Consider the following 56,173-nt stretch of genomic DNA (forward strand, 5'->3'; position numbering starts at 1 on the left):
CCCGGTTCTCCGCCGAGCAGCCGCTCCGGCCAGCTGCGCCGCTCGGCAGCCGCGGCCAGATCCACGTTGCCCGCGATCTGCAGGGTGGCGAAGCCCAACTCCTGGGCGCGGAACGAGAGATCAAGGGTCTCGATGAAGGCGCGGACCTGCGACTCGGTGCGCGGCTTCGGCTGTTCCACGGGCAACCGGTGGGTGGCGCCGTCCTCCATGCCGTCCATCGCCGCGCGCAGGTCCACGAGGGCGGCGCGCAGGGCGTCGGGTGCTTCGCGCGGGGCGTCGAGGAGTAAGGCCGCCTCATCCAGGGCCGTGGCCGCCGCCCGCCGTACGGTGCGTGCGTCGGCGTCGCAGATCCGGCGTTCGGCCGACGCGGGTCCGCTGTCCTCCACGATTGCGCTGAGCCAGGTCAGTTCGTCGACCAGGCGGACCAGTGCCCGGGAGCCGACGGACAGACCGGTGGGCCGGTAGGGCGTGGCGTCGAAGGCGGCGCGCAGGTCCGCCGCCGCGGCGGTGGCCCGGTCGGCGGCGACCTCGCACTGCCGGGCGGTCGGCGCCTCGGGTCCCCCGTCCAGCCAGGAGGCGTCGGTGCGCAGCTGCGCCGCCGCCGCGCGGCAGACCCGGGCGGCGGGAGCGCTCAGCGGGTCCGTGGTGGAGCGGGGCCACAACAGGGAGATCGCGAACATGGCGGCGACCGCGGCGAGGCCCGCTCCCGCGAGCCGGTCGGGCAGCTGCGACAGCGGGGCGGGCGAGGTCACGGGGAGGATGAAGGCCAGCAGCAGAGCGGTCGTGGCGCCCGCGAGGACGGAGCTGACCACCCCCGAGAAGAGCACCAGAAAGCCCACCACGACCATGGTGGCAACGGCCAGCCAGTTCGTCCGCGCCACCAGTGTGCCGAGGCAGATGAGCGCCGCCCAGCCCAGCGCGAGCCCCACGTGCGCCCGCAGGCGCTGCACCATCGGGCCGGTGAACTCGACCAGCAGGAGCATCGAGAACGACCCGAACGCCGCGTAGGTCGCCATCGTCGAGGATTTCAGCAGTTGGCCGCACAGGGCGAACAACGCGGGCATCACCAGCGCGGTGCGGGCGGCCCTGCGGGTCGCCGCGAGCCCCGGATCATGGTCACGCAACCACGCCGGAATCCGCCCGGGCAGGCCGTGCCAAGGTCTCTCCATACGCCGGCGCACCTCCAGCCCGCGCAGCACCCGTGTGCCACGCCATACCCGAGTATCCGCCATGCCCGCCGATCGCCCCTGCCGGGGCGGACCATGGTGCGGGAGGTCCGTCACCCGGCGGTTGCCGTCGCGCCCGCCTCGGTGAGGAGGGCGACCGTCCCGGGATGAGGACCGTTGTTCGCCCACTCCAGCGGGGACCGGCCGGTGCCATGATCTTCCCGTTCATTCGGATCGGCGCCGTAAGCCAGCAGTTCGCGGACCACGTCGGTGTGCCCCCAGCAAGCTGCCGCACACAAGGGCAGGCCCTCCGCGCCGACTCCGCTGCTCTCGGTGTCGGGGAGGGCACCGGCCTCCAGGAGCAGACGGACGATCGCGGCTTCCCCGTTGACGGAGGCTGCGTAGAGCGGCGTGGTGCCCTCGCTGTCGGCTCGCCCGGGGTCGGCGCCGGCCTGTAGCACCGCCCTCACCACACCGGCGTCACCCACCGCCATGGCCCCGAACAACCGCCGGGAGAGCTTCTTCTGCTGCCGCTGCTTCACGGGCCGAGATTGGGTGATGATGGGTTCATGGCATTGACGACGGCGTTCACGAAGCTGTTCGGAGTGCAACACCCCATCGCCTTGGCGCCCATGGGCGGTTCGGCCGGTGGTGCGCTTACCGCGGCCGTCTCCCGTGGCGGCGGGCTCGGTCTGCTGGGCAGTGGCAACGGCGAACGCGACTGGCTGGCACGGGAGTTGGCCATAGTTACCGAGAACACCACGAACCCGTGGGGTATCGGCTTCCTGACCTGGCAGATAGATGTCGCCGCGCTTGAGCACGCCCTGGAACACCAACCCCGGGCGGTGATGCTGTCGTTCGGAGATCCGAGCCCGTTCGCCGGGCGAATTCACCGCACTGGTACGCCACTTGTCATTCAGGTCACCGATCTGGAGGAAGCCCGGCGGGCGGTGGACCTGGGTGCCGACGTGATCGTGGCGCAGGGTTCCGAGAGCGGCGGACACGGCGCCCGGCACGGTCGCTCCACGCTGCCGTTCGTGCCGGTCGTCGTCGACCTGGCCGCTCCGATACCGGTACTGGCCGCCGGCGGCATCGCCGACGGCCGTGGGCTGGCCGCCGCTCTCGCCCTGGGAGCCGCCGGTGCACTCATCGGCACCCGCTTCCAGGCAACCACGGAAGCCCTGGTCGCCCCCTCGACCAGCGCGGCCATCGTCCAGGGCCACGGCGCGGAGACCGAGCGCAACAGGATCCTCGACATCGCCCGAGGCTCCGACTGGCCGTCGAAGTACACCGCCCGCACACTCGGCCATCCGTTCCTCGACCAGTGGCGCGACCGGGAGGCGGAGCTCGCCACCGACCCCCACGCCCGGCACGCCTACCAAGTCGCCCTGTCCCAGGGCGTCATACCGGCCCTGCCCGTGTGGGCCGGCGAAGCCGTCGACCTCATCGACGACCTTCCCTCAGCCACCGACCTCGTCAACTCCCTTGCCACACAGGCCGAGGAGGCACTCGCCCGAGCCGGAAAGGAAGCCTGATTCCACCTGACTTCACCTCAGGGCTGCCTTGCGGCAGAGGATCTGTGTCCCCCTCGACTCATGCCCGTTCATCGTGGACACCGTCACGGTCCGGGTGCCGATGCCTTCGAAGTCGGCGAGCAGCGCGGTGAGCCACTCACGGGAGTGATGGCGGCACACCGCGCCGTCGCCGGTCTGGAACACGCCGTAACCGACGTCGCCGTAGCCGTCGTTGAGGATGGCGCAGTCGTCGTAGCGGCTGCGGTTGCGCTCGTCGTCCTGCAGCAGGAGGTCGCTGACGTAGAGGACTCCGCCGGGCTTGAGGACGCGGTGCAGCTCGGCGACGAGGCGGCGTTGGGCATCGTCGCCGGGGACACAGGTCAGTACGGCGAAGAGCAGAACCACGTCGAAGTCGGCGTCCGGGGAGGGCATGGACGGGGGTGTGTCCAGCGTGGCGAAGTCCATGGCGGGATGCAGGTGTTGGGCCCGTTCGATCATCGCCGGTGAGATGTCGGTGCCCGTCAGATCGCGGAAACCGTGCTGTTCGAGTTCGTCCAGCGTACGGCCGTAGCCGCATCCGTAGTCGAGAATCGCGGCCTGTCTGCTGATCCCCGCCAGCCAGGGCGGATGGAGGGGGTGGGTGAAGGACTTCGTGGCCGCGGCGGCGTCCCAGTAGTGGATCTGAGTGTCGAGATGGTCGGACACGGTGGATGCCTCTCTGCGGAACGGCAGGGACATCAGGGTGACCTAGAGTCGCCGAATGCGGCAAAGGACGTGCGTGGCGGCGGCCGGAGTGGTGGTCCTGGCCTGGGGCGAGTGGCTGAACCGGCATTGGTCTCGAACTCTCGTGGGAGAAAACGGGGGTGATGTCGAGGCAGTGGTCGTGTTGGGATACCGGAACCCTCAGCCGACGGCGAACTTCATCAACCGTTGGCGAGTCCGCGCCGGAGTTCGCTCCATCACCGATGACGGCGCGCACGACACTCGCGTGATCCTCAGCGGCGGTACGACGACCCACTGTGGTATCTCCGAGGCCAGGTTGATGGCCAACTACGCGCGGTCGGTGCTCAAGTTCGGCGGCACGCTGCTCCTCGAAGAGGAAAGCGCGACGACATGGGAGAACGTCACCCATGTGATCCCGCTGCTCGAGGACGCCGACCGCATCAAGATCGCCTCCCAGCCGGCTCACGCCCTCAAGGCCCGCGCGTACTTGCGGCGGCAGCGCCCCGATCTCGCGAAGAGGCTCGTGCGCGCGGACGACTACCGCCCCGGCGAGTGGCTGATCGTCAAACCGCTACTGGCGCTGTACGGGCTTTGGACGCTCCGCGGTCTGAAGGCCGATGAGCGTGGGACCACACCCCGGCTGACCCTCAACTCCCGGCGCCCAGGTCGTACAGCCCCGGAAGATTGACCACGATCGCCTCCTGGGTGCTGCGGGCGATCACGACCACCGCCTCCTCCGCGGGGTCGGGGTTCTCCTCGCGGTGCGGGACGAACGGGGGACGAAGGTGTAGTCGCCCGGGGACGTGCGCAGACGTATCTCCTCCGGCTGCGGACCCGCGTCGTCGAGAAAGACGAACTCGGGGTGTCCGCTGACCACGTGGATCGCGGTCTCGGACTCGCCGCGGTGGTGATCGGACGAGGTCGTGGAAGGGGCGACATGCGTCTGGCCCATCCACAGTTTCTCGGAACCGACCGTCTTCCCGCTCACCGCGGCGAACCTGCGCATGCCGCCGCTCCGTGCCGTGTCGCCGTCGCCCGCGAGGGTTCGATCACGGCAGCCGCCGAGGCGCTGCACTACGCCCAGCCGTCGGTGAGTCATCAACTCGCCAAGCTGGAGGCCGGGGTCGGGGTTCCGCCGTTGCAGCGGACGGGGCGCGGTATCCGGCTCACGGAGGCCGGTCGGCTGCTGGTGGAGCGGGCAGAGTCGATCCTCGCGCAGGTCGAGTCCGTGCACGCCGAACTGGACGAGCTGGCCGGGCTGCGCACCGGCCGGATCCGGCCGGCCGCGTTTCCCTCGGCGCTGGCCACCCTGGTGCCGCTCGCCGCCGCCCGCGTGTCCGCCGAGCACACTGCCGTCGAACTGACCCTGCGGGAGGCCGAACCGCCCGACGCGCTCAACTGCCTGCGCAACAACGACGTGGACGTGGCGCTGATCTTCGAGCACGGCGATCCGCCGCAGCGCGACCGCCGCGACACCACGACGACGCCGCTGCTCGACGAGCCGTTGTACGTGGTCACCACGGCGAACCGGTGCTGGGAGGGGCCCCGGGCGGAGCTGGCCACCTATGCCGACGCGCGCTGGATCGCCGGGTGCGAGCGCTGCCGGGAGCATCTTGTCGCGGCGTGGGGGCGGGCCGGGTCCGAGCCGGCGGTCGAGTTCGAGACCGACGACTACGTCGCCGTACAAGCACTCGTCGCGGCCGGGCTCGGTGTGAGCCTGCTGCCGGGACTCACCCTCCTCGCCAACAGGCACCCCGGGGTCAGTCTCCACCGCATCCCCGGCATGCGCCGCCAGGTCGTCGCCGCCGTGTACGGCAAGCCGCCCGCGTCGCGGCCCGCCCAGGTACTCCTCGACGCACTCGCCGCGACCGTCACCGAACCGGCATGGCCCTCCTGACCTGTTCAGCCCCACCTTCACCTTCGTCACCGACGGCATCCACAGCGCACTCGCCCGGGCCAAGGCCGCAGCCGGTGACCGGAACGTCGACATCGCCGGTGGTGCGAGCACGGTCCGGCAGTACCTCGGGGCGGGGCTCGTCGACGAACTCCAGCTGCATGTGGTTCCCGCGCTGCTCGGCGACGGACTGCGGCTCTTCGAAGGAACGGGCACGGGACGGCGGCGCGTCGAGCAGGTCAGAGTGGTCGGCACTCCTCTCGCCACCCACGTGAAGTACCGCTTCGTGAAGTGACCGTTCCGTACCGCTCCGTCGGCACGATCACGCCGCGTTCTGCAACGAGATCGGGTCGCCCACCCGGACCGTGCCTGCCTCCAGGACGTCCAGGTACACGCCGAGACACGAAAGTCGGCCCAGGTCGAAGACGGGTACGCGGTGTTCCCGGGCGACCGCGCGCATGATGGCGGGGTCCGGCGGGAGTTCGTCGTGGCCGAGGGTGGGGACCACGCAGCGGGGTGTCGGCACCAGGACCCGGAACAGGGCCTCCCCCACCCGCAGGCACGAACCCACCCAGGCGTCCTCCGGGAAACCGGGGCCCCCGGGGGTGTCGACGACCAGGTTCGGCCGGAAGCGGCGGGCGTCGAAGTCCCCCGCGGGGTGCACGGCACGCACCCGGTCCAGGGCCGCGGTCGTGACGAGATGGACCCGGCCGTAGTCGAAGAACGTCCCCGGGGCGACGCCGCCCGTCGTGATGCTCTCCCCGGTGACGTCGACGGTCGCCGACTCCCGCACGGAGTCCGGGACACCGCCCTCGTACGCGGGCACCGCGCGCTCCAGCCTGCTGTCCTCCGGCACGACGGCCGACAGGAAGACCTGGCGGCCCAGCAGTTTGGACAACTCCCCGTCCAGGCGCGGGTCTTCGACCGGGAGCGCGGTGCCGTCCGGCAGTACGACCCTCACCGTGCCGGAGTCGTCGAGGCGGCTGCGGCAGCGCAGCAACTCGCCCCACTTGCGCGGGTGTTTGGCACTGCCCACCGCGCCCGTGCCGTCGAGGACGGCGTAGACCCGGTCCCCGGAGAGCCCGCGCTCCGTGACCGCCACGGCGACCACAGCCTCGCCGACCATCGACTTCACCGGATAGCGGTACAGTGCCGCGACAGTCCCCATGGTGCAATCTCCGTCAGAGGGTGAGCAGTTCCTCGTAGAAGCCGCCGAACTGCCTTTCCTCGTCGATGAGATGGATCTCCAGGATCCAGTGACAGGCGCGGCCGGCCTTGTCGGTGCGGCGCATGGGGGTGACGTTCTCCGGAGTGACGTACGACTCGACGTGCGCGCCCTCGATCGTGTCGTGCGGGAACTCTCCGACCAGGTGTCCCGCGTGCCAGCCGCCCAGCTCCCAGCCCTCCTTCTCGGCGAGGCGGACGACCTCGGCGTACAGGCGCTCGCCGGTGATGTCCGGGGTGTTCTCGAAGAAGCTCCGGCCGGCCGTGAACACCTTGGGCAGGTCGTCGCGCAGCCGATGCTTGACCGGGTCGTCGCCGAGGACGAAGGTGCGGCCGAAGTCGGCCTCGTACTCCTCGAAGATCGGCCCGAAGTCGGCGAAGACGATGTCGTCCGCGCCGATCACCCGGTCCGGCGGGTTCTCCTGGTACGGCTTGAGCGTGTTCGGTCCCGAGCGCACGATCCGCTTGTGCCAGTGCCTGGTGGTGCCGAACATCTCGTTCGCGAGGTCGCGGATCCGGTCGCTGACCGCGCGTTCCCCCTCGCCCGGCGCGACGAGCCCGCGTTCCTCGATCTCCGCGAAGAGCAGTGCGGCCTTGGCCTGGGCATCGAGCAGACGTGCGGCCCGCGTGGGTTCGTCATCAGCCATGGGCCGAACCTAGCCAGCCCGATCATTGTCGGCAACGGGATTCCGCATGCCGGGCCCGCCGCACCCCGTGGCGCGGGGCGGCGCGTTCATCCGGCGACGCAGGAGGCACGGGCCAGGAAGTGGTGCGGGGCGTCCTCGTAGCGGGACAGGTCCCAGCCCGCCGTGCGCGGGCGGGGCGCAGATGGTGTTCCGCGAGGGGGTCGTCCGGGTCGGTGGGGCGGCCGTGGCGGACGGCGCGTTCGGCGCGGCCGGAGGGGTGGTAGAGCAGCAGGGTGCCGTCGGGTGCGGTGACCCGGGCCCATTCACGCAGGGCGGTCGCGGGGTCGGGTACGTGGTTGATCAGGCCCGCGCTGAAGACGGCGTCCAGCGCGGCGGTCGGCAGCGGCAGTCGGCAGGCGCCGGCCGGCAGCAGGGCGCCGTCCTTGGCGCGGCCCTCGCGCCGGGCGGCGGTGAGCATCGCGGGCGCGAGGTCGATGCCGAGGACGAGGCCCGCGTCGCCGACGTGTGCGCGCAGTGCGGGCAGCGCCCGGCCGGTGCCGCAGCCGAGGTCCAGGACGCGTGCGCCGGGGCACAGTTCCATCCGGTCGACGGCCGCCGCATACCGGGGGCCGTCGTCCGCGAACCGTTCCTCCCAGGTGGCCGCACGCCGGGTGAAGAAGGCGCGGGTCGCAGTCCGCTCTGCACGCTCCGCGACGAAGGCGGCGAAGCGCTCGAACACGCCGTCGCGGTGCCGGGCCAGTACGGCCAGTTCGGCGGGCGCGGACTCCACCAGGCCGGGGGCGGTGGCCGCTTCCTCGGGGAAGGCGTCGGCGAACGCGGCGACCGCCGTCTCGTCCACCTCCAGGTGGAACTGCGTGCCCACGCCGAGCCGCCGATCCGGAACGCCTGCACCGGGTAACGGTCGCAGGAGGCCAGCAGGGTCGCCCCGGCCGGCAGGTCCATCGTGTCGCCGTGCCAGTGCAGCGCCCGCAGCCGCTCGGGAAAGCTCGCGACGTGGGTGTCGGTGTGCGCGGCCTCGGTCATCCGTACGTCGGCCCAGCCGATCTGCGCGCCGTCACCAGGCCGTCCGGAACCGCCCGCCGCTACGGCCGGCAACTGCGCGCCGAGACACACGGCCAGCACGGGGATCTCGGCGTCCAACGCGGCGCGCAGCAGCGCCAGTTCGGCGCTACGGCCGGGGAAGTCCTCATAGGCGGCCATCGCCCCGCCCATCACCATCAGACCCACCAGGCCGTCGGCCGTGTCCGGCACCGGGTCGCCCGCCCAGGTCCGGCAGACCCGGGTCGGCAGCCCGGCCGCCTTGAGCGCGGCACCGATGGCATAGGGGCCTTCGCGCGGTGCGTGTTCCACGATCTGGATCACGGGCGACCGCCTCTCCGCACGACCGCACCCAGCCGATCGCCGAGTGTCCTGTCTCAACGTAGTTAGTCGTCCGCATGCCGCTGACCTGCGTGGACTGGATTGAGTGAGACGCGGGGACCGGGTCGTCGCGACAGATCTCAGTTGATTCCGGTCAGTTCCGGGGAGTGGAGTGGCTTACCAGGCCCGGCAGCGCAGGACTGGGCCGAAAGGCCCTGCCTGGAAAGACACCGCAGGTCAGTCGGTCCCTGGCGGCCCGTCAGCAAGCGTTAGACAATGGCCTCAAGAACCAGGACCAACTTGGACAGAGGGGGGCGAATCATGAGGCTCACCTGGCGTGACGCAGCCACGTCGCTCTTCATGACGGCCATTATCGTGATCTACGTTGCCTATCTGCGGGACACCGGCGCGTGGCTGATCTCCAGCACCCGGGGCACCGCGACCGCGATGCTCGTGCTCGGCGCGGTCGGCGGCTGCTCCCTCGGGCGCATCGACGAACTCTTCACGGAGAGCTGCTCCCGGACCACGCACATCTTCGCCGTGTTCGCGAGCCTGCTCGGCGTGACGGCGCTCAGTGCGGCGATCATCGCCCTCGTCGCGGCGAATGCGACAGCGCTCGCCGTGCTCTTCGCCGCCACCATGGCTCTCTGGGGCGCCGCCACCATCCGCCACGCGCTCACCTCGACGCCCGGCCCTGGAACGGGCATCGACGCCCGCACCCATGAGGCCATCGACCACAGGCCCGCCCATCACTGAGGCCACCCCACCATCACACGAGGCGACGGCGTCCACACGCAGTCCTGCAGCGGACGTAGACGCCGTCCATATACCGCGCCCACGTACGACAACTCGATACGCGGCTCTGCGTGGTCCATCCCAGCCGGTACGGCCATCCGGCACCCCCAGAGCCCTCGGTCGCGTGACTCGGTTCACCGAGACAGAAGCCCGAACGACTCAGTTCGTCGAGAAAGCGACTCGCTTGAGCGAGACGGGACACCGAGACCAAACGCGGATACGGGACGAAGGGCCCGTACCGCCTGGCGAGCGCCAGGACATTCCGCCCATTGCCCAGCCGCGGGCGAAGACTCTCGCCGCGGACGGCGGCATTCCGGCGATCCCCCTCCCCGGTCGCGGCTTTCCCCGATGTGCCAGGACGGAGGAAACTCCCAGGTGGCGGATGCGACAAGGTCTGCGACGGGCGCGTCCGGAGCGGCTAGCTTGTGGACACACAGCCGGTGATAAATCCGGCAATCCAGATCTTTCTCTGTGAGGCGTTCCGTCATGACCTTGAGCATCCGCAACCAGATTCCCGGCACCGTCACGGCCGTCACGCCCGGCGCGGTGATGGCGACCGTGAAGGTACGCCTCGACGGCGGCCAGGACCTCACGGCGGCGATCACACTGGAGGCCGTGAAGGACCTGGGGCTCACCGAGGGCACGGCCGTACGCGCCATGATGAAGTCCACCGAGGTCGCACTCGCCACCGGCCGGGTGGAGGGGCTGTCCATCCGCAACCAGTTGCCCGGCACGGTCAGCGACGTCGCCACCGGCGGGGCGATGGCCGTCGTCAAGATCACGGTCGGCGGGGGCCAGTTGACCGCGGCGATCACCAAGGACGCGGTCGGCGACCTGGGGCTGGCGGCCGGTTCACCGGTCGTCGCACTGATCAAGTCGACCGAGGTGTCCCTGGCGACCGTCCGACCCGCTCGGGACGCGCCGGTCAGGCGCTGATCCCCGGCCCGCACCGCGCGGAGCGCCGACGCGTGCAGGCGCACCCGGACCCGGCCTCGGTCGCACCGTCCGGGAGCGCCTACGCCGCTCGGGAGAGGTAGCCGTAGCCGTAACCAGGTCACCGGTGAGGAAGGGACGTCCCGCGTGGCAAGGGACCGACAGGACACGGCCGAGGCCGCCGCCGACCCGGCCCGCCGCATCCCGCCCGGCCAGCGCCATGTGCACGGTTGGCCGGTCTCGCACTACGGGCCCGTCCCCCGCTTCCGCCCCGACCGCTGGAACCTGCGGGTCCACGGCGCCACCGCCGACGGCGCCGAGCACAGCTGGGCCTTCGACCGGCTGGCGCCCCTGCCGCATGTCACGGTCGTCGCCGACCTGCACTGCGCGTCCGGCCCGACCTCCACCGACCACGAGTGGTACGGCATTCCCGCCACCGCGCTCCTGGACCTGGTCCCGCCCGCGCCGGAGGTCACGCACGTCATGGCCTGGGCGGAGTACGGCTATTCCGCCAACCTCCGCCTGGCCGACTTCACGGCATCGCAGACCCTGCTCGCCACCCACCACAACGGCGAGCCCCTCACCGCCGAACACGGTTTCCCGCTGCGCCTCGTCGTACCGCACCTGTACGGCTACAAGAGCCCCAAGTGGCTGCGTGCCGTCGAGTACCTCACCGAGGACCGCCGCGGTTTCTGGGAGGAACGCGGCTACCACAACATCGCCGGCCCGTGGAAGAGCAGCGCTACTCCTACCAGGAGCAGGACGAGCACGGCTCGGGCCCGAACAACTGAGGGTCCGAGATCTCCGCCCGGGGTCCAAAAACCGCCATGCCGCCCGACGATCACGGCACGTACGCTCGTTCCCATGGTTGCGCATCGCATGGTTGACGTGAACGGCATTCGGCTGCACATCGCCGAGCAGGGCGAAGGCCCCCTGGTGGTTCTCCTGCACGGCTTCCCCGAGTCGTGGCACTCCTGGCACCGCCAGTTCGGCCCCCTGGTCGACGCGGGCTTCCGCGTGGTCGCCCCCGACCAGCGTGGATACGGCAGCAGTGACCATCCCGACGATGTCGACGCGTACACCATCCTCCACCTGGTCGGCGATGTCGTCGGCCTGATCAAGGAGTTGGGCGAGGAGAAGGCGTATGTCGTCGGCCACGACTGGGGCGCGCCGGTCGCCTGGCACACCGCGCTGCTGCGGCCGGACATGGTGCTCGGGGTGGCCGGTCTGAGCGTGCCGCCGCCGTTCCGGGGGCCGCACCGTCCCTTGGCCATGATGCGGGAACTGTTCGGGGGCCGGTTCTACTGGAACTACTTCGAGCGTCCCGGTGTCGCCGACGCGGAGTTCGCCAGGGACACCCGTGCCACGCTCCGCAAGTTCCTCTACTACGCGTCCGCCTCGGCGTCCCCCTCCGGTGAGATCGTGCAGCCGATGGTCGACCCCGAGCGTGGCTGGCTCGCGGACATGGAGGACCCCGAGGTGCTGCCGGAGTGGCTCACCGAGGACGATCTGGACGCGCTGGCCGAGAGTTTCTCCGGGAACTTCACCGGCGCCCTGAACTGGTATCGCAACCTCGACCGCAACTGGGAACTGACCGCGCCGTGGGACAGCGCCGTGGTCACCCGGCCCTCCCTGTACATCTACGGCGACCGCGACCTCGTCCCCGCCTTCCCCGGTGCCCGCGACCTCATCGAGCAGCTGCCCGACTTCATGCCCAACCTGCATCGCAAGCCCGTCGAACTGGCCGACTGCGGGCACTGGACCCAGCAGGAACGGCCCGACGAGGTGAACGCGGCACTCATCGACTTCCTCAGGGCCTGAGGCCGTGGAGTTTCTCTGCTACCACCGCGACCGGCCCAACTCCCTTGCCCTGCGCCACGAGTTGCTGCAGGAGCACTGGTCCTACATGGACCGGTACGCGAAGGAGATGATCGCCCGGGGCCCCACCCTGAGCGACGACGGCGACGCTCCCACCGGCAGCGTCCACATCCTCGACCTGCCCGATCCGGCCGCCGCCCGCGCGTTCGCCTTCGACGAGCCGAACTACCAGGCAGGCGTCTACCGGGACGTACTGCTGCGCCGGTGGCGCAACACGCTGGGGCGCACCATGTGGGACTTCCCCGGAGGCAGGACCGGCGGCAACCGGTACCTGGTGATCGGCCTGGGCGCCGGGCCGCAGTCCGCGGCAGACCTCGCGGTACCGCCCGGCCGGGACGAACTCATCGCGTACGGACCGCTGTTGTCCGACGACGGCGCCAACTGGCTCGGCACGGCGGCGTTGCTGCGCGCACCGGACCCGGCGAGTGCACGTGCGGTCCTGACCGAGGGGCGGTACGCGGACATCGAGGTGCACAACTGGCAGTTCGGCGGCCGACCCTCCTGACGGCACGTCAGGGTCGGCCATTGCACGGCGACTTGGCCGACACCGTGCCCACGCGCGAACCAGCCGCCAAGGGCCAGCAAGCCGTTCACCCTCACCCTCCAGCCTGCTGGGAGGCACTGCCTCCCAGCAGAGAGGAAGCCGGTCGTGGCACCAGCACGGGTGACGGACGCACTCTGGCTGTCCGATGAACCACAACCGCGCCGCCTCAGGCCCGCTCACCGTCACCGTCCTCGTCTTCCCCGGCGTACGGCTGCTCGACGTGACCGGCCCGATCGAGGTGTTCGCGTCGGCCAACGAATTCGGCGGGCGTTATCGGGTTCGGATCGCCTCGGCGGACGGGGCGCCGGTGATCACCTCCGCCGGGACCCGTATCGGCGCCGACCTCACCGTCGACGACGTGCAGGAGCCGTACGACGTGTTGGTGGTGCCGGGCGGTCCGGAATGGGAGACCTTGATCAAGGACGACGCGCTCCTGGATGTGGTCCGGCGACTGCACGGCACGGCCCGTCGTACGGCGTCGGTGTGCACCGGCGCGTTCCTGCTGGCCGCGGCCGGACTGCTGCGGGGGCGCCGCGCCGTGACGCACTGGCGGCAGTCCCGGCAACTGGCCGTGCGTTTCCCGTCCGTGCGGGTCGAACCGGACGCCATCTTCGTCAGGGACGGGCCGATGATGACCTCGGCGGGCGTCAGTGCCGGTATCGACCTGTCCTTGGCGCTCGTCGAGGAGCACTACGGTGCCCAGGTCGCCCGGGCGGTCGCCAAGGACATGGTCGTCTTCATGCAACGGCCGGGCGGACAGTCCCAGTTCAGCGTCCGCTCCCAGCTCCCGCACTCCCGGCATGCGGTGCTCCGCCGGACCCTGGACGAGGTCGCCGCGAACCCCGGCGCCGACCACACGCTGACCGCGATGTCACGCCGGGCGGGCGTCAGCGTCCGGCACATCGGCCGGCTCTTCGACGAAGAAGTGGGGACCACCCCGGCCCGGTATGTGGAACAGGTCCGGCTGGAGGCCGCCCAGGTGTTGCTGGAGACGGGTGACGATTCACTGCCGGTGGTGGCGCGCCGCGCCGGGTTCGGTTCGGCCGAGTCGCTCCGCAGGGCGTTCGTCCGGCACTTGGGTGTGACACCGGGGGCGTTCCGGACGAGCTTCCGGACGACCGGCGCGGGCACGACCAACTCGACCTCCTCGAGCCGGAAGTCGTCGTCATTGATGGAGTACGCGGGTTCCCACGGCCGTTGATATCGGGCGGCCGCCGAGCCCGGTGCCGTAGCTGAACCCCGTGGTGGTGTGGCAGCGGGTCCGGCATCATCCCTGTGTGACTGTGATGCAACCCGTACTGGAGATCTTCGCTGCCGACGACTTCGCGCCGGAGGAGGACCACGGGCCGTGCCCGACCGACCCGCTCGGCGCGTTCCTGCACGGGCCGCTCACCATGCCCGACCTGTTCGCCCCCGGTGGGTCCCGGGTGACCGACACAGCCACCGCCACCGTCTTCGTCGAGGCGGGCTGCCGCAACGGCCTGGAGACCTGGCGGGACCGGCGTGAGGTGCTGGACGGCACCGGCTGCTCCTCCTTCTGTCACGCCCCTTCCTCTGCGGCCGGACGTGTCGACGACGCCGTGCGGCTGACTCTCGACACCCAGGCGAAGGACGGCAGCCCGGTGATCGAACTGCCGCTGGACCAGGTGCGCGCGCTCGTCATCGGCGCCCAGGCGGACTTGCGGAGCTTCCTCAGCCTCGCCGGAACCCGGGCCGGACAACACCTGCCGACACACGCCGCCGCCGTCACGGCCGCCTTGACGCGTGCACTGGACCCAGAGCCCACAGAGTGACCAGCTTTCTGACCCACCGGGCGCGCGTGCACGACGCCCGGCTCCCCCTTCACCGGCGGCACAGCGCGCTGCGCACCTGCCTCACCGTTTTTGCTCCATACGGCCTCCGGGCGACATACCACCACCTCACGCTCAGCGCCGGGATCCCCCGACGGCTGGAGGCGGACCCGGACGCGCCGGCGCGGGCGGTGGAGGAACTGCACGAGGCGCGGGTGCTGTGGCTCGTGCGGGCAGAGGAGTACGCGGTGGGGCGTCGGGCGGCGAAGCAGGTCGGGCGTCGGGCTGTACCGAACCCTCGGCCGTGGTGGCTGCGGAGCTGGTGGGAGAGCCCGGACCGTGCCTGGTTCGAAGACCCGTTTCGACACCCGTCGCTGCGGCTGTCCGAGTACGTCCGGCGGCAGAACGCGCTTCTGGACGGCGTCGATCTGCCCGGCTGCCCGGCTGCCCGGCTTGCGGGGACGAGGGACCGCTGGAGCCGAACTCGACCGGGCACGGCTGGGTCGAACTGTGCCGTGGGTGTGCGTGGGCGCCGTCGCCGTGTCCGTGCGGTCAGCGCCACCGGCTCGTGTCGGAGATCCCGTTCGGCTGGAAGGAGATCTGGCAGCGGGCGCACATGAGCGATGACGGCACGCCGAACCCGCACCGGCCCGCGTGACAGCCACTCGGACGCGGCACGGCGAACGCTCGGGAAGCCGAAGCCCGTAAGCCACCGCGAGGCTGGACCGGCCCGCGCGGGCCGCGGACCTGTACATCGGTTCCTGCCACCGCGCGTGCCGCAGGACGGCCGAGGCACTGGGACCCGACCGGCTGCTGATCCTCTCCTCGCGCCACGGCCTGCTCGGCCTCGACGACGACCTCGTCCGCTCCGACTGCGCAAGAGCCTTGTCACCTCAGGGAGTTGATCGGTTTCCGTCGCATCGAAAGGGCGGTCGGGGTGGCGACATGGCCCAGAGAACGGCCGGCCACGACGATCCAGGCCGGGACGAGCAGCACGTAGAACACGACGGCGGCCCAGACGAACAGGACCGAGCCGGTCCGCGCCGCGAGCGCGCTGGTCGCGGTGACGAGCGCGCCGACCGGGAAGATGAACGACCACCAGGTGGGCGCGAACGGCAGCCCCGTCCGGATCGTCCGTGCGGTGAGCCCGGTGGCGAGCGCCAGCCACAGCAGGGCGAAGCCCCACACCACGACTCCGCCCAGCAGCGCGAGGACCTCGGCGCCCCGGGCGTAGGGCGCAGGCAGGGTGCTCGGTGCCGCCACGGCCAGCGCGCCGAGTGCCGTCACCGCTTGCCCCAGGGCCCCCAGGCCGATCCACACCGTGGGCACGATCGCGCCGGTGGGGGCGTCGTGGTGCACGAGGCGGCCGTAGATCATCGCGAGGACCAGAAGCGCGGCGACGAGGCCGAGTCCGAGCATCGCGTAGCAGCCCAGGAGAAGGGCGAGGCGGAGTTGGCCGGCCGGTGCGTGGGGGACGAGCAGGGCGCCCGTCGCGGCGGAGACCATGGGCGGTACCACCGGCATCAGCCAGCCGCCGAACGCCGCGTCCGGCGCGAAGCGGTGCCGGGTGACCATCAGACAGGGCACCGTGCAGGCGGCGGCGAGGCCGAGTGCGGTGCCGAGCGACCACAGCACCCAGTCCACGTCCAGCGCCGCGTGGAGGCCGATCGCCCGCCGACCGAGCAGCAACGCCCCGGCACCCACCGTGAGCAGTGCCATCGGCGGCGCGCCCAAGAACTGCGCCAGGACCGGATCAGCCGCGTGCGCCCGCAGGGCCCGCTGCCGCAGATACCTGGCGGTCAACAGGACCAGCAGCAGTACGGCACCCAGCCACACCACCGTGGCGGCGGTCCGCAGCCCGGGGAAGCCACGCGGCAGGGTGGCCGCCGCGTCGGCGACGATGCCGGTGCCCATCACGGCCGCGAACCAACTGGGGCTGAGCGGCGGACGCGTGGCCCTGGGAGCCGTGGGCGACAGGGAACGGGTGAGTGAGGAGGGGAACATGACCCGAACGTAGGCCGGGGGTGGGGCAGCGCCGCAGGCCACGTCCCGATGCAAGGGCGTCGTGGCAGATATCGAGCGCGTTCGTGTCAGTGGTGCAGCGGGAGCCGCAGTGTGAAACGAGTGCTGCCGTCCGGCGGGGCGAGCGTGAGGGTTCCGTCGTGGAGGGTGGCGACGTCGTGGGCGATGGCCAGGCCGAGTCCGAAGCCGCCGGTGTCGCGGGCGCGAGCGTCGTCGAGGCGGGTGAAGCGCTCGAAGATGCGGGCGCGGTCCGGGGCCGGGATGCCGGGCCCGTCGTCCTCGACGCCGAGGACGGCCTCGCGGCGCCCGGCGTCCTGGCTCAGGCGGACGGTGACCGTGCTGCTCGCGTGCCGTTCCGCGTTGTCCAGGAGGTTGGCCAGCACACGGGCGATCAGGGCGTGCCGGCCCGGCACGAGTAGTGGGCCGGCGTCCGTCACGACGTGCAGGGTCGGGCGGGACGGCGGGCGGCGGGCGATCTCCTCCCGGACGAGGCCGGTGAGATCGACGGGTGCGCCGGGCCAGGCGCGGCCTTCTGCGTGTTCGGCGTCGAGGCGGGCCAGCAGGAGGAGGTTCTCCGTCAGGGTCTGCAGCCGGATGGTGTCGTCGTGCGCGGCGCCGACGACCTGCGGCCAGTCCGCGGACTCGGGCCTGTTGAGGGCGAGTTCGAGTTCCGTGCGCAGGCAGGCGAGCGGGGTGCGCAGTTCGTGGGAGGCGTCCGCGGTGAACCGGCGCTGGCGGTCGACCGCGGTCTGCAACTGGTCGAGCGTGGCGTTCATGGTGACGGCCAGCCGGGCGATCTCGTTGCCGGTACGCGGGACGGGGACGCGCCGGTCGAGGTGGCGTGCGCTGAACTCGGCGAAGTCGGCGCGGATGGCCTCGACGGGGCGCAGCACCCGGCCCGCCGCGAACCACGTGGCGCCCGCCACCAGCAGCGTGATCCCCGCGACGCCGACGAGAAGGGCCCGGACTACGGTGTTCAGGCGAGCTTGTTCGGCCTCAAGAGACTGAACGAGGACGACGCTGTTGGGGGACAGGCCCATGGCCATGGACGACCGGTCGACGACGACGCGGATCGGTACGGGCGCGCCGGCCGGGTCGGCCCACGGAAGCAGGGACAGCTTTCCCGTGCTCTGCCCCGCCTGCCGCGTGGGTCGGCACAGACTGATGTGGGTGTTCCTGAAGCGTTGGATCCGCTGGAAGGACCGGGTGCAGTCGGGCGGGTCCATGACGGTGTTCAGCAGCGTGTAGGCGTCCAACTCGGCGGCGGATGTACGGCGGGCGGCGCTCTGCAGCAGGGACGTGCGCTCCGTGAGAGCGATGGGCACCGCGGCCGCGCTCAGCGGGATCAGGGTGATGACGGCCGCCAGGAGGGCCAGTCGCAGCCGGATGGTGGCGGGCCGTGGGCGGCGTAGCAGCCGCGGCAGGTGACGGGCTCGGTTCCAGGTCACGGCCGGCTCCCTTCCGGCGCGTCGAGCCGGTAGCCGGCCCCGCGGACGGTGCGGATGGTGTGCCGCTGGAAGGGCGTGTCGATCTTGCGGCGCAGTGCGCTGACGTAGACCTCGACGATGTTGACGTCGCCGTCGAAGCGGTCGTCCCAAACGTGTTCGAGGACCTCGCCCTTGGACACGGTCTCCCCGCCGCGGCGGGCCAGGTATTCCAGGACGGCGAACTCACGTGCCGTCAGTACGACGTCCGTGCCGCCGCGTCGGCAGCGGCGGGCGGCCGGATCGATCTCCAGGTCGCCGATCCGCAGCACGGCCGGCCGTTCCGGTCGGCCCCGGCGGATCAGGGCGCGCAGCCGCGCGGCCAGCGCGACGAAGGAGAACGGCTTGGTTACGTAGTCGTCGGCGCCGAGGTCGAGCCCTTCGGCCTGGTCGTACTCGCCGTCCAGGGCGGTGAGCATCAGCACCGGCACCCACATCCCCGCACGGCGCAGACGCTCGCACACCCCGAAGCCGTTCAGCTTCGGCAGCATCACATCGAGTACCAGTGCGTCGTACGCGCTCTCCCGCGCCATCTCCAGGCCCCGCAGCCCGTCGTACGCGACGTCGACCGCGTACCCCTCGCCCACAAGTCCACGGTGGAGCAGCGCCGCCAGGCGCAGGTCGTCCTCGACCACGAGTATCCGCATGCCCATCAGAATGGCCCCTCCGCCCTGTGGGCAACCTGAAGGCGGCCCGCTCCAAGTGGGCAGGGGAATGCGCGGGTTCGGATGCCGGGGCAACACCTCCCACGGCGTTCGTCCCGCGTGAACCGACGTGCTCCGGGTAGGAAACCGGGTCGGACGCGGCCGGACGGTCGCTCCCTGCACGAAGGGACGGTTGGGACATGACGTTGGAGCAGGCTGCCGAGGACGTGGTGGAAGCGGTCGTCGTGGACGACGCACGCCTGCTGCTGGTGAACGTGCAGGGCGGCTGGAGCCTCCCGTCCGGTGTCCCCGAGGAGGCCGAGACGGCACAGGCCACCGCTGCGCGCGTGGTGTACGAACTCACGGGCTACCTCGTGGACGGCTCAAGCCTTCTGGAACCCGGGGCGGAGGGCGGATCGGCCGTGGTGTGTCACCTGTTGAGCGACGATCCGTCCGGGGAGGCTCAGCTCACGGCGGGGCAGCTCCGCTGGGCACCGTTCGCCGAGGCCGTCGCCGGCGGGCTGCCCGCACCCGTGCGCACCTACCTGGAGGGCCATACGCCCGTGTAGGAACCCCTGCCCGCCCGCGGCCATCGAGGCGGCGGCCAAACAGGTCGGCGTCAGCCTGCAGGAGTACATCCTCTCGGCCGCCTACGCGCGGGCGACGGCCGTAGAAGACCGGTTCCTCGCGGGATTCGAGGAGTCCAGGTCGCGCAGTGGCGCGGCGTTCGCGGCCGAGCCGGGGACTGCGGATTCCAGTGCGGAGCAGCGGGCGGCCCAGGCGGAGGCGCTGCGACCCGCTCTACGCCGCCGCCGCGCGCGTCGACGCCCGCGGGATGGAGCGCGACCTCCACGGCTCCCTGCACCTCAAGGCGGCGGCGCTGTTCCAGACCCTCGCCAAGTTGCCCTGCCTGGAACACTCCGACGAGGCCTTCGCCCGGCACGCCACCGAGGCCTGTCTGATCCTCGACGAGCGCCGCCTCGACCACCCGTCCAAGGCGGTCGTGGCGCTCGTCCGCGACACGGCCTCCGGGGAACTGGGCCTGCCCAGGATCGCGCGCCGGCTGCGCGAGTGGACCACCGCCTGAGCCTCCCGGACGGGCTTCAGGACGTCGCCTTCCGGATGCGCGCGAGCAGAGTACGCAGCTGTGCGCGGTCGTCGGCGTCCAGTTCGGCCGTCGCCTCCGCAAGCGCGAGGCCGTCGACCTCCTCGGCCTCGCGATGGCACTCCCGGCCCTTGTCGGTGAGACGGAGAAGGAACGCGCGCCGGTCGTGCGGATGGCGTACGCGCTCGACCAGCCCGTCGCGCTCCAGGCTGTCGACGATGCTGGTAGTGGTGCGGGCCGCAACGCCGGTCATCTCGCTCAAGTCCCGCATGCGCAGCGGCTGTTCGGCGTGGGCGAGCATCCGCAGGGCGCGCAGCCGGGCGACCGAGGCTCCGTTGGCGCGCAGCCGGGTCTCCACGAACTGCCGTAGTCGGTGGGTCGTCTCGTAGAGCTCGTCGATCAGGATGTCGCTGCTGCCGTGCACTGCCATGACGTTCCCCGTTCCCCGTTTTCGCGGTGAGGACCGATTCTACGTTCCTCGACCGCGACCTATGAGCGCTCACATAGTGAGTATGCTCAGCATGTGCTGCTGTTCCGACGCCGTCCCGTCTCCCCCGCTTCCCCCGTCCCCCTTGTCGCCCGAATACGCCTCCGCCCGCGCCCGGGCCAGCGTCTGGTCGTGCCGGTCATGTGTGTCTGCGTGACGTTCATCGCGATCGTCGACGGAGCGATCACGACCGTGGCGCTCCCCTCCATCGCCCGCACGTTCCAGCTGACCACGGCCGCCCTGGACGGCGTGGTCGTGGTCTACCCGGTCTGTCTGGCCATGGCCATCCCCGCCTCGGCCTGGCTGGTGGAGCGGTTCGGCGCCAAGCGTGTGCTGCTCACCGCTCTCGGCGCCTTCCTCGGTTCGTCACTGCTGTGCGGCGCGGCGGCCGACCTCGCCCAACTCGTCGCCTTCCGCGCGGTGCAGGGGCTCTCCGCCGGACTGCTCTTCCCCGCCGCGTCCTCGTTGCTCTACAGCACCTTCAACTCGTGGGAACAGGTGCGGATCTCGCGGTACATGATCGTCCCGCAGCAGATGGCCCCGGCCGTCGCGCCGATCCTCGGCGGCCTGTTGGTGGACCACCTGTCCTGGCGCTGGGTGTTCTACGTCAACCTGCCGCTGGGTGTGCCCGCCGTGGTGTTCGGAGCGGTCTTCCTGGCCGAGCACCGCGGTCACCGGCCAGGCCGTTTCGACCTCACCGGGCTGCTGCTGAGCGCGGCGGCCCTGGGTTCCGTGATGTTCGGGGTCTGCGAGGGCCCCAACCGCGGCTGGTCCTCCCCCGCCGTCGTCACCGCCCTCGCGCTCGGCGCGGTCCTGCTCACCACCGCCGTCCTCTTCGAACTCCGCACCGCCGAACCGCTGTTGAGGCTGCGTCTCTTCGCGGACCGGCTCTTCCGGGACACCAACCTGATCAATCTGGTGGGCCTGGTGCCGATCCTGGGGGCCATGTACCTCGGCCCGCTCTTCCTCCAGCAGGGGCAGGGCCGTTCGGCACTGGAGTCCGGCACCAGCACCTTCCCGGAAGCCTTCGGTGTGCTGCTGACCGTCCAGATCGTCGGAGTCCTCTACTCCAGGGTCGGCCCCCGGATCATCATCGGCTCCGGCCTGGCCATGGTGAGCGGGGTCCTGCTGCTCTTCGCCACCTGCGACCAGGACACGGGTCTGTGGACCTTCCGTACGTACATGTTCCTCCTCGGCATCGGCATGGGCGGCGTCTTCATGCCGACCACGGTGGCCTCGCTGGCGACCGTCTCCCGCAAGGACCTGGCGCAGGCGTCGACTCTCAACACGGTCGTACGGCAGACCGGCGGCGCCTTCGCCCCGGCGGCGGTGACCACGGCCCTGGTGCTGAGCACGCCCGCCTCGGCCGCGGCGGATCCGCCCATCACCGCCTACCAGCACGCCTATCTCGCCCTGGCCGCCCTCGCCGCGGCGACCTCCCTCTTCGCCTTCACCATCCCCGACGGCCCGGCCCGCGCCGCCGCCCGTGGGACCACCCCGTCGGGCGAGACCGCTTCGCCGCGACGCCGACACGAGGAGGCGCACCAGCCGTCCGCACCCTCAGGGACTCACCGGTGAAACCGACCAGGAATCACGGGAGTTGAGTACGGAGGCCGCACACCCGGCCAGCTGTCTGTAGGTAGCCCTGGGAGACCGTCGCGCGCTCCTCGGGCACCGGGCCGCCGGCCTCCTCGGCCGGGGCGATGATCTTCTCCGGGCCCAACTCGCGGTTGGCCGGCACCAGTTGGTTCAGGGATCCGCGGCACAGGTCCTCGTACCGGGCCAACGCCCGTACCCGTATTCGGAGGGATCATCTCCAGGTAAGGTGACGGCGGTGCGCGAGGCCGGCATCGCCGCGATCTCGCCACGGCTCGCCCTGCTGGTGAAGGCGTCGGAGGCCATCGCAGCCGTCGACCACGAAGCGATCGGCCTGTTCGAGGAGGCACTCGCGGTACCCGGCACGGACCGCTGGCCCTTCGAACTGGCCCGGGTCCGTCTCGCGTACGGCGAACGCCTCCGCCGTGTGAAGTCCACGGCGGAGGCACGCACCCAACTCGCCGGCGCGATCGACACCTTCGAACGGCTCGGCGCCCGCCCCTGGAGGGTCCGGGCGGGCAGCGAACTGCGGGCGACCGGCCTGTCCGTCGGCGCGACCGGCGCGACCGGCCCGGCGTCACTGACACCGCAACAACGGGAGATCGCCCTCCTGGCGGCAGCCGGTCTCACCAACAAACAGATCGCCGAACGCCTCTTTCTCTCCCCCCGTACCGTCGCCGCCCGCCTGCGCCAGCTGTTTCCCAAGCTGGGCGTGGCCTCCCGCACCGCACTGCGCGACGCGCCGGCGGACCTGCCGCCCGAGTGGAGCGGCAGCGGCGATCAGAAGATGCCCTGCCCCGGTACCAGAATCCCCTTCGGGTCGTACGTCCTCCTGGCCTCGGCGAACCGGTGCCAGACCGGGCCGAAGTGCCGTCTCCAGTCGGCCTGTCGGAAGGGGATCGAGCCGACCGGGTACTGCGTGCCACCGGCCGCGCCGACCGTGTCGTAGGCGGACCGGTTGGCGCTCAGCAGCCGCTGCACCGTGGCCGTGTCCTCGGGCGGTGTGGTGCGCAGGACGGCGAAGAGGTACGGCACCGGGTCGTCGGGCATCCGCAGCAGCGGGGTGTGCAGGCGCTCGCGCAGCAGCGGGTAGAGGAGTACGACGCCCGGTCCCAGGTCGGCCGGGGTGAGCGCGTCGAGGAGGGTGGTGGCGAGGTCTGCGGTGCTGCGGCCTGGCAGCAGGAGGTTGAGCCAGGGGTGGGCGTAGGCCCACAGGCCCGCTTCCTTCAGGGCGGCGACGGAGGGGGCCAGCCGGTCGAGGAAGTCGTAGTAGCCGAGGTCGGTGATCTGGACGCCGGACACGGTGTGCCGCAGGCCTCTCAGGAGCGTGGTGTCGTCGGGGGTGTCCCCCACGGGCGGCCCGTAGGCGACGGCCTCGATGGTGAACTGGTCGAACGCTCCGGCGGTGTCCGCAGCGACCTGGCCCTCGACGTAGGCGAACCGTCCCCCGGTGGCGAGGAGGCGCTGGTCGTCGAGGAAGGTCCGCAGGTCGGCGTAGGGCAGGAGGTAGTGCCGTACCGTCTCCGGGGCGCGCACCAGGCGCAGGGTTGCGCCGACGATCACGGCGCACTGGCCGAGTCCGGCGAGCACGGCGTGGAACAGGTCGGGGCGCCGGGTGGGGGAACAGCGGAGCAACTCCCCCGCGCCGGTGACGACTTCGAGTTCCAGGACGTTGTCGACCTGTGCGCCGTGCCGGTGGGTCTGGCCGCCCAGGCCGCCGACGGACAGGGTGCCGCCGACGGAGAGTTCGAGGTAGTCGGTGAAGACGGGCGGAGTCAGGCCGTGGGCGAGGGTGGCCTTGGCGACGTCGCTCCACTTCGCGCCCGCCCCGACCGTGACCCGTGAACCGTCCGCCTGTACGGGCCCGATGGACGCGAGCGGCTGGGTCTCGATGATGAGCCCGCCCTCGACCTGCGCCTGCCCGTTCGTGCCGTGTCCCTGTCCGCGCGGCGCCACGCGAAGGCCGTGCAGATTGCAGAACCGGACCATCGCGACGACGTCCCGCACCGAGCCGGGCCGCAGGACCGCGGCCGGTCTGCGGTGCACGATGTGCCCGAAGTCGTCGGCGTCTGCGGTGAGCGAGGCGTCGTCGGTGAGCAGCGTCCCGTCGAGCCGCGGCACACCGCTCAGCGTTCGTCCGGAGTCGGTCACCGCCCAACTGCGGGTGAAGGGGTCGAACCCTACGACCACAGCCGAGGCACCTACCAGGCCGCGCAAAGCAGTACGTCGAGACGGCGTGCGGGTCATACGGTCCTCCCGAGACCGGCCGGATGTGACGATCAACGGCGGCTCAGTCTAGGCATGTTGGGGTCTGGGAGGCGGTTCCGACGCGGCGAGGAGGGACCTGGAGATCCGGGCCGAGGCGCATCCGCAGGTAGTCGCCGCCGCCCGGACCGGGACGCCGGTGCCCGTCCGGCCGCCAGCCGTGCCGGGCGTAGAAGGCCTGGGCCCGGCTGTTGCTCTCCCATGCCTCCAGCACGCCGGTGGTCAGTGAGGCATCGCGGAGAAACTGCACGAAGGCCGCGTGGAGCCGGCTGCCGAGGCCTTCGCCCCAGCGGCCGGGGCGGACGTGGATCTGGTAGAGCTGGCCCGTGGTCGTGGCGTCGACGTCCGCTTCGTAGGGCGGGCCCATCGCGAGGATGCCCACCAGTTCGCCTCCTCGTTCCGCGCACAGGACCGTCCTGTCGGCGGATCGGACGGCACGAGCCCAGCTCTCCCGTCGGCGGACGCGTGCGTCGGGAGAGGTCAGTTCCGCTTCCGGCACTCCGCCCGCGCTGTAGTACGCCGTGCGGGCCAGGGTGTGGAGATCGGTGATCCCGTCCGCGTCGTCGAGGTGCGCGGTGCGCAGATGCGTCTGAGAAGTCGTCACGATCACGTGACGCGGTCACGTCGGGCCCTGGTTCCCCATCCACGCCCGGGTACCGAAGGACGCGCAGGCCCGGGAGGCGACCGCGGCTGCCGCGGTCAGTGCGGTGACGAAGTCCGCCGTGGTCGGGCGACCGGCCCGTAGTGCGAGGTGATGGGTGAGGGCACCGTGCAGGACGTCGCCCGCGCCCAGCGTGTCCGCCACCCGGACGGCGGGCACGTCCACCGTGCCTCCGGCGTCCGGGGCCGCCCAGTCGATGGGGTCCGCTCCCCCGCTGACCGCCGACCAGGTGACCCCCTGCTCCCGCAGGAACCGCAGGGTGTCCATCGGTGTGTGCGTGCCGGGTGGGTGGAAGTCGCACGAGCAGACGGCCACGTCGACGAACGGGAGCAGGTCCTCGGTGCCGGGCTTCCAGCTGCCGCCGTCGAGCACGGTCGTACGGCCGGTGGTACGTGCCGAGCGGGCGGCGGCCACGGCCAGTTCCATGTGGTGGCCGTCGACTTCGACGATGTCGCAGGCCGCGACCAGCGCGTCGAGATCTTCGGGCGGGGTGAGCCGGTGGCGTGTCGCGTTGGTGGAGGCGACGGCGCGTTCGCCGGTGGACGCGGTCACCAGGACGGAGGACACGGCGGGCGGTCGGGCCGATTCGGCAGCGAGGTCGGTCACTGTCACGCCCAGCGCGTGCAGGTCTGCCGTCGCCGCAACTCCCAACGGGTGACGGCCGATTGCCGTCAGCAGCGTGGCCGTGCCGCCGAGGTGGGCGAATGCCACAGCCGCGTTCGCGGCCGGGCCGCCCGCGGCGACCACCTGGTCCCGGGCGGTGAGTTTCTCGTCGGCACCCGGCGCGTGGTCCACGAGCTGGATGACATCCAGGGTGCACAGTCCGACGAACAGTCCTGCGGGACGCTCTCTCACCGTCAGCTACCTCCTCGCGCCATTTACTGACAACTGGTTGAGCAGTCCAGGCTGATAAATCTAGTGTCAGTAGTCATGAAGGTGGACAGTCCGAACAACTCTGCCCGGCTCGCGTCCGATCTACGGCTCGCGGTCGGGCGGGTGACCCGGCGCCTGCGTCAGGCGCACGCCGTGGGGGACCTGTCGCTCTCCGGAGTCTCGGTGCTGGCCCGGCTCGCGCGTGACGGCTCCGAGTCGCCCACGTCCCTCGCCGAGCTGGAGCGGGTACGCCCGCAGGCGACGGCGAGCACGCTCGCGCTGCTCGAACAGCGCGGGTTCGTCCGCCGCAGCCCCGATGCCGCGGACCGGCGGCGGAGCATCCTGGCGATCGCGGTCGAGGGGCGCGCCATGCTGGCCGAGCGGCGCCCGGAGTCGGTGCGGCGCCTCGCCGTCGTCCTCGACAGGTTCACCGAGGCGGAGCGCGCGGCGCTGGCGTCCGCCCTCCCCCTGCTCGACCGACTTGCGGAGCGACTGTGACCCGGAGCGCGCACATACCCGGCGACGGACAAGGGAGCGGTCCTCGGCCCGGGCGGTCCTCCCTGCCGGGAGCCGTGCGCCCGGGGCGTCGCAAGGACACCCCCCGGGACGATGGACGCCTCCATCGTCATCATCTCGCTGCCCGCGATCTTCCGGGGCATCGGCCTGGATCCCCTCGCGCCCGGCAACATCGGCTACCTGATCTTCGCGTGCGCGTCCGTCGCGCTGTCCCTGAACCCGTTCCGCGCGGGGGCGGGGCGCTATGTGGCTGATCCTCTGGCGAATCGTGCAGGCCTTCGGCGGCTCGATGCTCACCGCCAACTCGGCTGCCATCCTCACCGACGCGTTCCCGGCGCGGTAGCGCGGAACGGCCCTCGGCGTCAACCAGATCACCGCCCTCGCCGGCCAGTTCCTCGGTCTGCTCGCCGGTGGGCTGCTGGCCGTCGTCGACTGGCGCGCGGTGTTCTGGGTGAGCGTGCCGATCAGCATCACCGGCACGATCTGGTCGTACCTGAGCCTGCGCGAGACCTCGGCGGGCCGCCCCGGCCGCATCGACTGGCTCGGCAACGTCACTTTCGCGGCGGGCGCCGGAATCCTCCTCGCGGGCATCACCTACGGCATCCAGCCCTACGGCGGCAGCGCCACCGGCTCGGGGAACCCGTGGGTGCTCGGCGGTCTCATCGGCGGCGCCGTACTGCTGCTGGTCTTCTGCTACATCGAGACACACATCGCCGAACCGATGTTCAACCTGGCCCTGTTCAGGGTGCGGGCCTTCGCGGCGGGCAGCCTGGCCGCGCTGCTGACCGCGATCGCGCGCGGCGGGCTGCAGTTCATGCTCATCATCTGACTGCAGGGCATCTGGCTGCCGTTGCACGGCTACGACTACGAGGACACCCCACTGTGGGCGGGCATCTTCATGCTTCCGCTCACGGTCGGCTTCCTCGTTGCCGGCCCCGTGTCCGGACATCTGTCGGACCGGTTCGGCGCCCGCATGTTCTCGACGGTCGGGCTGGTCGTCGTGGCGCTCTCCTTCGTCGGTCTGCTGGCGCTGCCCATCGACTTCGACTACGGGATGTTCGCGGCGCTGCTGCTCAACGGGCTGGGGCAGGGCATGTTCTCCGCGCCGAACACGTCCTCGGTCATGGGCAGCGTGCCGAGCGAGTACCGGGGGGTCGCCTCGGGCATGCGCTGCACCTTCCAGAACTCGGGCACCGCCCTGTCCATCGGCGTGTTCTTCTCCCTGATGGTCCCCGGGCTCGCCACCTCGCTGCCCGGCACGCTGAGCCAGGGGCTCCAGGCGCACGGCGTACCGGCGGGCGCGGCTGAGCAGGCCGCGTCACTGCCACCGGTGAGCACGCTGTTCGCCACCTTCCTCGGCAACAACCCCGTTCAGCACCTGCTCTCGGCCAACGGTGTCCTCGACCAGCTCCCCACGGCCCAGCGTGCCGTCCTGGCCGGCCACTCCTTCTTCCCCCGCCTGGTCTCCGGCCCGTTCCACCACGGCCTGACCATCGTCTTCGGCGTGGCAGCGGGCATGGCGCTGGTCTCCGCGATCGCCTCGGCACTGCGCGGCGGCCACCCGTCCGAACCGGCACCGGCCGGCCTGCCGCCCGCTCCCGCCGAGACACCCGAAACCACGCAGGCGGGGCCGAACGGGCCGTCGTAGCGAGCAGGTTGCGGAAGGCCACTCACACGGCGCGCTCCATGCACACCAGTTGATCACGGTCGTCCCACGACTCGGTGACGGTGAAGCCGAACCGCTCGTACAGGGCGACGGCCCCGGTCCGCCATTTCCAGACCGACAGCCGCACGCTGCCCGCGTCGCTTTCCGCGGCATGCGCGAGGGCGGCACGGAGCAGGTCCGACGCGATGCCCCGGCCCCGGAATGCCGGGTCCGTCCAGAGCCTCTTGATCTCCGACCGTCCGGCGGCGGGGGCGGTCACCACCAGACAGCCCACCGGGGTGCTCCCGCTCAGCGCCAGGAGCACCACATCGCCGGCGAACGCGGTCCGCGGGTCCGAGATCTCCGCGCGGTAGCGGTCCGGCAGACCGTCCGCATCGGCGACGGTCTGGCCCTTCTCGGCCTCCGTGCGCAGATGGTAGGCCGTCAGCAGCGCGGCCGTGCCGTCCTCGGCGGAGAGCTCCGCGGCTGGCCGGCGGACGACGGAGACCTGGTCCTGAGCAGTCATGACGTCAGCATCGCATGACGCGGGACAGGGGACGTCCGGGCCCCTACCGGGTGCCGTTGTGGGCGAACGTCCACACGGCCCGGCTGCCGGGGCCGACGGTCAGGGTCGAGTGGCCGATCTGCTCCACATGCCGGTCCTTCAGGGGCCGGTTGAGTGCGAAGTCGACCTGCTGCATCCCCGCGTTCTCGCGTGGTACGGCGTCCAGGCGGATCGTCGTGCCGCCGCCCTCCGCGACGATGCCGCCGCCCGCCACGGTCCGGACGGTGAACCCGCCGGCCCGCAGCAGCGGCACGGTGTCGGCGAGATCCCCCTCGGTGACCGCGATGCGGACGGAGGTCACGTCACGCATGAGGTGGGTGCGGTAGTCGTCGGAGAGGTAGCGCTCCCGGCCGACGTCACCGGGGTAGCTCGGCGGTTCGGTGTTGCCGCGGGGGTCGGCGAAGTACTCCGGCCGGTACTCCATCGCCCAGGCGCCGAAGGCGTCGTACTCGGTGGTGGTGAGGACGGCGTCGAACCACGGCACGGGCACACCGTCGCCGAAGTCCCGGGTCTGGAGGAAGGCGACGGGGTCGGCGACCCCTTCGTCCTTCAGCCGCGCGGTGACCGTAGCCAGGTCGCCCGCCCGCTCGGTCGACAGGCCCAGTCCGGCGGAGCCGAGGGTGCCGTCCTGGCCGGCGACATCGCCGACTCCGAACAGTTCCAAGTAGGTCTCACGGCCCATCAGGTAGCGGCCGGTCCAGGTCTGTCCGCCGGTGCCGGTCGTGGTGCGGACCTGGAAGTTGGCGAAGTCCCGCAGGTAGTCGGAGTGTTCGATGGCGTCGGCGGTCTCCCGGTCGAAGACGCCGTAGGAGTGGTTGTAGAACAGCAGTTGCCGATCGTACGAGGACCGGCCTCCCTCGGCCTGTGCCGTCCCGACCGCACCCCCGATCGCCCCGGCCAGGGCCACGGCGAGCACGATGATCAACCGAAATGTCCGTCGTATCAGCATGCGCGCGATCGTAGGGCGGCCAGGGGACGGCTGCCGTGCTTTGTGAACGAGGTCGAAATGCTTGACACCCAGCCTTCAACGCGTTGCCGCACGGCAGCCTTCCCTGGGGGTCAACTCCCTCTCGGGTCATGGCAGATGTGCACCCTCGGTGCCCCTCCCCCGTGTGGCACGGGATCCCCGGCCGTGGCGCGTACGCCCTCACGGACGGTGGCTCCGGTTCGGGGGTCCATCAGGCGGTAGGGAAGCGGGACGTTCTGCGGGTCGGTGACGATCAGGGGGCCGCCCTCCTCCGCGCAGCAGAGGTACAGCTCGCCGGGACGGACAGGCCCCGGGGTGCCAGGGTGGAGCGCCAGTCCGGGCACATGTCCGTGAGCGGGAGGCCGTCGAGGATGCGGGAGACGCGGCCGACGTGGTGCGAGCCCTCGAAGTCGAGCGCCTCGCGCCATCCCGCGTCCTTCGCGAGGAAGCAGTCCTCGTGGCCGGGTTCCTCGGCGTGCCGTCGCCACTGCCACAGACTCGCCGCTGTACACGACGCCCATCGTGCCGCCGGCGCAGAGGTTGCTCCAGGCCTCGTGTCCCTGCCACCTGCCGGCGGCGCGGCCGGGGCGGCCGGTGTTCTCGTAGGTCGGTTCGCCGTTGGCGACCGCCTTGGGCGGGGTGTTGCGCCACGTGTCGGCAACCCGTTCCTGGACGTGCCCGCCCATGTGGCCGGTCTGGCACCACTGGAAGTGCAGCCAACTCTCGCTCTGGTGGGCACGGTTGGCGGAGTGCGGCCGGTAGTGGATGCCGCAGGGCTGGCCGTAGCCGTCCCAGCGGCCGATCTCCGTGCCGCCCGCCGCGATCTGTGCTTCGCCGCCCTCGCCATCGGCGCCGACCAGGTGGACGGTGGGGGCGGCGCCGTAGCGTGCGACCAGGTAGCGAGGGCGGGTTCGGGGTGCAGGGACCAGAAGTCCGCGCCGGTCAGCAGCCGCACCTTCTGCTCCAGGGTGAGCGCGCCGAGGCGCCTGGCGAGCTCGGCCTCGGCGGCCGTGCGCGGGGCGTCGGTGGGGGGTGGGCTGCCGGCTCACGGTGTCCTCCTCGGTGAAGGGTGGCTGGTGGGGGTGTCGCGCGCTCTCGACGAGGACCCGGACATCCCAGGGACCGAGCGCGAGGGCACTGCCTGCGGCCAGGGACTCGCCGGTGGGCAGGTCGCGGACGTCTTCCGGCAGGCGGTAGTCGACCGGTTCCCAGGCCCAGTTGTGGACGAAGCGCGGGATCGCGCCTTCGGCGATGGCGGCCGAGGTGCAGGTGACGGACGACGCGTCGGGCGGCAGCGAGGTCGCGGCGATCCAGTCGGCAGGGCTGTGCGAGAGTTCGCGGTCCGGGACGGAGCCGACGACGTACGTCACCCGGCCGGTGCCGCTCATGGGTGGTGACGGCGGCGAACTCACCCAGGTGCGGATGGTCGTACCCGGCGAGGACGGTCGCGCCGTCCGGGATCAGCCCGTCGGCCCACGCGGTGGCCTGCCCGTGCAGGGCGGGGCCGTCCGGTGTTCCCTCGCCCTTGGTGACCGTGACCGGGGTCAGCACATTGCTGAACTCCTGGTAGTACGCTCCCGCGGCGGGACGCAGTACTCCGGGCATGACCGTGTGTCGGGCGACGGCCTCCGCGTCGGCGTAGCCGGTGCGGGGAGTGAGGACGAGATGGCCGCCGGCTTCGGCGTACCGGCTCAGCAGGTCGAGTGTCGTGTCGTCCGCGATGTACAGCGCCGGAACGACCAGCACCGGCCAGCGGTCCGCCAACTCCGCAGGACTGGACGGCAGTTGTTCCGGGGCAACGATTTCGACGGACAGTCCGGCGTCGACCAGCCCCCGGTAGTGGGCGGCGACGATCCGGTCGTGGGACTGCGGGTCGCCGAACCAAAAAGGGGCGCCGCCCCGGAGCGGTGCCATGAACTCCATGGCCCAGCGGCTGTCGGCGGACAGCAGCATCGCCACGTCGCTGCGGGGGCGCAGGCTCTCCATTGTCGCGCCCGTCTGCTGCAACTCCCCTGCGATCACCGAGAGTTCCTCGTACGTCCGGCCGGGTTCCAGGCTGTGGCCGAGGATGCCGCCCCAGTAGGGCTCGGCACCGTAGTGCAGGAAGTGCCAGTGCCAGTACTCGATCATTCGGGCGCCGCGCGCGACCATGTTCCACACGGCCTGGCGGGCCCGGCCCCGGTGGAGGGGGAGTTGTCGGCTGAGCCGCCGATGGAGGTGGCGTTGGTCTCCATGACGAGGAAGGGCTCCTGGCGGATGCCGCAGGCGAGGTCGTTCTGGAGGGAGAGCCGGGCGGGCCCCGACCAGGGGACGAAGAACGGGTGCAGTCCGCCGGTGGGCTCGTCGGGGCCCGGCAGGGCCGGTCCGTCCTGGGTGGCGTGGTGGATGTTGGCCCCGGCGACGTCGAGGGGCCGGCCGACGGCGGAGATGTCCAGGCCCTGCTGGCCGAGGGCGACGCAGGGTGTCCAACGGCCTCGGATCAGCCGTCCTCGGGCACCGCCGCGTCGAGGAGGGGGCCCAGTTCCAGGGCCACGGCCGTCAGGGCACGGACGTCCCGCTCGGCCCGGGCCACGAGGATCGCGCCCTCCAGAGCGCTGATCATGAGGGTGGCCAGTGCGCCGGCCCGCTCCTCCGGAATCCCCATCCCGGCGAGGGCGCGGGCGACCGAGCCGCTCCAGGCGGTGAAGGCCGCGGAGGCGGCCTCACGCGTGGCCGCGCTGGTCTCCGCACAGTCCACCGTGGCGGCGGCCACCGGACACCCGCCCGCGAAGCCGACGGCCGCGTACTCGTCGGTCCACTGGCGGACCATCTCGCCGAACAGCCCGCTCGGCGTCGGCTCGGGCAGCGCGGCGAGGAAACGGTCGACGCGCCTGCCCGCGTACAGACCCGCCCAGCCGACGGCCTCGTTGACCAACTGCTCCTTGCCGCCGGGGAAGTAGTGCTGGAGCGAGCCGCGCGGCGCGTGTGCGTGGACGGCGACCTCGCGCATCCCGGTGGCGGCGACCCCGTCGCGCCGGATCAGCTGCGCCGCACTGAAGACCATCCGCTCGCGCGCCCCGTACCGGGACGCCTCTGCCGCCGCCATCCCCGACCTCCGTCACCGTCGCACGGGCTCTGCCGCCCTCACTCTATGACAGCCGTCATAGAGTGAACTACTATGACCGCCGTCATAAACAACGGCGATGGTGGCGGTCCGGCTTCGCCGGGGGACGGAAACGGCGGTGCATGGTGGCGTACGTGGGTTTTGTCGGCCTCGGGGTCATGGGGCAGCCCATGGCGCTCAACCTCGCCCGTGCCGGAACACCCCTCGTTGTGTGGAACCGCACGCCCGGCCGGTCCGAACCCCTGCGTGCCGCCGGGACCGAGGTCGCGGCGGGCCCCGCCGAGGTCTTCGAACGCGCCGACGACGTCGTGTTCCTCATGCTGGCCGACGAGACGGCCGTCGATGCGGTGCTGGGCCGTGGCACCCCGGATTTCGCCGCGCGGGTCGCCGGACACACCGTCGTCCACATGGGCACGACCTCGGCCGAGTACTCGGGCAGCCTCCAGGACGACATCGGGAGCGCGGGCGGGAGATACGTCGAGGCCCCGGTCTCCGGGTCCCGAGTCCCGGCGGAGCAGGGCAAGTTGGTGGGCATGCTGGCCGGGGACGCCGCTGCCGTGGCGGCCGTAGGACCGCTGCTCGCGCCGGTGTGCCAGGAGACGTTCGGCTGCGGTGCGGTTCCGGGCGCCCTGCTGATGAAGTTCTCGGTGAACCTGTTCCTGATCACGCTGGTCACCGGGCTCGCGGAGGCGTTCCACTTCGCCGACCGGCACGGGCTCGACCAGCGCCTGCTGCGGGACGTCCTGGACGCGGGACCGATGGCCAGTTCCGTCTCCCGGATGAAGGCGCCCAAGTTGGTGACCCGCGACTTCGGTGTGCAGGCGGCGGCCACGGACGTGCTGAAGAACAACCGCCTGATCGCGGAGGCCGCCCGCGAGGCCGGGCTGGCCTCCCCGCTCCTCGACATCTGCCACGCCCTCTACGACGAGACCGTGGCACGAGGTCACGGCGGCGAGGACATGGTGGCCGTGGTACGGGCGCTGGAGGCCAGGACCGGGGGCCCGGCACCGTCCGGAGCCCGAACTCGCCCTGCGGGCAACGGCATGTGAGCGCGGGTGGCCGCCCGGGGGCAGGCCCGGACGGCCGTGGGTGCTCGGGGTCCCGGGGTCAGGTCACCCGGGGGGTGTGCGTCTGCGACTGCTGCGCCGGGAACACGGAGTCGCCGCCGAACAGCGGCGCGGGCGCGGGCACTTGCGCGCTCGACTCGTCGTCGCCGAGCATCATGTCGGGGTCGAACATGACGATCACGGCGGAGATCAGCAGGACGACGAGCGGGCCGGCGAGCATGACCAGGAGGAACGCGACCAGGTCGGCCGAGGACTGCGCGGACGCGGCCTGGTGGGTGAGGTGCACGGAGACCGCGGCCATGCCGGTGTAGTGCATGCCGGTCACGGCCACACCCATGACCAGGCTCGCGCCGAGGCTCGCCCACAGCGCGTGGATGGAGACCGCCGCCCACAGCGCCGCAGTGGCGGCACCCACGGCGATGACCACGGACAGCACCACGGTCAGGGGGTTGTAGTGGAGGGTGCCGTTCGTCTCGATGGCGGCCATCCCGAGGTAGTGCATCGCCGCCACACCGAGCCCGGTGACCGCGCCCGCGACACCGAGGTTGAGCGGTGAGCCGCCCCGGTAGCCGACCAGGAACACTCCTACGGCGACCACCACGATCGCCACGAGGAGGCTCAGCAGCGTCTTCGTCGTGTCGTAGTTGACCAGCGCGCCCTGGACGCTGAAGCCGATCATGGCGATGAAGTGCATGGTCCATATGCCGCAGCCGATCGACACCGCGCCCATGGCCAGCCACCGGGCTCTGTGCTGCGGCCGGCGCAGCGAGCGGGTCGTGCAGCGCAGCCCGAGGGCCGCGCCCAGGCATGCCATCAGGTAGGCGGCTACAGGTGTCACTGCGCCGTAGTAGAAGTCGGAGACGGTGGCGGTCATCGAGGGTTCCCTTCACGTACGTGACGGCAGGCGGCACCGCAGTCGCGGTGGGCCGGCACGGTGATGCGCGCACGCTCCCGTCCGGCGGGCCGCGGCGACTGCCGGGCCGCGCCGGGCGCGGGCCTCCGGTCGGGAGACACGCGGTGACACGGGGTGCGCCACGGCGGGGGCGCACGCGGATCGACCACCCCCGCCCCTGCCGCACGTTCGTACCGGCTCGGCCGGGTGGACATGCACGAGCGCGCGGACATCCTGCGAACGGAGACAGGACACGGGGAACCGAACGGTCGAGTTCAAGCCACCAGGCCGAGTTGTGCATGATTCAATCACGAGGTGCACACATTTCCCGCACAACGTGGAAAGGTGTTAGCCGAATCGATACTTCACCACTACTGCCCACAAAGCCCACCAGCGTGGGGAGTTCACCGTCCGGCAGACCGCGTCGCCCTCCCGTCCGCGGCCCGGATCTGATCGTGCAGGTCCTTGAGCGCGGCGACGTAGATCTCCGAGAACGTGGGGAACGGCTGGATCGTCTCGCGCAGCACGTCCAGCGGGATCCGGGCACGCACGGCGAGGGTGGCCTGTTGCAGCCACTCCCCCGCCTCCGGGCCGAGGGCGTGGGCGCCGGTGAGCACCCGGCCGTCGCTGAGCAGCGTGAGGAACCCGTTGGCGTCGGCGTAGGCGCGCGTGTAGGCCGCGGTCTTGGCCACCCCCGAGATGGGGACCGTGGCGCTGAACCGTGCCTCGTTCGCGCCGACCGACGCTGCCTGCGGGTCGGTGTAGACCACGCGGGGCACGGCCGTGCAGTCGGCCTCGCGGGGTTCGCCGAGGATGTTCGCCGCGACGATCTCGCCCTGGTACTTGCCGACATGGGTGAGCATCCAGAGCCCGGTGGCGTCGCCGACGACCCACAGCCGCTCGGCGGCGCGCAGGCGCGAGTCGACCGGAATGCCGTGCTCGTCGGCCTTCACGCCCACGGTGTCCAGGCCGATGCCGTCGACGCGCGGCCGGCGTCCGGTGGCCACGAGGAGGTGGTCGCCGCGCAGTTCCTGTCCGTCGTCGAGTGTCAGGACGTAGTCCTCGCCCTCGCTCCGGGCGGCGACCGTCCGCGGCCCGAGCACCAGCTCGACCCCGTCACGGCGCAGCACCTCACCGAGCGCCTCGCCCACCGGCCGGGGCTCGCGGGGCAGGACGAACGGGCCGTAGGCCGTGAGGACCACCTCGCCGCCGAGTCTGCGCACGGCCTGGGCCATCTCGACACCGACGGGGCCCGTGCCGAGCACGAGCAGCCGGCGCGGGACCGCTTTCATGCCCGTCACCTCGCGGTTGGTCCACACGCCCGTCAGCTCGGCCAGGCCCGGGACCGGCGGCATGATCGGTGCCGCCCCCGTGGCCACGACGACATGCTCGGCGGTGTGGCGGGCTCCGGCCACCTCCACGACACCCGGTCCGGCCAGCCGCCCGGTGCCGCGCAGCAGGTCGATGCCGTTGTCTGCCAGCCAGCGTTCCTGTCCGGCGTCGGAGTAGTCCGACACCATGAAGTCCCGCCAGGCCAGGGCCTGTTCGACATCGACCCGGGCGCTCGCCGCGGCCTCCCGTGCGCCGTGCGCGGCCTCGCCCGGGCGCAGCAGGGTCTTCGACGGGATGCAGGCCCAGTACGAGCACTCCCCGCCCACCAGTTCGCGCTCCACCAGGGCGACCCGCAGTCCGCCGTCGGCCAGGGCACCGGCGCAGTGCTCGCCGGGCGATCCCCCGCCGATCACGATGACGTCGTAGTCGTGGTCATGATCGCGGTCGTGGTTCATCCGTTCGGCCTCCTCGCCCGGGAACCGCCCTCGCTCGGATATCAGGACGGCAGCCCGGTACCGGCCTGCTCACTCACCATGTACCGCGCGTACCAGTCGGGCCAGTCCGGGTCCTCCGCGCCGATGCGTGCCTCGTGCTCGCCGTGTGCCGCAGCGGCGCGGCGCAGTGCGCCCGCGAGGTCCTCGGCCGAGGCGAACGTCGTGGCGGCGGGGTCCAGCCGGCCCGGGAGCCGGGTGGTGATCTCCTGGAGGACCCAGCCGTTGCCGTCCGGGTCGCTGAACGACACGAACGAGCCGTAGCTGCTGCGCTTCGGGTCGGGTCCGGGCACCCGGGCACCGGTCCCCGCGTGATGGAAGACGCCGCCCTCGTCGTGGAAGACGTCGCTCGGGTCCGCGCCCACCCGCTTGAGCTCGTCGTGGGCGGCGGCGATCTCGTCCACGACCAGGTGCAGGCCCTGGGCCGAGCCCGGTGCCTGGGTCGTGACGGAGGTGCCGAAGATGACGGAGGCGGGCGAGCCCGGCGGGGTTACCTGCACGACCCGGAAGTCCTCGCCGGTGGCGACGTCGGCGTCGAGCCGCCAGCCGAGCGCCGTGTAGAAGTTCTTGGCCCGGTCCACGTCCCCGACCGGCACCACGACGACTTCGAGCTTCATGTCCATGAGCTGGGTCTCCGTTCTCGGACGAACCGCCGACTCATCCAGAATCGCCGCTACGGCCCCGATGCGCGCCGGGGAGTCGGGCCGGCCCGCGCGTTCAGAGACGATCGGCGTCCGGAACGGCACGGTCGAACGCCTCCGAGACCACGAACTCACCGGCTGCGACCAAAGCGCCGTGCGTCGTCGCCAGAGGCCCTAACTGCTCATGTTTCCAAGGACAGTTGACAGCCAGGAACGTTGACGTGGGCCACACTCGTGCCAAGGGTGCGGGCGACTGCCGCTGGCCGGCGGTGCGCTGATGCTCGCGGGCGGCGGGGGACGACCAGAATGTCACCGCGGTGGCCGCAGCGGGCGCGTGGTGGGGGTGGGGCAGGTCGGCAGCGCCCGCGAACAGCGGTTCCGTACGGAGCGCCCGCCATGGGGGGGCGCCCCTGCTCGGCAGCCCGGACGACCCCTCCTTCACCGACCACCGGCGCGGCGCCCTCCTCGCCGTCGAACAGCACAACCAGGACGCCGAGCGAACCCTGGACCTCGCGCTGCGCACCGCCAACGACGCCGGCACCGCGATGGGCACCGCCGCGGCGGCCACCCGGCTGGCCGCCGACCCGGACGTGTCCGTGGTGATCGCCGCGGGCGCGACCGTGCCCGCCGCCCTGGCCCCCTGTACGAAGGGCCGCCTGACCCTGCTGGTCACTCGCGCGGACACCGAAGCCCTCGACGTCGTCAACGCCACCAGCGCCCTCGTGCTGCGCACCACCCAGACCGTCGGCCCGTCCACGGCACTGATCTGTCTGAACCGGGTCGCCACACCGGCCCGCACGGTCATCGTGCACGGCCTGGCCATGGAGACGGAGAGCCTGGCCACGGTCCGCATCACCACCGGCTACGGCAAGCTCGACGGCGAGTCGTCGGTGGAGGGTGTCGCCGCGGACGAGAACTTCACGGGAGCCGCCCGCCGTATCGCCGCCCGCGCGCTGCGCGACCCAGGCCACCGGGCCGCCCGGGTCGCGGGCGAGCACGTTCTCGGCGCCCCCTTCCTGGCCGTCGGCGAGGGCTGGCGGATCGGTGAGAGCTACACCGACGCGAGTGCCGACACCCGTACCAAGGCGTTCGCCGCCGCGTTCCGCGCCCACCACCGACACGCGCCGGGCCCCTGGGCGATCGAGGCCTACGGCGCCGTACGGTTCACGCCCACGGCCTCGCCTCCGTCGGCGACGACGGCCGCACCGCCCTGCGTTCGGAACTCCTGCGCCGCCCCTGGCAGGGCATCACCCGCCTCATGGGCTTCGACGCCTCCCCTCAGTACTTCATCGCGGGCGACGACGGCGGAGGGTTCCTGTACCGGGTGACCGGCGGAGCCGCCCGCTACGTGGCGCGCTCCGCCGACATCGGCAAGAAGCGGTGAGCCGGGCCCTGTTCCTTCTCGTGCTCAGGCGCCCACGTACGCCGCCAGGTGCTCCCCCGTGAGCGTCGAGCGCGCGTCGACCAGGTCGGCCGGTGTCCCCTCGAAGACGATCTTGCCGCCGTCGTGTCCGGCGCCGGGGCCGAGGTCGATGATCCAGTCGGCGTGGGCCATGACCGCCTGGTGGTGTTCCACGACGATGACCGACTTGCCGGAGTCGACCAACCGGTCGAGCAGGCCGAGGAGTTGCTCCACGTCTGCGAGGTGCAGGCCGGCGGTGGGCTCGTCGAGGACGTAGACGCCGCCCTTCTCCGACATGTGCGTGGCCAGCTTGAGGCGCTGGCGTTCGCCGCCGGAGAGGGTGGTGAGCGGCTGGCCGAGGCTGAGGTAGCCGAGGCCCACGTCGGCGAGGCGGGTAAGGATCCTGTGCGCGGCCGGAGTTGCCGCCTCACCCGCGCCGAAGAACTCCTCGGCCTCGGTGACCGACATCGCGAGCACCTCGCTGATGTCACGCCCGCCGAAGTGGTATTCGAGTACCGACGCGTCGAACCGTTTCCCCTCGCACTCCTCGCAGGTGGTGGCCACGCCCGCCATCATCGCCAGGTCGGTGTAGATGACGCCGGCGCCGTTGCAAGTCGGGCAGGCGCCCTCGGAGTTGGCGCTGAACAGGGCCGGCTTCACGCCGTTGGCCTTGGCGAAGGCCTTGCGGATCGGTTCGAGGAGTCCGGTGTACGTCGCCGGGTTGCTGCGGCGTGAGCCGCGGATGGCGCCCTGGTCGACCGACACCACGGTCTCGCCGGCCGGGATCGACCCGTGCACCAGCGAGCTCTTGCCGGAGCCCGCGACACCGGTGATGACGGCGAGGACGCCGAGCGGGATGTCGACGTCGACGTCCTGGAGGTTGTTGGTCGCGGCGCCCCGGATCTCCAGGGTGCCGGTCGGCTTGCGGGTCGACTCCTTGAGCTTGGCCCGGTCGTCGAAGTGCCGGCCGGTGATGGTGCCGCCGGTGCGCAGCCCCTCGACGGTGCCCTCGAAGCAGACGGTGCCGCCCGCCGTACCGGCGCCCGGGCCGAGGTCGACGACGTGGTCGGCGATCGCGATGGTCTCCGGCTTGTGCTCGACGACGAGCACGGTGTTGCCCTTGTCGCGCAGGCGCAGCAGCAGGTCGTTCATGCGCTGGATGTCGTGCGGGTGCAGGCCGATGGTGGGCTCGTCGAAGACGTAGGTGACGTCGGTGAGGGAGGAGCCGAGGTGGCGGATCATCTTGACGCGCTGTGCCTCGCCGCCCGACAGCGTGCCGGCCGGCCGGTTGAGCGAGAGGTAGCCGAGGCCGATCTCGACGAACGAGTCGAGGGCCTGCCGCAGTGCGGTGAGCAGCGGCGCGACCGACGGCTCGTCGAGGCCGCGCACCCACTCGGCCAGGTCGCTGATCTGCATCGCGCAGGCGTCGGCGATGCTGATGCCCTTGATCTTCGAGGACCGGGCGCCCTCGTTGAGCCGGGTGCCGTCGCAGTCGGGGCAGGTGGTGAAGGTGACCGCGCGGTCCACGAACTCGCGGATGTGCGGCTGCATGCCCTCCCGGTCCTTGGCGAGCATCGACTTCTGGATGCGCGGGATCAGACCTTCGTAGGTCATGTTGATGCCCGCGATCTTCATCCTGGTCGGCTCGCGGTGGAGGAAGTCCTGGAGTTCCTTCTTCGTGAACTTGCTGATGGGCTTGTCGGGGTCGAAGAAGCCGGACTCGATGTAGAGGCGCGAGTTCCAGCCGCCGCCCGTGTAGCCGGGCACCGTGATCGCGCCCTCCGCAAGGGACTTGGAGTCGTCGTAGAGCTGGGTGAGGTCGAGGTCGGTGACCGAGCCGCGGCCCTCGCAGCGCGGGCACATGCCGCCGGTGATGCTGAAGCTGCGGCGCTCCTTGACCTTCTGTCCGCCGCGTTCCATGGTGACCGCGCCCGCGCCGCTGATCGAGGCGACGTTGAAGGAGAAGGCCTTGGGCGAGCCGAGGTAGGGCTTCCCGAGGCGGCTGAAGAGGATGCGCAGCATGGCGTTGGCGTCGGTGGCGGTGCCGACGGTGGAGCGGGGGTCGGCGCCCAGCCGCTGCTGGTCGACGATGATCGCGGTGGTCAGTCCGTCGAGGACGTCGACCTCGGGGCGGGCCAGCGTCGGCATGAAACCCTGCACGAAGGCGCTGTACGTCTCGTTGATCAGCCGTTGCGACTCGGCGGCGATCGTGTCGAACACGAGTGAGCTCTTGCCCGAGCCGGAGACACCGGTGAACACCGTCAGCCGGCGCTTCGGGATCTCGATGCTGACGTCCTTGAGATTGTTCTCGCGCGCCCCGTGCACGCGGATCAGGTCGTGGCTGTCGGCAGCGTGCAGCCCAGACGACTGCGCGTCCGTCCTCGTGGCCATGCTCATCGTGCGTTCCCTCCGTTTGCGCAGGGCCGCCGAGAGTCGCTCGGCGGTCATCGCCCGGCTCGATCCAACCAGGCTTCGAGCGGTACGTCCGCTTCCGGTACACGGTGCTGCACCTGGCAGTCACGCTAGGGGGAACGCATGGCCTCGCGCTTCTCGAATCCTGACCGGTCCACTCGCCTCTCGCCGAGCCGCGCCCGGCGAACGTGGTGCAGATGCCGGCCGAGCGCCACCGCGGCCAGGGCGGCGACCAGACCCGTCACACCCCGCCAGCCGAACCGGTCGTAGGTGCGCACACCCAGCCAGGAGCCCGCACTGCCGCCGAGGAAGGCGCAGGTCATGTACGCGGTGTTGATACGGGCCCGGGCCTCGGGCCGCAGCGCGAAGATACGGGCCTGGTTGGCGACCTGGCCGGCCTGGACTGCGACGTCGAGCAGCAGCATGCCTGCGGCCAGGGTCAGCAGGCCTGCCGTGCCTCCCCCGGCGGCCGGTACGAGGAGCGCCGCCGAGGCGATCGTGCCGAGCATGGCCAGGAGGCTGACCGTGTCGGGGCCTCTGCGGTCGGCCAGCCGCCCGGCCAGGGGGGTGCTGAACATGCTGGCCGCGCCGACCAGTCCGAGGATGCCGACCGCCTGGGCGCCCATGCCGTACGTCGGTCCGGTGACGAGCAGGGTGAGCGTGGTCCAGGCGGCGCTGAAGCCGGCGAAGACCATGGCCTGGTAGAGGCAGGAGCGGCGGAGGTCCGGTTCGCTGCGCAGCAGCCGCAGCGGGGCGGCTATGAGGGCCGGGTAGGCGTGCCGGGTGGACGGTGTGGTCGGCGGGACGGCCCGGGAGAGGACCGCGGCCAGCGCCAGGACGATGACGGCCGCCACGACGTACGGCGCCCGCCAGCCGAACCGCTCTCCGAGGGTGCCGCTGAAGGTGCGGGCCAGGAGGATGCCGCCGATCAGGCCGCTGAGCAGGGTGCCGGTGACGGCTCCGCGGCGTTCGGCGGGTACGAGTCCGGCGGTCATCGGGATGATGATCTGGGGCACGACAGTGGTCACACCGGTGACCGCGCTCGCGGCGACGAGCAGCGGGAGCGAGGGCGCGGCGCTCGCGGCAAGCAGTCCTGCGGCGGTGAGTACGAGCAGGGTGACGATCAGGGGGCGGTGCGGGAGCCGGTCGCCGAGGGGGACGAGGAGGAAGATCCCGGCCGCGTAGCCGAATTGGGCCGCCGTGACGACGAGGGCGGCCGAGCCGGCGGAGACGTTCAGGTCGGCGGCGACGAGCGAGCTGATCGCCTGCGGGAAGTAGATGGTCGAGACGCCCACACCGCAGGCGAGGGACAGGACGAGGATCACCCAGCGGGGCACGGACACACCTCACGCGAGAACCGGTTTGACTGGTTCGGCCGACGGTAGCAGGAGACCCGCTCTCCTGGCACCACTTAAACCGGTTCCACGGAGGTACAGTGGGCGCGTGTCATCGACTCCGCGCTTCCGCCAGGGCGCCGGCCGCCTCTGCCTGGACTTCGTCCGCACCCTGCGCCACCGTGGTTCGCCCGGCGTGGTGGAGGAACTCCCCGACGCCGAGGCCCTGTCGGCGTGGGTGCGGCAGTGCGGTCCCTGCGCGGCAGGAGGGGACGCCGATGCGGCCGGGGCACGCGACCTGCGCGAGGCCGTCCACGCGCTGATCACCGCCGCCCGCGCCGGGGGGATGCCCGACGCGCACTCGCTCGCCCTGGTCAACGGGGCCGCCGCACACCCCGTCCCGGTGCCGCGCCTGAACCGCACGGGGCGGCTCGACTGGCAGGCCGATGACCCCGTCCGGGCCACTCTCGCCCTCGTCGCCCGTGATGCCCTGGACCTCGCGACCTCCCCGTCACTCACCCGCGTCCGCGACTGCGCGGGCCCCACCTGTGGCGCCCTGTTCCTCGACATCTCACGCCCCGGCAACCGCCGTTGGTGCTCCATGGGCACCTGCGGAAACCGCGCCAAGAAGGAGACACTGCGGGGCAGGACGGTCTGACCGGCTCGGCGGAGAGAACTTGTTCACCTCCGCGCAACCGCCTTTGGGATCCACATACTTAAAGTGTGGATCCCTCCCGGAACCCGATCCCGATCCCTCGAACACAGCTCCTGGCCCTCCCGGAACGGATCACCCATGCACTTCCCACCCCACCCGCACACCTCATGACACGCCACGGCGTACGCAGGATCGTGCCCCTGCTGCTGGGCTGGGAGGAACTCCCCAAGTCGGTCTCCGTGCACGGCGCCCCGTACGAGGAACGGCTGCGTGAACCCGTACCGGCGGTCCTCCTGGAGTGCGACGGCGGCTGGCTGTTGCTCGACACGGGCTTCAACACGGCGCTGATCCGGGACCCGGCCCTGCGCCGCCGCTTCTACGGCTCCCCCAACTACCGGCCGATCCTCCCGGGTCCGGGCGAACCCCTGGAGGAGGCCCTCGACGCGGCCGGTATCGCGATGGACGCGATCCACGCGGTGGCCGTCAGTCATCTGCACGCCGACCACGCGGGCGGACTCAAGCACTTCGCGGGCCGGGTGCCGGTGCACGTACAGCGGGAGGAACTGGCCCACGGCCTGTCCGGGCAACCGGACGTCGAGCGCCACTCCATCTTCCGCGTCGACTTCGACGACCCGCGCATCGACTGGCGACAGGCCGACGGGGACGTGGAGATCGCCCCCGGCGTGACCGCCGTACTGACCGCCGGGCACACCCCCGGACACCAGAGCTTCGTCGTCGACCTCGCGGACGGCGGCGGTCTCGTGTTCGCCTTCGACGCGGCCGACCTCACCGAGAACATCGAGCACGAGCGCCCGATCGGCGCCTCGATCGGTGTCGCCCCGGAGAGCACGGTGGAGCCCATCCGCCGGCTCAAGCGCATCGCCGCCGAACGCGGCTACGAGCTCGTCCCCGGCCATGACCCCGTCGTCTGGCCCGAGTTGATCCGCCGCCTGGGCACGCCGGGCGCGTAGCCGGTACTGGCCGGATCGCGACCACAGCCCGATTCACACGCCTTTAACACCCGGGACACGAGAGGGACTTTGTGGCCCGTGAACATGTTTTTGGATCCAATCTTGACACTTTGAGATCCATTATCCGAGGATCGGTGCCCAAGGAGGCCCACATGTCGGACCAGTCAGCTGGATCGTCCTCACCCGGCTCCACCCCTTCGACGGCGTCGCGCCGCACCATGCTCCGGGGCGCGGGACTCCTCGGAGTGGGCGTCGGCTTCGGACTCACCGCCCTGCTCAGCGCCTGCGGTGCGGCGGCCGACGACGCGAAGGGGAGCAGCAAGGGCGGCACGCTGACCCTCGCCATCGATGCGACGAGCGCGGTCAACGACCCGTCGTTCTACACCTCGTTGGGCGACTGGATGGCCGTCGACTGCATCTGCCGGGGCCTGACCTTCATCTCCTTCGAGACCAACGAACCCACCCCCGACCTGGCCAAGAGCTGGACGATCTCCGACGACCAGCTCACCTACACCTTCGCCCTGCGTGAGGGCATCAAGTTCCACGACGGCACCACGCTCACGTCGGCGGACGTACTGGCCAGCCTGGGGCGGCAGTTCGACGAGAAGGACCCGACCCTGCCCAAGGGCGCCACCCGCCCGCTGTCCGACCTCGGCGCGAACGTCGCCTCGCTGAGCGCTCCGGACGACCTGACCGTCAAGATGGTCCTGAAGAAGCCGGACCGGACAACCCTCGGCCAGCTGTCCGACATCGGCGGCCGCATCATCTCCAAGGCCGCGCTGAAGAAGTACGGCGCCGACATCGGCAAACACCTCGTCGGCACCGGCCCGTTCGCCTTCTCCGCCGCCACCTCCGGCCAGTCCATCACCCTCACGGCCTTCGACGACTTCCGCCTCGGCAGACCGCCCGTCGACCGGCTGGTGCTCCGGCAGGTCCAGGACCCGTCGACGATCGTCAGTTCGCTGCTCAGCGGTGACATCTCGGCCACCCAGTTCACCCCGTACTCCGCCGCCGCGCAGCTGCGCAAGGACGACTCTGTGACGGTCTACAAGACGCCGTACAACGCCAACGCGATCCTGATGATCGACGCCCGCCGGGTCCCCGAGCTCAAGGTCCGCCAGGCCATCAACCTCGCGATCGACCGCAAGGCCATCCTCGACCAGGCCTTCTACGGCGTCGGCGCGCTGCCCGCCGGCTACGCCATCCCGCCCGCCCAGAGCGGCTACGACACCAGTCTCGCCGATCTCTCCACCCAGGACACGGCGAAGGCGAAGCAGCTCGTCGCCGAGGCCGGTGCCGGTGGCCGGCGCATCCGGCTCATGGCGGCCAGCGACTCCTGGCACCCGAAGGCCGCGCAGATCGTCGCGCAGAACCTGACCGACGTCGGCTTCAAGGTGGTCACCACCTCCGTCGACCCGGCCACCTACTTCACCCGGCTCCTCGACGGCAAGGACGACTACCACGACCTGATGATCTGGGAGCGCAACACCTACGTCCCGGACGCCAACGACATGGTCGGTGCCATGGCCAGTCCCACCGGCCTCTACGGCGCGACCATTACTGGCATGGACACGCTGAAGGGCGCCGCCTCGCTCGCCGCGGAACTGGAGACGGCCAAGAACCTGCCCCTCGGCGCACAGCGCACGGCCGCCTACACCAAGATCCAACGCCGTTGGGCGGAGGACTACATGGTCCTGTCGATGCTGGCCTGCTTCGCCAACCTCGTGGTCAGCGGCTCGCACGTGAAGCACATGAACACGGCGGCGCTGGCCAACCATCGCTGTTACATGGAGAAGGCCAGTGTCTGACACCACGACGGCTCCACCACCCGTGGCGACCGTACGGCCCCCTTCGTCGCCCTTCACCGGGCGGACCGTCCTCGCCGTATGGCGCCGGCGCCGGCTGGCGCGGTCCTGGCCGGCCGTGCTGTCGTGGCTGGTACTGATCGTCCTGGTCCTGGTGGCCGTCGTAGGACCGCTGCTGGTCCAGGCGGACCCGCTGCGTCAGACCTCGTCGGCGCTGTTGCCGATGGGCTCGTCCGGCCATCTGTTCGGCACGGACGACCTGGGCCGCGACGAACTGGCCCGACTGGTGCACGGAGCACGGCCGTTGCTGCTGGTGGCGTTCGCGGCGACGGCGCTGGCGGCCGTCGCGGGAACCGGCATCGGACTGGTCGCCGGATACGCGGGCGGTGTCGTCGAACAGGTCCTGATGCGGATCGTCGACCTCGCCCTCGCCTTCCCCTCCATCCTGCTCGTCATACTCCTCGTGGCAGCCGCAGGACCGGGCACGGTCAGTCTGGTCTTCGGCATCGGAGTGTCCCTCGCCCCCGGTCTGGCACGGCTGGCCCGCGCCCTGACCGCGCGCGAGGCGGCCCACGACTACGTCGTCGCCGCCAAGTTGGGCGGCACCCGCACCTCGCGCATCCTCGCCCGCGAACTCCTCCCGAACATCGCCGGACCGATGCTCGCCCAGGTCGTGATGACGCTGTCGATCGCGGCGGGCTTCGCCGCCGGCCTGTCCTACCTCGGTCTGGGCATCCAACCGCCGCAGCCCGACTGGGGCTACATGGTCCAGGCGGGACAGGAGTTCCTCTACACGGCACCCCGACTGGTCGTCCTGCCCGCGACGTTCACGCTGCTGTTCGTCGTCGCCTGCAACTTCGTGGGCGACGACCTGCGCGACGCACTCGACGTGAAGGGGCCCGCGTGACCACCGCACTGCTCCCCCTCCGCAGGCCCAAGTGGACAGCGGGACCATCCCTGTCGGTCCTACGGCGGCTCGCGGTCATCCCCGTCGTGCTGTTCGCGCTGGCCAGCCTGGTGTTCCTCGCGATGCGGCTGCTGCCCGGCTCACCGGCGACCTCGCTCGCGGCCGGCGGCAACACCTTGTCCGCGTCCGACCTGGCGGCGAACGAGGCACGCGTCAACAAGGCACTCGGCCTCGACCGACCGCTGATCGTCCAGTACGGCAGCTTCCTCAACGACTTGGTGCACCTACGGCTCGGCACGTCGTTCTACGGCTCCAACAGCGTCCTGGGTCTGCTCGGCGACGCCCTCCCCGCCACGATCGAGTTGACACTCGCCGCGATGACGATCGCTGTGCTCCTCGGTGTCGTCACCGGTGTCATCGCCGCGCTGCGCAAGGGGAGTTGGATCGACCACTCGACCCGGGCCGTGGCCACGGTGAGTTTCTCGCTGCCCTGGTTCGCGCTCGGGGTGCTCGGCATCGTCGTGTTCGGCGTGTGGCTGCGCTGGCTCCCGGTCCTGGGCCGGCTGCCCAGCTCGCTCGACTACAACCCGACCACCAACTTCGTTCTCCTGGACGCGATTCTGCAGAACCGCCCCGAGCTGGTGTGGCCCTGGATCCAGCATCTGATCCTGCCCGCCGTGACGTTGGCGCTGTCGATGGCCGGATTCGTCACCCGCATCGTGCGCGCCTCGGTGCTGGAGGTCCTCGACGACGACTTCGTGCGGACCGCGCGGATGAAGGGCCTGAGCGAGGGAGTGGTGATCCGCCACCACGTGCTGCGCAACTCCTGGCTGCCCATCGTGACCGTCCTGGGGCTCCAGTTCGGTTCCCTGCTGGGCGGTTCGGTGATCACCGAGACGGTCTTCTCGTACGCCGGTGTCGGCCGCCTGCTCGTCCAGGGCGTCCTGCAGCGCGACTACCCCGTGGTGCAGGGCGCCGCCCTCGCCATCGCCCTCCTCTTCACCCTGGTCAACCACGCGGTGGACGTGCTCTACACGGTCCTCGATCCGCGGCTACGGAAAGGATGACCCGTATGGACATCGTGCTGGTCCACGGTGCCGGCGGCCGGCCCACGACCTGGTCGGCGGTGCAGCCGCTGCTGACCGCCCGCGGTCACCGGCTGTTCACCGTCACCAACCCGATGACCTCCCTGGAGGACGATGTCGCCAACACGGCTGCCGTGCTGACGGAGACCACGGGCCCGGTGCTGCTGGCCGGGCACTCCTACGGCGGCGCGGTCATCAGCAATGTCGGACGCGATCCACGGGTCAAAGGGCTTGTCTACATAGCCGCGTTCGGGCCCGACGAGGGCGAGACGGTCAACGAGATCGTCGAGCGGTACGCGGAGGCCGAGATCTCCAAGTACATGCGGCGCGGCCCAGGCGGCGAGTGGAAGTCCGAGACGAGCGAGGAGTTCTGGGCGGAGATCGGTCCCGATCTCTCCCCCGAGCAGCGGGCCGTGGTGGAAGCGGAGGGCCGCAAGGCGGAGAACCTCATCTTCACCCAGCCGACCGGCACACCGGCCTGGCTGACCCTGCCCAGTTGGTACCTGGTCGCCGACGACGACCGCACACTGCGCCCGGAGATCCAGAACGACATGGCGGCCCGGATGAAGGCGACCGTCGAGCACGTACCGGGCAGCCACTACACGACCCTGGTCTGGCCGGAGCGCGTCGCCGACCTGATCCACACGGCGGCCCTGGCCGTGGGCGAGAGCTCATGACGTCCGGGCCCGTGCTCGAAGTCCGGGACCTGCGCGTCCAGTTCGACGTGCCGGAGGGTCGGCTGCCTGCCGTGGACGGCGTGGACCTGACTCTCCGCCAGGGTGAAGTGCTGGCGCTGGTCGGCGAGTCGGGATCCGGCAAGTCCGCCCTGTCGATGAGCCTGGTGGGCCTGAACCGCGGTCCGCGCACCCACATCGGCGGCGAGGCGGTCTTCAAGGGCCGTGACCTCGTCAAGGCGTCGGAGCGGGAGTTGCGCGGGGTTCGCGGCAGGGACATCGCGGTCGTCTTCCAGGACGCGCTGGCCGCGCTCAACCCACTGCACCGGGCGGGCGCCCAGGTCTCCGAGATGATCCGCGCCCATCGTGATGTGACGCGAGGTCAGGCGACTTCCAGGGCAGTGGAGTTGCTCGGCGAGGTCGGTATCGCGGGCCCGGACCGCACGGCACGTGCCTACCCCCACCAGCTCTCCGGGGGCATGCGCCAACGTGTGATGATCGCGATGGGCCTGGCCAACGACCCCGCCGTACTGATCGCCGACGAACCCACCACCGCCCTGGACGTCACGATCCAGGCCCAGGTCCTCGCCGTCCTCAAACGTGTCCAGCGCGACCACGGCACCTCCGTCCTGCTGATCACCCACGACCTGGGCGTCGTGGCCGAGGTCGCCGACCGGGTGGCGGTGATGTACGCGGGCCGGATCGTGGAGCAGGGACTGCGCGAGGAGGTGCTGTTCCACCCCCAACACCCTTACACGATGGGGCTGTTGGGCTCCGTCCCACCGATCGGCGGTCCTGTCGTACGACGGCTGCCGACCATCGCGGGCAGCCCCCTGACCGGGGTGGACCGACCGTCCGGCTGCGCGTTCGCGCCCCGCTGTCCCTTCGTCCACGACGCGTGTTCCGAGCGTCCTGTACTGCGGCGGCGCCACGGCGAGGACGGCCATCTGGACGCCTGCGTGCTGCCCTCGCCCGCCCGCGCCACGGCCCGCTCCCAGGGAGGCATCGGATGACCGCCGCGCTCATCCAGGCCCGCGAACTGCGGGTCGAGTACCCGGGACGCGCGGGCGGCCGGGTCAGGGCGCTGCGGGACGTCGACCTCGACATCCTCCAGGGCGAGACCCTCGGTCTGGTCGGTGAGTCGGGCTGCGGCAAGTCCACGCTCGGCCGGGCCCTGCTGCGTGTCATCGAACCCGCCTCGGGCCGCATCGAGTTCGACGGCACCGACCTCACCCGGCTGCACGGGCGCCGACTGCGCCGTACGCGCGCCGAGTTGCAGATGGTCTTCCAGGACCCCTTCGGTTCGCTGAATCCGCGCCGCCGGATCGCCGACCTCGTCGCCGAACCCCTCCTCCGAGCACGCGGCGCCACCCGCGCCGAGGCCACGAAGACGGTGGCCGAGCTGCTCGACCTGGTCGGGCTGGGCGCGGAGGCCGGCGCGCGCAGGCCGCACGAGTTCTCCGGCGGGCAGCGCCAACGCATCGGCATAGCAAGGGCGTTGGCCTCCTCACCGCAGTTCGTGGTGGCCGACGAGGCGGTCTCGGCGCTGGACGTCTCCATCCAGGCGCAGGTGCTCAACCTGCTCTCCGACCTGGTCCGCGACCGGGGCCTGACGATGCTGTTCATCTCTCACGACCTGGGCGTCGTACGGCACATCGCCGACCGGATCGCGGTCATGTACCTCGGCCAGATCATCGAGATCGCCTCCCGCGACGCGTTCTTCGCCGCCCCCGCGCACCCCTACAGCCGCGCGCTGCTGTCCTCGGTGCCGGTGCTGCGTCCCGGGGAGAAACGTGAACAGGAGGTACTGGAGGGCGAGTTGCCCGATCCGGCGAATCCGCCCGAGGGCTGTCTGTTCCGCACCCGGTGTCCCATCGCCACGGAGCAGTGCCGCACCGGCGCACCCGAGCTGCGCGAGATCGCGCCGGGCCGCAGTGCGCGCTGTCATTTCCCCCTGATCTCCAGCCAGCCGCGAGCAGCGGGTAAGGACGAATCGCATTGATCATCGACGCGTACAACACCACTCAGGACGTCCGCGGCCGTTCCGACTACCTCACCGGCACCCGCAAGGGCCAGGCCCCGCCGCCGTACAAGCCCTTCGAGCCGCGGCGCATCCTCGACCGGATGGACGCGGCCGGGGTGGACATGGCGATGGTGTGCTCGCTCGCGCAGCGCATCGAGAACGACTTCATCGCCTCGCTGGTGGCCATGTACCCGGACCGGTTCTTCGGTTTCGGGCAGGTGATGCCGCAGGCCGACGACGCGCTCGACGAGATCGACCGGATGGCCGACGCAGGTCTGGTGGGGCTGAAGCTGCACCCGAGCCTGCACGGCTATCACGTCGCCGACCACGGTCTCCTCGACCCGGTCTTCGAGGCGTGCGCGCGGCGCGGGCTGCTCATCCTCATCAACGCTCTCGACGACGCGTTCTGCGCGCCGCTGGCCATCGAGGAGATCGCCCGGGACCACCCCCAAGTGCCCACGATCATCGCCCACATGGGGGCGGTGTGGAACGTGCCGGAGGCGATCATCGTGGCCGAACGGCAGCCGCACGTGTACCTGGAGACGTCCGCGACGCTGATGAGCGACGTGAAGCGCGCCTACGCGCGGCTCGGACCGGAGAAGATCCTCATGGGCAGCGAGTGGCCGGGCTCCGACTTCGACCTGGAGCGCATGAAGATCGCCAAGGCGGTCGAGGACGAGAAGGACCGGGCGCTGGTCGAAGGCGGCAACATGGCCCGGCTGCTGGGGCTGACGGTATGAGCGCCGCGAACGTGCGGCCCGTGGCCGTACCGCCGTCGATGAGCGAGGACGACGTCGAACTCCTCGCCACCGCACAGCACTTGCTCGCCCGGGTGTGGCAGTCGGGCCGTCACGAGGTCGCGACCGCGCTGCGCACGGCGGACGGCCGGGTCCACACCGGGGTCCATGTGGAGGGTTCCTGCCGGCGCAGTTCGATCTGTGCCGAAGGAGTGGCCATGGGCACCGCCCGGGGCGCGCTGCCCGCCGGGGCCGAGTTGAGCATCACGTCGGTGGTGTCGGTGCAGATCAAACCGGCGGGCTGGTTCCGGATCATCGCCCCGTGCGGGGTGTGCCGCGAGCTGATCAGCGACTACTGCCCGGACGCCACCGTGTGGGTCACCACGGTCGACGGGGACGAGGCCGTTCCGCTGCGCGCCCTGGACCTGCTGCCCGAGAAGAGCCGACGCCGATGGTGAGCACCACCGGCCCCGAGGAGAGGAGAGCCATGTCGTCCGTCTTCGTCACCGGTCCGTCCGGGCGGATCATCCCCACAGGGCTCGATGTCCCCGAACTCGCCGCGCAGTTGGGCGGATCCGGAGTGCCGGTGCTGTGGGAGGAACTGACCTGGCCGGAGGCCGAGTCGACGGCCGCGGTCCAGGACGCCGTCATCATCCCTGTCGGCGCCACCGAGCAGCACGGCCCCCATCTCCCCCTCGCCGTGGACACCAAGATCTGCGAAGCGGTCGCCCTCGGCGTCTCCGCGCTGACCGGCGTGCCCGTCGTACCGCCGCTGAGCTTCGGCGTGTCGGCGTCCCACGGTGACTTCGCGGGAACGGTGGCGCTGCGGCCGGAGACGATGATCGCCGTGGTCGAGGACGTCATCGACTCGCTGTACGCCTCCGGAGTGCGGCAGTTCGTCCTGCTCAACGGGCACATCTGGAACAACGGCGCGCTCGACGTGTCGGCCGAGAAGCTGAGGGTCCGTCACCGGGACGCGCGGGTGCGGGCGTTGGGGTACGTGACGATGTACCCGGGGCCCGAGGTCGACGGACATGTCACCTACGGGCGGGCGTTGATGCACGCCAACTTCTTCGAGACGTCCGTGATGCTCCACCTCGCGCCGGAGCTGGTGCGGATGGAGCGGGCCACCTCCCATGTCGACGTCGACTCGTTCTGGGACTACCGCATGGACCAGGTCAGCGAGACCGGGGTGTGGGGCCGGGACGTGGCCGACGCGAACCCCAAGCACGGCGAGGCGGAGTTCGACCGCTGCGTCCTGACCACAGCCCGGGCGGTGTCCACGGCGGTCCGCGAACCGTGGCCCGACCCCACTCACCGTCCCGGACGCCAGGCGTGAAGGAGAACCAGGTGGACCCCAGCATCGTGATTCCCCGGTTGCCGGACTGCGAGCCCATGCTCATCGGCGGGGAGTGGACCACCGGCACCGCGACGGAACGCATCCCGGTGCTCGATCCCGCCACGCGGGAGCAGCTCACCACGGTCGCCCAGGCGGGCCCGGCCGAGGTGTCGGCGGCGGTCGAGGCCGCCGACGCGGCGCACCGGGACCGTCGTTGGCGCGGGCTTCCGCCCCGGCAGCGCCGTGACGTGCTGCTGCGTCTCGCCGACCTGGTGGAGCGCGACGCCGAACAACTGGCGGTGCTGGACACCCTCGACAACGGGAAGGCCGTCGAACGCGCCCGCGGTGACGTGGAGTTGGGGCTGCAGGCCATCCGCCACTTCGCGGGCACGCCGACCCGGCTCGCCGGCACCGTGCACGCGGCCGGTCCCGATCGGCATGTCTACAGCGTCCGTGAACCGGTGGGCGTGGTGGCCGCCGTACTGCCGTGGAACTTCCCCTTCATGATCGCCGCCTGGAAGCTCGCCCCCGCCCTGGCCGCCGGTTGCACGGTCGTCGTCAAGCCGGCCGAACAGACTCCGCTCACCGCGCTGCGGCTGGCCGCGCTCTGCCTGGAGGCGGGCGTGCCCGAGGGCGTGGTGAACGTGCTGACCGGTGACGGGCGTACGGGCGCGGAACTGGTTGCCCATCCCGGCGTCGCCAAGGTGTCCTTCACCGGGTCGACGGAGGTCGGGCGGCACATCATGGCCGCGGCGGCGCCGTCGTTGAAGCGGCTCACGCTCGAACTGGGCGGCAAGTCCCCCAACATCGTCTTCGCGGACGCGGATCTCGGCGCGGCCGTGCCGAACTCCGTGCGCGCGGTGTTCGGGCACTCCGGGCAGATGTGCACGGCGGGCAGCAGGCTGCTGGTGGAGCGCACGATCGTCAAGGAGTTCCTGGACCGGCTGGTGCCGGCCGTGGAGGCGCTGCGGATCGGCCCGGGGCTGACGGGCGGCATCAACATCGGTCCGCTGGTGTCTCAGGAGCAGTACGACCGGGTCACCGGCTATGTCGCACTGGGCCGCGCCGAGGGCGCCGAGGTGGTTGTGGGCGGCGAACCGCTGCCCGGGCCGGGATGGTTCGTGCCGCCGACGGTGTTCACCGAGGTCGCCTCCGACATGCGGATCGCCCGGGAGGAGATCTTCGGCCCGGTCGCCACGATCCTGCCCTTCGACAGCGAGGAGGAGGCGATCGCCCTGGCCAACGACAGCGAGTACGGGCTCGCCGCCGGGGTGTGGACCGGCAGTCTGGCCCGTGCCCATCGCACCGCCGCCGCGCTGGAGGCGGGGACCGTGTGGGTCAACACGTACAACGAGTTCGACCCCGCCGTGGCCTTCGGCGGGATGAAGCAGTCAGGCCTCGGCAGGGACCTCGGCGACGCCGCCGTCGACGGGTTCACCGAGCTCAAGAGCGTGACGATCGCCCTGTGAGCGCGCCCGTGACGGCCGGTACGGCCGCTTCGCACCCGAGTCCCCCTCCCCCGCGCACCCTGAACATCGCGGCCGAACGCGCGCGCACTCCGGGCTCGTTCACCGGTCACCACTTCAACTCGGCCGGTGCGGCCCTGCTCGCCAACGGCACGGTCGAGGCGGTCATCGACCACCTCCGCGCGGAGAGCCTGTCCGGCGGCTACGAGGCCGCGAAACACGCGGCTCCCGCCCTGGAGGCCGTCTACGCGCGTACCGCCGAACTCATCGGCGCCCGGCTGGAGGAGGTCGCCCTCGTCGAGAGCGCGACGGCCGGCTGGCAGCGGGCCGTCTCCGCGCTTCGACTGCGCCCCGGGGACCGGGTGTTGGCGGCCCGATCCAGTTACGTCAGCAGCGCGCTGCACCTGCTGTCGGTCGAACGCGACCACGGTGTCCAGGTCGAGCTCCTGCCCAACGGCCCCGACGGGGCAGTGGACTTGGAGGCACTGGAGGCGGCGCTGCGGGCGGGACCCGCGGCTCTGGTGACGGCCGCCCATGTGCCGACCTCCTCGGGACTGGTCGAACCCGCCGCCGCGATCGGCGCGTTGGCCGGTGCCCACGGCGTGCCGTTCCTGCTGGACGCGACCCAGTCGCTCGGTCAGCTGCCGGTGGACATGGGTGCCATCGGCTGCGATCTGCTCATCGGCACCGGCCGCAAGTTCCTGCGCGGGCCGCGCGGCACCGGCCTGCTCGCGGTCCGGCGCCCGCTCCTGGACCGGCTCGCCCCCGAGGCACCCGACGTCCGGGGCGCCCGGTGGACCGCGGAGCGCAGCTGGGAACTGGTGCCGGACGCGAAACGCTTCGAACTCTGGGAAGCCGCACACGCCCTGCGTCTCGGCCTCGGCGCCGCGCTGACCGACCTCGGCGCACTCGGTGTGGACACCGTCGCCCGACACCTGGCCGCCCTCGCCACCACGCTGCGCGAACGCCTCTCCGCACTGCCGGGCGTCCACGTGACCGATCCGCCGGCCGCGGGCGGCGCCATCGTCACCTTCGTGGTCGACGGACTGGACGCCTCCGAGGTCCAGCGCCAACTCGCCTACCGGCGCGTCCACTTGATCGCAGTACCGGCCGGACACGGCCGCTGGGACATGGACCACCGGGGGCTGACCAAGGTGGTCCGGGCTTCCGTCCACGTCTACAACGACGAGGACGATCTGGACGCCCTGGTGGAGGCGGTGCGCGAGATCGTGTGCCTGCACGGGCGAGACATGGCGTCGGCCGCGGAACGGCGGGACGCGGGGGCGGAAGCCGGGGCCGGGATCGAGTCCGTACCGCCCACGGCCCCCACTCCCACCCCGCGCACCACGCACCCCGACTCCCGTCGCCACGACGCGATCGTGGTCGGTCTCGGCGTCCACGGCAGCGCCACCCTGCGTCACCTCGCCGCGCGCGGACTCGACGTCCTGGGGCTCGAACAGTACGACCTGGGCCATGACTTGGGCTCGTCGCACGGGGCGACCCGGATGATCCGCCGCGCCTATCCCCACCCCGACTGGGACGCCCTGGTCGACACCGCCTACCAGGCGTGGACGGAGCTGGAGGGCGCCTCGAAGGCCCAACTGCTCGACATCACGGGCGGATTGTACGCGGCGCCGAACGACCGTCCGGACCCCTTGCGCGGCCCCGGCTGCCGGGAAGTCGACGCCGAGGAGGCGGCACGAATCTTCCCGGGGCTGCGACTGCCCACCGGATTCACCGCGGTGCACGACCCCCGGGCCGGGATCATCGACGCGCAGGAGACGCTCCGCGCCCAACTGGCCCTGGCCGAACGGTCCGGAGCACGTGTCGAGGACAACTCTCCCGTCCTCGGCTGGGAAGCGGACGGCGACGAAGTCCTGGTCCGCACCGGTGGGGCCGTCCTGCGGGCCCGCCGCCTGGTGCTGTGCACCGGCCCCTGGACCGGAGCCCAAGTCCCTTCCCTCGCGCCACACCTGACGGTCACCCGGATCGTCAACGCCTACTTCGCCGCCGACCCGTCGGGACCGCTCGGCCCCTCCGGCCTGGGCAGTTTCTCCGTCGATCTGCCGCAGGGCCTGCTGTACGGCTTCCCGGCGACCGACGGCCGCGGTCTCAAGGCGGGACTGGACAGCGGCCCGACCTGGGACCCGCAGGCTCCTCGCCCCCGAGCCACCGTCGAGGAACTGGTTCTGCTCAGCGAGGCGGTGGCGCAGGTGCTGCCCGGTGCGGGGCCGGTGTCGGAGAGCCTGACGTGCCTCTACACCATGACCGCCGACCGGCGCTTCGTGGTCGGTGAACTGCCGGGCGTACCTCAGGTGTTGCTGGGCTCGGCGTGTTCGGGGCACGGGTTCAAGTTCGGACCGGCGATCGGCGAGGCGCTGGCCGACCTCGTGTGCGGGATCGCCCGCCCGGACCTGGGCTTCCTGGCCCCGGCGCGGCTGTTCCCCGGCGGAACGTCATGAGGCGGCGCCGCACAATCCACTCAGCCGTGGAACACCGTCTGGGACCGGCGCTCGTACCAGGCCGTCAGATGCTCGCCG

The 56,173-nt window shown here is 71.3% G+C and carries 52 protein-coding genes and 8 pseudogenes (2 of these 60 only partly in view); 33 read left to right on the forward strand and 27 right to left on the reverse strand.

From position 1 onward, the window contains the following. Positions 1–1,169: the 5' portion of an FUSC family protein gene (locus tag AB0I51_RS22565; RefSeq protein WP_362977765.1), read on the reverse strand. 1,126 nt of this gene lie to the left of the window's left edge; the window shows 1,169 of its 2,295 coding nt (coding positions 1–1,169); its start codon is at positions 1,167–1,169; its stop codon lies off the left edge, out of view. 110 nt (positions 1,170–1,279) lie between these two features. Further along, entirely contained in the window at positions 1,280–1,708 is a 429-nt protein-coding gene (locus tag AB0I51_RS22570) for an ankyrin repeat domain-containing protein (protein ID WP_362977767.1), read from the reverse strand. A 27-nt stretch (positions 1,709–1,735) separates the two neighbouring features. Between AB0I51_RS22570 and AB0I51_RS22575 the strand changes: the two genes are divergently transcribed. Further along, the gene (locus AB0I51_RS22575) at positions 1,736–2,701 is read left to right on the forward strand and encodes a nitronate monooxygenase (protein WP_362977769.1); all 966 of its coding nucleotides are present in this window, start codon (positions 1,736–1,738) and stop codon (positions 2,699–2,701) included. A 12-nt stretch (positions 2,702–2,713) separates the two neighbouring features. Here AB0I51_RS22575 and AB0I51_RS22580 read toward each other — a convergent pair whose 3' ends face one another. Beyond that, positions 2,714–3,418 (reverse strand): class I SAM-dependent methyltransferase, encoded by a 705-nt coding sequence (locus tag AB0I51_RS22580; RefSeq protein ID WP_362977771.1) that lies wholly within the window; start codon positions 3,416–3,418, stop codon positions 2,714–2,716. A 22-nt stretch (positions 3,419–3,440) separates the two neighbouring features. Between AB0I51_RS22580 and AB0I51_RS22585 the strand changes: the two genes are divergently transcribed. Then, a complete protein-coding gene (locus AB0I51_RS22585) occupies positions 3,441–4,091 on the forward strand; it encodes a YdcF family protein (RefSeq protein ID WP_362977773.1) in 651 nt (216 codons plus the stop codon). On the opposite strand, the pseudogene AB0I51_RS22590 reads toward AB0I51_RS22585, so the two are convergent. Then, positions 4,051–4,436 (reverse strand): annotated as a pseudogene (locus AB0I51_RS22590) (cupin domain-containing protein); the annotation flags it as partial. The gene AB0I51_RS22585 and the pseudogene AB0I51_RS22590 sit on opposite strands and share 41 nt — an antisense overlap. A 15-nt stretch (positions 4,437–4,451) precedes the next feature. On the opposite strand from AB0I51_RS22590, the gene AB0I51_RS22595 reads away from it, so the two are divergent. Next, positions 4,452–5,300, forward strand: coding sequence for a LysR family transcriptional regulator (locus AB0I51_RS22595; RefSeq protein ID WP_362978010.1), 849 nt, complete (start codon positions 4,452–4,454; stop codon positions 5,298–5,300). A gap of 13 nt (positions 5,301–5,313) precedes the next feature. Then, a pseudogene (locus tag AB0I51_RS22600) lies at positions 5,314–5,592 on the forward strand (dihydrofolate reductase family protein); the annotation flags it as partial. Between the two features lie 27 nt (positions 5,593–5,619). Here the strand turns inward: AB0I51_RS22600 and AB0I51_RS22605 are convergent. From AB0I51_RS22605 to AB0I51_RS22620, 4 genes and pseudogenes are all read right to left on the reverse strand, one after another. Beyond that, positions 5,620–6,465, reverse strand: coding sequence for an MOSC domain-containing protein (locus AB0I51_RS22605; protein ID WP_362977775.1), 846 nt, complete (start codon positions 6,463–6,465; stop codon positions 5,620–5,622). A gap of 13 nt (positions 6,466–6,478) precedes the next feature. Continuing rightward, positions 6,479–7,168, reverse strand: coding sequence for a M24 family metallopeptidase (locus tag AB0I51_RS22610; protein WP_362977777.1), 690 nt, complete (start codon positions 7,166–7,168; stop codon positions 6,479–6,481). Positions 7,169–7,190: 22 nt separating this feature from the next. Then, on the reverse strand, positions 7,191–8,030 hold the full coding sequence (locus tag AB0I51_RS22615; protein ID WP_362977779.1) for a class I SAM-dependent methyltransferase: 840 nt from the start codon (positions 8,028–8,030) through the stop codon (positions 7,191–7,193). Between the two features lie 98 nt (positions 8,031–8,128). Beyond that, a pseudogene (locus tag AB0I51_RS22620) lies at positions 8,129–8,386 on the reverse strand (gamma-glutamyl-gamma-aminobutyrate hydrolase family protein); the annotation flags it as partial. Positions 8,387–8,887: 501 nt separating this feature from the next. On the opposite strand from AB0I51_RS22620, the gene AB0I51_RS22625 reads away from it, so the two are divergent. The 7 genes and pseudogenes from AB0I51_RS22625 (at position 8,888) to AB0I51_RS22655 (ending at position 14,470) form a co-directional block, all read left to right on the forward strand. Then, entirely contained in the window at positions 8,888–9,283 is a 396-nt protein-coding gene (locus tag AB0I51_RS22625; RefSeq protein WP_362977781.1) for a hypothetical protein, read from the forward strand. Between the two features lie 525 nt (positions 9,284–9,808). Beyond that, positions 9,809–10,258, forward strand: coding sequence for a TOBE domain-containing protein (locus AB0I51_RS22630; RefSeq protein ID WP_362977783.1), 450 nt, complete (start codon positions 9,809–9,811; stop codon positions 10,256–10,258). Between the two features lie 144 nt (positions 10,259–10,402). Continuing rightward, positions 10,403–11,046, forward strand: a pseudogene (locus AB0I51_RS22635) (molybdopterin-dependent oxidoreductase). A gap of 73 nt (positions 11,047–11,119) precedes the next feature. Next, positions 11,120–12,076 (forward strand): alpha/beta hydrolase, encoded by a 957-nt coding sequence (locus AB0I51_RS22640; protein ID WP_362977785.1) that lies wholly within the window; start codon positions 11,120–11,122, stop codon positions 12,074–12,076. Between the two features lie 4 nt (positions 12,077–12,080). Next, a complete protein-coding gene (locus AB0I51_RS22645; RefSeq protein WP_362977787.1) occupies positions 12,081–12,638 on the forward strand; it encodes a YciI family protein in 558 nt (185 codons plus the stop codon). Positions 12,639–12,822: 184 nt separating this feature from the next. After that, on the forward strand, positions 12,823–13,878 hold the full coding sequence (locus AB0I51_RS22650) for a DJ-1/PfpI family protein (RefSeq protein ID WP_362977789.1): 1,056 nt from the start codon (positions 12,823–12,825) through the stop codon (positions 13,876–13,878). A gap of 85 nt (positions 13,879–13,963) precedes the next feature. Further along, positions 13,964–14,470: a hypothetical protein gene (locus tag AB0I51_RS22655; protein ID WP_362978012.1), complete on the forward strand. Its 507-nt coding sequence runs from the start codon at positions 13,964–13,966 to the stop codon at positions 14,468–14,470. Between the two features lie 885 nt (positions 14,471–15,355). Here AB0I51_RS22655 and AB0I51_RS22660 read toward each other — a convergent pair. The 3 genes from AB0I51_RS22660 to AB0I51_RS22670 all read right to left on the reverse strand — a co-directional run bounded on the left by AB0I51_RS22660 (position 15,356) and on the right by AB0I51_RS22670 (position 18,620). After that, positions 15,356–16,471, reverse strand: coding sequence for a TDT family transporter (locus AB0I51_RS22660; RefSeq protein ID WP_362977791.1), 1,116 nt, complete (start codon positions 16,469–16,471; stop codon positions 15,356–15,358). Between the two features lie 86 nt (positions 16,472–16,557). Next, entirely contained in the window at positions 16,558–17,937 is a 1,380-nt protein-coding gene (locus AB0I51_RS22665) for an ATP-binding protein (protein WP_362977793.1), read from the reverse strand. Continuing rightward, positions 17,934–18,620, reverse strand: coding sequence for a response regulator transcription factor (locus AB0I51_RS22670; RefSeq protein ID WP_362977795.1), 687 nt, complete (start codon positions 18,618–18,620; stop codon positions 17,934–17,936). Before AB0I51_RS22670 ends, AB0I51_RS22665 begins: the two co-directional genes overlap by 4 nt. A gap of 197 nt (positions 18,621–18,817) precedes the next feature. Here AB0I51_RS22670 and AB0I51_RS22675 point away from each other — a divergent pair, with 197 nt between their 5' ends. The 3 genes and pseudogenes from AB0I51_RS22675 (at position 18,818) to AB0I51_RS22685 (ending at position 19,704) form a co-directional block, all read left to right on the forward strand. Beyond that, complete coding sequence (locus AB0I51_RS22675) at positions 18,818–19,186, forward strand: NUDIX domain-containing protein (protein ID WP_362977797.1); 369 nt, start codon at positions 18,818–18,820, stop codon at positions 19,184–19,186. Further along, positions 19,173–19,409: pseudogene (locus tag AB0I51_RS22680) on the forward strand (hypothetical protein); the annotation flags it as partial. The gene AB0I51_RS22675 and the pseudogene AB0I51_RS22680, both read left to right, overlap by 14 nt. After that, entirely contained in the window at positions 19,375–19,704 is a 330-nt protein-coding gene (locus AB0I51_RS22685; RefSeq protein ID WP_362977799.1) for a fic family toxin-antitoxin system, toxin component, read from the forward strand. The pseudogene AB0I51_RS22680 and the gene AB0I51_RS22685, both read left to right, overlap by 35 nt. A 16-nt stretch (positions 19,705–19,720) precedes the next feature. On the opposite strand, the gene AB0I51_RS22690 is transcribed toward AB0I51_RS22685, so the two are convergent. Next, complete coding sequence (locus tag AB0I51_RS22690; protein ID WP_362977800.1) at positions 19,721–20,152, reverse strand: MarR family transcriptional regulator; 432 nt, start codon at positions 20,150–20,152, stop codon at positions 19,721–19,723. A gap of 198 nt (positions 20,153–20,350) precedes the next feature. On the opposite strand from AB0I51_RS22690, the gene AB0I51_RS22695 reads away from it, so the two are divergent. Continuing rightward, positions 20,351–21,787: a DHA2 family efflux MFS transporter permease subunit gene (locus AB0I51_RS22695; RefSeq protein ID WP_362978014.1), complete on the forward strand. Its 1,437-nt coding sequence runs from the start codon at positions 20,351–20,353 to the stop codon at positions 21,785–21,787. Positions 21,788–21,800: 13 nt separating this feature from the next. Here AB0I51_RS22695 and AB0I51_RS22700 read toward each other — a convergent pair whose 3' ends face one another. Further along, the gene (locus AB0I51_RS22700; protein WP_362977802.1) at positions 21,801–21,995 is read right to left on the reverse strand and encodes a hypothetical protein; all 195 of its coding nucleotides are present in this window, start codon (positions 21,993–21,995) and stop codon (positions 21,801–21,803) included. Positions 21,996–22,232: 237 nt separating this feature from the next. On the opposite strand from AB0I51_RS22700, the pseudogene AB0I51_RS22705 reads away from it, so the two are divergent. Beyond that, positions 22,233–22,526, forward strand: a pseudogene (locus tag AB0I51_RS22705) (LuxR C-terminal-related transcriptional regulator); the annotation flags it as partial. A gap of 59 nt (positions 22,527–22,585) precedes the next feature. On the opposite strand, the gene AB0I51_RS22710 reads toward AB0I51_RS22705, so the two are convergent. From AB0I51_RS22710 to AB0I51_RS22720, 3 genes are all read right to left on the reverse strand, one after another. After that, entirely contained in the window at positions 22,586–23,995 is a 1,410-nt protein-coding gene (locus AB0I51_RS22710) for an FAD-binding protein (protein ID WP_362977804.1), read from the reverse strand. 100 nt (positions 23,996–24,095) lie between these two features. After that, positions 24,096–24,674, reverse strand: a complete 579-nt coding sequence (locus AB0I51_RS22715; protein ID WP_362977806.1) for a GNAT family N-acetyltransferase — start codon at positions 24,672–24,674, stop codon at positions 24,096–24,098. Positions 24,675–24,689: 15 nt separating this feature from the next. Next, complete coding sequence (locus tag AB0I51_RS22720) at positions 24,690–25,586, reverse strand: PfkB family carbohydrate kinase (protein WP_362977808.1); 897 nt, start codon at positions 25,584–25,586, stop codon at positions 24,690–24,692. A gap of 75 nt (positions 25,587–25,661) precedes the next feature. Between AB0I51_RS22720 and AB0I51_RS22725 the strand changes: the two genes are divergently transcribed. After that, the gene (locus AB0I51_RS22725; protein WP_362977810.1) at positions 25,662–26,102 is read left to right on the forward strand and encodes a MarR family transcriptional regulator; all 441 of its coding nucleotides are present in this window, start codon (positions 25,662–25,664) and stop codon (positions 26,100–26,102) included. A 111-nt stretch (positions 26,103–26,213) separates the two neighbouring features. Next, a pseudogene (locus tag AB0I51_RS22730) lies at positions 26,214–27,768 on the forward strand (MFS transporter). Between the two features lie 22 nt (positions 27,769–27,790). Here the strand turns inward: AB0I51_RS22730 and AB0I51_RS22735 are convergent. From AB0I51_RS22735 to AB0I51_RS22755, 5 genes and pseudogenes are all read right to left on the reverse strand, one after another. After that, on the reverse strand, positions 27,791–28,291 hold the full coding sequence (locus AB0I51_RS22735; RefSeq protein ID WP_362977812.1) for a GNAT family N-acetyltransferase: 501 nt from the start codon (positions 28,289–28,291) through the stop codon (positions 27,791–27,793). A gap of 43 nt (positions 28,292–28,334) precedes the next feature. Further along, positions 28,335–29,255, reverse strand: coding sequence for a DUF5829 family protein (locus AB0I51_RS22740; RefSeq protein ID WP_362978016.1), 921 nt, complete (start codon positions 29,253–29,255; stop codon positions 28,335–28,337). Between the two features lie 134 nt (positions 29,256–29,389). Beyond that, positions 29,390–30,685 (reverse strand): DUF4038 domain-containing protein, encoded by a 1,296-nt coding sequence (locus AB0I51_RS22745; protein ID WP_362977814.1) that lies wholly within the window; start codon positions 30,683–30,685, stop codon positions 29,390–29,392. 49 nt (positions 30,686–30,734) lie between these two features. Continuing rightward, positions 30,735–31,448 (reverse strand): annotated as a pseudogene (locus tag AB0I51_RS22750) (beta-galactosidase trimerization domain-containing protein); the annotation flags it as partial. A 328-nt stretch (positions 31,449–31,776) separates the two neighbouring features. After that, positions 31,777–32,382, reverse strand: a complete 606-nt coding sequence (locus tag AB0I51_RS22755) for a TetR/AcrR family transcriptional regulator (RefSeq protein WP_362977816.1) — start codon at positions 32,380–32,382, stop codon at positions 31,777–31,779. A 62-nt stretch (positions 32,383–32,444) separates the two neighbouring features. Between AB0I51_RS22755 and AB0I51_RS22760 the strand changes: the two genes are divergently transcribed. Beyond that, positions 32,445–33,449, forward strand: coding sequence for an NAD(P)-dependent oxidoreductase (locus tag AB0I51_RS22760; protein WP_362977818.1), 1,005 nt, complete (start codon positions 32,445–32,447; stop codon positions 33,447–33,449). Between the two features lie 58 nt (positions 33,450–33,507). On the opposite strand, the gene AB0I51_RS22765 is transcribed toward AB0I51_RS22760, so the two are convergent. From AB0I51_RS22765 to AB0I51_RS22775, 3 genes are all read right to left on the reverse strand, one after another. Beyond that, positions 33,508–34,341 carry an MHYT domain-containing protein gene (locus tag AB0I51_RS22765; RefSeq protein WP_362977820.1) on the reverse strand — a complete coding sequence of 278 codons (834 nt, stop codon included), beginning with the start codon at positions 34,339–34,341 and terminating at the stop codon, positions 33,508–33,510. Between the two features lie 422 nt (positions 34,342–34,763). Next, positions 34,764–36,146, reverse strand: a complete 1,383-nt coding sequence (locus tag AB0I51_RS22770) for an NAD(P)/FAD-dependent oxidoreductase (RefSeq protein ID WP_362977822.1) — start codon at positions 36,144–36,146, stop codon at positions 34,764–34,766. A 41-nt stretch (positions 36,147–36,187) separates the two neighbouring features. Beyond that, entirely contained in the window at positions 36,188–36,805 is a 618-nt protein-coding gene (locus AB0I51_RS22775; RefSeq protein WP_362977824.1) for a VOC family protein, read from the reverse strand. A gap of 335 nt (positions 36,806–37,140) precedes the next feature. Between AB0I51_RS22775 and AB0I51_RS22780 the strand changes: the two genes are divergently transcribed. Then, on the forward strand, positions 37,141–38,151 hold the full coding sequence (locus AB0I51_RS22780; RefSeq protein ID WP_362977826.1) for a hypothetical protein: 1,011 nt from the start codon (positions 37,141–37,143) through the stop codon (positions 38,149–38,151). Between the two features lie 80 nt (positions 38,152–38,231). Here the strand turns inward: AB0I51_RS22780 and AB0I51_RS22785 are convergent, their stop codons facing one another. Both AB0I51_RS22785 and AB0I51_RS22790 read right to left on the reverse strand, forming a co-directional pair. Continuing rightward, entirely contained in the window at positions 38,232–40,622 is a 2,391-nt protein-coding gene (locus AB0I51_RS22785) for an excinuclease ABC subunit UvrA (RefSeq protein ID WP_362977828.1), read from the reverse strand. Between the two features lie 125 nt (positions 40,623–40,747). After that, entirely contained in the window at positions 40,748–41,980 is a 1,233-nt protein-coding gene (locus tag AB0I51_RS22790; RefSeq protein ID WP_362977830.1) for an MFS transporter, read from the reverse strand. 100 nt (positions 41,981–42,080) lie between these two features. Between AB0I51_RS22790 and AB0I51_RS22795 the strand changes: the two genes are divergently transcribed. From AB0I51_RS22795 to solA, 13 genes are all read left to right on the forward strand, one after another. Further along, positions 42,081–42,629 carry an ABATE domain-containing protein gene (locus AB0I51_RS22795; protein WP_362977832.1) on the forward strand — a complete coding sequence of 183 codons (549 nt, stop codon included), beginning with the start codon at positions 42,081–42,083 and terminating at the stop codon, positions 42,627–42,629. A gap of 164 nt (positions 42,630–42,793) precedes the next feature. Next, positions 42,794–43,597, forward strand: a complete 804-nt coding sequence (locus tag AB0I51_RS22800; RefSeq protein WP_362977834.1) for an N-acyl homoserine lactonase family protein — start codon at positions 42,794–42,796, stop codon at positions 43,595–43,597. 152 nt (positions 43,598–43,749) lie between these two features. After that, a complete protein-coding gene (locus tag AB0I51_RS22805; RefSeq protein WP_362977836.1) occupies positions 43,750–45,405 on the forward strand; it encodes an ABC transporter substrate-binding protein in 1,656 nt (551 codons plus the stop codon). Continuing rightward, a complete protein-coding gene (locus AB0I51_RS22810; RefSeq protein WP_362977838.1) occupies positions 45,398–46,309 on the forward strand; it encodes an ABC transporter permease in 912 nt (303 codons plus the stop codon). Before AB0I51_RS22805 ends, AB0I51_RS22810 begins: the two co-directional genes overlap by 8 nt. Then, a complete protein-coding gene (locus AB0I51_RS22815) occupies positions 46,306–47,376 on the forward strand; it encodes an ABC transporter permease (RefSeq protein ID WP_362977840.1) in 1,071 nt (356 codons plus the stop codon). The genes AB0I51_RS22810 and AB0I51_RS22815 overlap by 4 nt, the downstream gene beginning before the upstream one ends. 5 nt (positions 47,377–47,381) lie before the next feature. Continuing rightward, positions 47,382–48,071 carry an alpha/beta hydrolase gene (locus AB0I51_RS22820; protein ID WP_362977842.1) on the forward strand — a complete coding sequence of 230 codons (690 nt, stop codon included), beginning with the start codon at positions 47,382–47,384 and terminating at the stop codon, positions 48,069–48,071. After that, positions 48,068–49,081 (forward strand): ABC transporter ATP-binding protein, encoded by a 1,014-nt coding sequence (locus AB0I51_RS22825; RefSeq protein WP_362977844.1) that lies wholly within the window; start codon positions 48,068–48,070, stop codon positions 49,079–49,081. Before AB0I51_RS22820 ends, AB0I51_RS22825 begins: the two co-directional genes overlap by 4 nt. After that, on the forward strand, positions 49,078–50,070 hold the full coding sequence (locus AB0I51_RS22830) for an oligopeptide/dipeptide ABC transporter ATP-binding protein (RefSeq protein ID WP_362977846.1): 993 nt from the start codon (positions 49,078–49,080) through the stop codon (positions 50,068–50,070). The genes AB0I51_RS22825 and AB0I51_RS22830 overlap by 4 nt, the downstream gene beginning before the upstream one ends. Further along, complete coding sequence (locus AB0I51_RS22835) at positions 50,067–50,831, forward strand: amidohydrolase family protein (RefSeq protein WP_362977848.1); 765 nt, start codon at positions 50,067–50,069, stop codon at positions 50,829–50,831. The genes AB0I51_RS22830 and AB0I51_RS22835 overlap by 4 nt, the downstream gene beginning before the upstream one ends. Next, positions 50,828–51,286, forward strand: a complete 459-nt coding sequence (locus AB0I51_RS22840; protein WP_362977849.1) for a cytidine deaminase — start codon at positions 50,828–50,830, stop codon at positions 51,284–51,286. Before AB0I51_RS22835 ends, AB0I51_RS22840 begins: the two co-directional genes overlap by 4 nt. A 29-nt stretch (positions 51,287–51,315) precedes the next feature. Beyond that, positions 51,316–52,167 (forward strand): creatininase family protein, encoded by an 852-nt coding sequence (locus tag AB0I51_RS22845; RefSeq protein ID WP_362977851.1) that lies wholly within the window; start codon positions 51,316–51,318, stop codon positions 52,165–52,167. Between the two features lie 11 nt (positions 52,168–52,178). After that, the gene (locus AB0I51_RS22850; RefSeq protein ID WP_362977853.1) at positions 52,179–53,636 is read left to right on the forward strand and encodes an aldehyde dehydrogenase family protein; all 1,458 of its coding nucleotides are present in this window, start codon (positions 52,179–52,181) and stop codon (positions 53,634–53,636) included. Further along, positions 53,633–56,095, forward strand: coding sequence for an N-methyl-L-tryptophan oxidase (solA, locus tag AB0I51_RS22855; protein WP_362977855.1), 2,463 nt, complete (start codon positions 53,633–53,635; stop codon positions 56,093–56,095). The genes AB0I51_RS22850 and solA overlap by 4 nt, the downstream gene beginning before the upstream one ends. A gap of 20 nt (positions 56,096–56,115) precedes the next feature. Here solA and AB0I51_RS22860 read toward each other — a convergent pair whose 3' ends face one another. Beyond that, on the reverse strand, positions 56,116–56,173 hold the 3' end of the coding sequence (locus AB0I51_RS22860) for a GntR family transcriptional regulator (RefSeq protein WP_362977857.1). Its footprint extends 647 nt past the window's final position; 58 of the gene's 705 nt are visible here — the last part of the coding sequence; the start codon falls outside the window, past its right edge; it ends in the stop codon at positions 56,116–56,118.

The sequence above is a fragment of the Streptomyces sp. NPDC050549 genome, assembly GCF_040655035.1.
Taxonomy (GTDB): domain Bacteria; phylum Actinomycetota; class Actinomycetes; order Streptomycetales; family Streptomycetaceae; genus Streptomyces.

What these genes read in the sequence shown, in the direction of transcription:
- AB0I51_RS22785 (WP_362977828.1), bottom strand. Translation starts at nt 40,622, where the DNA reads ATGAGCATGGCCACGAGGACGGACGCGCAGTCGTCTGGGCTGCACGCT.
- AB0I51_RS22660 (WP_362977791.1), bottom strand. Translation starts at nt 16,471, where the DNA reads ATGTTCCCCTCCTCACTCACCCGTTCCCTGTCGCCCACGGCTCCCAGG.
- AB0I51_RS22800 (WP_362977834.1), top strand. Translation starts at nt 42,794, where the DNA reads ATGACACGCCACGGCGTACGCAGGATCGTGCCCCTGCTGCTGGGCTGG.
- AB0I51_RS22695 (WP_362978014.1), top strand. Translation starts at nt 20,351, where the DNA reads ATGTGTGTCTGCGTGACGTTCATCGCGATCGTCGACGGAGCGATCACG.
- AB0I51_RS22580 (WP_362977771.1), bottom strand. Translation starts at nt 3,418, where the DNA reads ATGTCCCTGCCGTTCCGCAGAGAGGCATCCACCGTGTCCGACCATCTC.
- AB0I51_RS22745 (WP_362977814.1), bottom strand. Translation starts at nt 30,685, where the DNA reads ATGAGCGGCACCGGCCGGGTGACGTACGTCGTCGGCTCCGTCCCGGAC.
- AB0I51_RS22605 (WP_362977775.1), bottom strand. Translation starts at nt 6,465, where the DNA reads ATGGGGACTGTCGCGGCACTGTACCGCTATCCGGTGAAGTCGATGGTC.
- AB0I51_RS22820 (WP_362977842.1), top strand. Translation starts at nt 47,382, where the DNA reads ATGGACATCGTGCTGGTCCACGGTGCCGGCGGCCGGCCCACGACCTGG.
- AB0I51_RS22845 (WP_362977851.1), top strand. Translation starts at nt 51,316, where the DNA reads ATGTCGTCCGTCTTCGTCACCGGTCCGTCCGGGCGGATCATCCCCACA.
- AB0I51_RS22805 (WP_362977836.1), top strand. Translation starts at nt 43,750, where the DNA reads ATGTCGGACCAGTCAGCTGGATCGTCCTCACCCGGCTCCACCCCTTCG.
- AB0I51_RS22725 (WP_362977810.1), top strand. Translation starts at nt 25,662, where the DNA reads ATGAAGGTGGACAGTCCGAACAACTCTGCCCGGCTCGCGTCCGATCTA.
- AB0I51_RS22825 (WP_362977844.1), top strand. Translation starts at nt 48,068, where the DNA reads ATGACGTCCGGGCCCGTGCTCGAAGTCCGGGACCTGCGCGTCCAGTTC.
- AB0I51_RS22670 (WP_362977795.1), bottom strand. Translation starts at nt 18,620, where the DNA reads ATGCGGATACTCGTGGTCGAGGACGACCTGCGCCTGGCGGCGCTGCTC.
- AB0I51_RS22630 (WP_362977783.1), top strand. Translation starts at nt 9,809, where the DNA reads ATGACCTTGAGCATCCGCAACCAGATTCCCGGCACCGTCACGGCCGTC.
- AB0I51_RS22650 (WP_362977789.1), top strand. Translation starts at nt 12,823, where the DNA reads ATGAACCACAACCGCGCCGCCTCAGGCCCGCTCACCGTCACCGTCCTC.
- AB0I51_RS22775 (WP_362977824.1), bottom strand. Translation starts at nt 36,805, where the DNA reads ATGGACATGAAGCTCGAAGTCGTCGTGGTGCCGGTCGGGGACGTGGAC.
- AB0I51_RS22625 (WP_362977781.1), top strand. Translation starts at nt 8,888, where the DNA reads ATGACGGCCATTATCGTGATCTACGTTGCCTATCTGCGGGACACCGGC.
- AB0I51_RS22755 (WP_362977816.1), bottom strand. Translation starts at nt 32,382, where the DNA reads ATGGCGGCGGCAGAGGCGTCCCGGTACGGGGCGCGCGAGCGGATGGTC.
- AB0I51_RS22640 (WP_362977785.1), top strand. Translation starts at nt 11,120, where the DNA reads ATGGTTGCGCATCGCATGGTTGACGTGAACGGCATTCGGCTGCACATC.
- AB0I51_RS22830 (WP_362977846.1), top strand. Translation starts at nt 49,078, where the DNA reads ATGACCGCCGCGCTCATCCAGGCCCGCGAACTGCGGGTCGAGTACCCG.
- AB0I51_RS22575 (WP_362977769.1), top strand. Translation starts at nt 1,736, where the DNA reads ATGGCATTGACGACGGCGTTCACGAAGCTGTTCGGAGTGCAACACCCC.
- AB0I51_RS22770 (WP_362977822.1), bottom strand. Translation starts at nt 36,146, where the DNA reads ATGAACCACGACCGCGATCATGACCACGACTACGACGTCATCGTGATC.
- AB0I51_RS22735 (WP_362977812.1), bottom strand. Translation starts at nt 28,291, where the DNA reads ATGACTGCTCAGGACCAGGTCTCCGTCGTCCGCCGGCCAGCCGCGGAG.
- AB0I51_RS22655 (WP_362978012.1), top strand. Translation starts at nt 13,964, where the DNA reads ATGCAACCCGTACTGGAGATCTTCGCTGCCGACGACTTCGCGCCGGAG.
- AB0I51_RS22610 (WP_362977777.1), bottom strand. Translation starts at nt 7,168, where the DNA reads ATGGCTGATGACGAACCCACGCGGGCCGCACGTCTGCTCGATGCCCAG.
- AB0I51_RS22765 (WP_362977820.1), bottom strand. Translation starts at nt 34,341, where the DNA reads ATGACCGCCACCGTCTCCGACTTCTACTACGGCGCAGTGACACCTGTA.
- AB0I51_RS22840 (WP_362977849.1), top strand. Translation starts at nt 50,828, where the DNA reads ATGAGCGCCGCGAACGTGCGGCCCGTGGCCGTACCGCCGTCGATGAGC.
- AB0I51_RS22690 (WP_362977800.1), bottom strand. Translation starts at nt 20,152, where the DNA reads ATGGCAGTGCACGGCAGCAGCGACATCCTGATCGACGAGCTCTACGAG.
- AB0I51_RS22675 (WP_362977797.1), top strand. Translation starts at nt 18,818, where the DNA reads ATGACGTTGGAGCAGGCTGCCGAGGACGTGGTGGAAGCGGTCGTCGTG.
- AB0I51_RS22585 (WP_362977773.1), top strand. Translation starts at nt 3,441, where the DNA reads ATGCGGCAAAGGACGTGCGTGGCGGCGGCCGGAGTGGTGGTCCTGGCC.